This window comes from Labilibaculum sp. K2S, assembly GCF_030372765.1.
Lineage (GTDB): Bacteria > Bacteroidota > Bacteroidia > Bacteroidales > Marinifilaceae > Labilibaculum.
On sequence record NZ_JAUCMW010000001.1, the window covers coordinates 641,942 to 699,612 of the forward strand.

Annotated in this window: 39 protein-coding genes and 1 tRNA gene (2 of these 40 running past the window's edge); 32 read left to right on the forward strand and 8 right to left on the reverse strand. The window is 37.0% G+C overall.

The genetic code is table 11. From position 1 onward, the window contains the following. From QUH73_RS02475 to QUH73_RS02535, 13 genes are all read left to right on the forward strand, one after another. Nucleotides 1–756, forward strand: the 3' portion of a protein-coding gene (locus QUH73_RS02475) for an ROK family protein (protein WP_289528896.1). 456 nt of this gene lie to the left of the window's left edge; the window shows 756 of its 1,212 coding nt (coding positions 457–1,212); the start codon falls outside the window, past its left edge; the stop codon is at nt 754–756. A gap of 383 nt (nt 757–1,139) precedes the next feature. Further along, the gene (locus tag QUH73_RS02480; protein ID WP_289528897.1) at nt 1,140–4,247 is read left to right on the forward strand and encodes a SusC/RagA family TonB-linked outer membrane protein; all 3,108 of its coding nucleotides are present in this window, start codon (nt 1,140–1,142) and stop codon (nt 4,245–4,247) included. Nucleotides 4,248–4,267: 20 nt separating this feature from the next. Beyond that, nucleotides 4,268–5,899 carry a RagB/SusD family nutrient uptake outer membrane protein gene (locus QUH73_RS02485; protein WP_289528898.1) on the forward strand — a complete coding sequence of 544 codons (1,632 nt, stop codon included), beginning with the start codon at nt 4,268–4,270 and terminating at the stop codon, nt 5,897–5,899. Nucleotides 5,900–5,911: 12 nt separating this feature from the next. Next, nucleotides 5,912–7,588, forward strand: a complete 1,677-nt coding sequence (locus QUH73_RS02490; RefSeq protein WP_289528899.1) for a DUF5018 domain-containing protein — start codon at nt 5,912–5,914, stop codon at nt 7,586–7,588. Between the two features lie 165 nt (nt 7,589–7,753). Further along, entirely contained in the window at nt 7,754–9,136 is a 1,383-nt protein-coding gene (locus tag QUH73_RS02495) for an alpha amylase family protein (RefSeq protein WP_289528900.1), read from the forward strand. Between the two features lie 36 nt (nt 9,137–9,172). After that, nucleotides 9,173–10,522: an alpha amylase family protein gene (locus QUH73_RS02500; RefSeq protein ID WP_289528901.1), complete on the forward strand. Its 1,350-nt coding sequence runs from the start codon at nt 9,173–9,175 to the stop codon at nt 10,520–10,522. Nucleotides 10,523–10,657: 135 nt separating this feature from the next. Continuing rightward, a complete protein-coding gene (locus tag QUH73_RS02505) occupies nt 10,658–12,103 on the forward strand; it encodes a calcineurin-like phosphoesterase family protein (protein WP_289528902.1) in 1,446 nt (481 codons plus the stop codon). A gap of 58 nt (nt 12,104–12,161) precedes the next feature. After that, the gene (locus QUH73_RS02510) at nt 12,162–13,994 is read left to right on the forward strand and encodes a sodium:solute symporter family protein (protein WP_289528903.1); all 1,833 of its coding nucleotides are present in this window, start codon (nt 12,162–12,164) and stop codon (nt 13,992–13,994) included. Then, nucleotides 13,981–14,715: a GDSL-type esterase/lipase family protein gene (locus QUH73_RS02515; protein WP_289528904.1), complete on the forward strand. Its 735-nt coding sequence runs from the start codon at nt 13,981–13,983 to the stop codon at nt 14,713–14,715. The genes QUH73_RS02510 and QUH73_RS02515 overlap by 14 nt, the downstream gene beginning before the upstream one ends. 36 nt (nt 14,716–14,751) lie before the next feature. Continuing rightward, the gene (locus tag QUH73_RS02520) at nt 14,752–15,687 is read left to right on the forward strand and encodes a DUF4434 domain-containing protein (protein WP_289528905.1); all 936 of its coding nucleotides are present in this window, start codon (nt 14,752–14,754) and stop codon (nt 15,685–15,687) included. A 36-nt stretch (nt 15,688–15,723) separates the two neighbouring features. Further along, nucleotides 15,724–16,899, forward strand: coding sequence for an AGE family epimerase/isomerase (locus QUH73_RS02525; RefSeq protein WP_289528906.1), 1,176 nt, complete (start codon nt 15,724–15,726; stop codon nt 16,897–16,899). A gap of 21 nt (nt 16,900–16,920) precedes the next feature. Then, a complete protein-coding gene (locus tag QUH73_RS02530) occupies nt 16,921–18,828 on the forward strand; it encodes an FAD-dependent oxidoreductase (protein WP_289528907.1) in 1,908 nt (635 codons plus the stop codon). A gap of 10 nt (nt 18,829–18,838) precedes the next feature. Then, complete coding sequence (locus tag QUH73_RS02535; protein ID WP_289528908.1) at nt 18,839–19,954, forward strand: SGNH/GDSL hydrolase family protein; 1,116 nt, start codon at nt 18,839–18,841, stop codon at nt 19,952–19,954. A gap of 307 nt (nt 19,955–20,261) precedes the next feature. On the opposite strand, the gene mnmE is transcribed toward QUH73_RS02535, so the two are convergent. Further along, nucleotides 20,262–21,659: a tRNA uridine-5-carboxymethylaminomethyl(34) synthesis GTPase MnmE gene (gene mnmE, locus QUH73_RS02540; protein WP_289528909.1), complete on the reverse strand. Its 1,398-nt coding sequence runs from the start codon at nt 21,657–21,659 to the stop codon at nt 20,262–20,264. A 165-nt stretch (nt 21,660–21,824) separates the two neighbouring features. Between mnmE and QUH73_RS02545 the strand changes: the two genes are divergently transcribed. Then, nucleotides 21,825–22,178, forward strand: coding sequence for a hypothetical protein (locus QUH73_RS02545; RefSeq protein WP_289528910.1), 354 nt, complete (start codon nt 21,825–21,827; stop codon nt 22,176–22,178). 96 nt (nt 22,179–22,274) lie between these two features. Here QUH73_RS02545 and QUH73_RS02550 read toward each other — a convergent pair whose 3' ends face one another. Together QUH73_RS02550 and QUH73_RS02555 are read right to left on the reverse strand one after the other, a co-directional pair. Next, nucleotides 22,275–22,898, reverse strand: coding sequence for a YqaA family protein (locus QUH73_RS02550; protein ID WP_289528911.1), 624 nt, complete (start codon nt 22,896–22,898; stop codon nt 22,275–22,277). A 215-nt stretch (nt 22,899–23,113) separates the two neighbouring features. Next, nucleotides 23,114–23,410: a hypothetical protein gene (locus QUH73_RS02555; RefSeq protein WP_289528912.1), complete on the reverse strand. Its 297-nt coding sequence runs from the start codon at nt 23,408–23,410 to the stop codon at nt 23,114–23,116. Nucleotides 23,411–23,569: 159 nt separating this feature from the next. Between QUH73_RS02555 and QUH73_RS02560 the strand changes: the two genes are divergently transcribed. From QUH73_RS02560 to QUH73_RS02590, 7 genes are all read left to right on the forward strand, one after another. Continuing rightward, nucleotides 23,570–24,400, forward strand: coding sequence for a hypothetical protein (locus QUH73_RS02560; protein WP_289528913.1), 831 nt, complete (start codon nt 23,570–23,572; stop codon nt 24,398–24,400). 10 nt (nt 24,401–24,410) lie between these two features. Beyond that, complete coding sequence (locus QUH73_RS02565) at nt 24,411–25,331, forward strand: universal stress protein (protein ID WP_289528914.1); 921 nt, start codon at nt 24,411–24,413, stop codon at nt 25,329–25,331. 485 nt (nt 25,332–25,816) lie between these two features. Next, nucleotides 25,817–27,073 carry a sensor histidine kinase gene (locus QUH73_RS02570; RefSeq protein ID WP_289528915.1) on the forward strand — a complete coding sequence of 419 codons (1,257 nt, stop codon included), beginning with the start codon at nt 25,817–25,819 and terminating at the stop codon, nt 27,071–27,073. 5 nt (nt 27,074–27,078) lie between these two features. Then, nucleotides 27,079–27,732: a response regulator transcription factor gene (locus QUH73_RS02575; RefSeq protein ID WP_289528916.1), complete on the forward strand. Its 654-nt coding sequence runs from the start codon at nt 27,079–27,081 to the stop codon at nt 27,730–27,732. Between the two features lie 238 nt (nt 27,733–27,970). Continuing rightward, on the forward strand, nt 27,971–29,305 hold the full coding sequence (gene nhaA / locus QUH73_RS02580; protein ID WP_289528917.1) for a Na+/H+ antiporter NhaA: 1,335 nt from the start codon (nt 27,971–27,973) through the stop codon (nt 29,303–29,305). A gap of 241 nt (nt 29,306–29,546) precedes the next feature. Then, a tRNA-Leu gene (locus tag QUH73_RS02585) sits at nt 29,547–29,628 on the forward strand. 110 nt (nt 29,629–29,738) lie between these two features. Further along, a complete protein-coding gene (locus QUH73_RS02590; protein ID WP_289528918.1) occupies nt 29,739–30,695 on the forward strand; it encodes an NAD(P)H-dependent flavin oxidoreductase in 957 nt (318 codons plus the stop codon). Nucleotides 30,696–30,858: 163 nt separating this feature from the next. Here the strand turns inward: QUH73_RS02590 and QUH73_RS02595 are convergent, their stop codons facing one another. Continuing rightward, complete coding sequence (locus QUH73_RS02595; protein WP_289528919.1) at nt 30,859–31,362, reverse strand: DUF6155 family protein; 504 nt, start codon at nt 31,360–31,362, stop codon at nt 30,859–30,861. Nucleotides 31,363–32,151: 789 nt separating this feature from the next. On the opposite strand from QUH73_RS02595, the gene QUH73_RS02600 reads away from it, so the two are divergent. Further along, a complete protein-coding gene (locus tag QUH73_RS02600; RefSeq protein ID WP_289528920.1) occupies nt 32,152–33,594 on the forward strand; it encodes a hypothetical protein in 1,443 nt (480 codons plus the stop codon). A gap of 298 nt (nt 33,595–33,892) precedes the next feature. On the opposite strand, the gene QUH73_RS02605 is transcribed toward QUH73_RS02600, so the two are convergent. The 3 genes from QUH73_RS02605 to QUH73_RS02615 form a co-directional block, all read right to left on the reverse strand. After that, a complete protein-coding gene (locus QUH73_RS02605; RefSeq protein ID WP_289528921.1) occupies nt 33,893–35,314 on the reverse strand; it encodes a glutamate synthase subunit beta in 1,422 nt (473 codons plus the stop codon). Between the two features lie 80 nt (nt 35,315–35,394). Beyond that, nucleotides 35,395–39,915, reverse strand: coding sequence for a glutamate synthase large subunit (gene gltB / locus QUH73_RS02610; RefSeq protein WP_289528922.1), 4,521 nt, complete (start codon nt 39,913–39,915; stop codon nt 35,395–35,397). A 395-nt stretch (nt 39,916–40,310) separates the two neighbouring features. Then, nucleotides 40,311–40,589, reverse strand: coding sequence for a hypothetical protein (locus QUH73_RS02615; RefSeq protein WP_289528923.1), 279 nt, complete (start codon nt 40,587–40,589; stop codon nt 40,311–40,313). Nucleotides 40,590–41,579: 990 nt separating this feature from the next. On the opposite strand from QUH73_RS02615, the gene QUH73_RS02620 reads away from it, so the two are divergent. The 9 genes from QUH73_RS02620 to carB all read left to right on the forward strand — a co-directional run bounded on the left by QUH73_RS02620 (nt 41,580) and on the right by carB (nt 53,386). Continuing rightward, on the forward strand, nt 41,580–42,134 hold the full coding sequence (locus tag QUH73_RS02620; protein ID WP_289528924.1) for a GNAT family N-acetyltransferase: 555 nt from the start codon (nt 41,580–41,582) through the stop codon (nt 42,132–42,134). Between the two features lie 70 nt (nt 42,135–42,204). Then, nucleotides 42,205–43,404, forward strand: a complete 1,200-nt coding sequence (locus QUH73_RS02625) for an argininosuccinate synthase (RefSeq protein WP_289528925.1) — start codon at nt 42,205–42,207, stop codon at nt 43,402–43,404. Between the two features lies 1 nt (nt 43,405). Next, on the forward strand, nt 43,406–44,371 hold the full coding sequence (gene argC / locus QUH73_RS02630) for an N-acetyl-gamma-glutamyl-phosphate reductase (RefSeq protein WP_289528926.1): 966 nt from the start codon (nt 43,406–43,408) through the stop codon (nt 44,369–44,371). A gap of 13 nt (nt 44,372–44,384) precedes the next feature. Continuing rightward, complete coding sequence (locus tag QUH73_RS02635) at nt 44,385–45,518, forward strand: aspartate aminotransferase family protein (RefSeq protein WP_289528927.1); 1,134 nt, start codon at nt 44,385–44,387, stop codon at nt 45,516–45,518. Continuing rightward, the gene (argB, locus tag QUH73_RS02640) at nt 45,515–46,294 is read left to right on the forward strand and encodes an acetylglutamate kinase (protein WP_289528928.1); all 780 of its coding nucleotides are present in this window, start codon (nt 45,515–45,517) and stop codon (nt 46,292–46,294) included. Before QUH73_RS02635 ends, argB begins: the two co-directional genes overlap by 4 nt. Nucleotides 46,295–46,303: 9 nt before the next feature. Then, complete coding sequence (locus QUH73_RS02645; protein ID WP_289528929.1) at nt 46,304–47,383, forward strand: M20 family metallo-hydrolase; 1,080 nt, start codon at nt 46,304–46,306, stop codon at nt 47,381–47,383. A gap of 64 nt (nt 47,384–47,447) precedes the next feature. Then, a complete protein-coding gene (gene argH, locus QUH73_RS02650; protein WP_289528930.1) occupies nt 47,448–48,785 on the forward strand; it encodes an argininosuccinate lyase in 1,338 nt (445 codons plus the stop codon). A gap of 118 nt (nt 48,786–48,903) precedes the next feature. Next, on the forward strand, nt 48,904–49,992 hold the full coding sequence (gene carA, locus QUH73_RS02655; RefSeq protein ID WP_289528931.1) for a glutamine-hydrolyzing carbamoyl-phosphate synthase small subunit: 1,089 nt from the start codon (nt 48,904–48,906) through the stop codon (nt 49,990–49,992). A gap of 130 nt (nt 49,993–50,122) precedes the next feature. Further along, nucleotides 50,123–53,386 (forward strand): carbamoyl-phosphate synthase (glutamine-hydrolyzing) large subunit, encoded by a 3,264-nt coding sequence (gene carB / locus QUH73_RS02660; RefSeq protein WP_289528932.1) that lies wholly within the window; start codon nt 50,123–50,125, stop codon nt 53,384–53,386. Nucleotides 53,387–53,815: 429 nt separating this feature from the next. Here carB and QUH73_RS02665 read toward each other — a convergent pair whose 3' ends face one another. Further along, nucleotides 53,816–54,508, reverse strand: a complete 693-nt coding sequence (locus QUH73_RS02665; protein WP_289528933.1) for a DNA-binding domain-containing protein — start codon at nt 54,506–54,508, stop codon at nt 53,816–53,818. A 567-nt stretch (nt 54,509–55,075) separates the two neighbouring features. On the opposite strand from QUH73_RS02665, the gene QUH73_RS02670 reads away from it, so the two are divergent. After that, nucleotides 55,076–57,671: the 5' portion of a C25 family cysteine peptidase gene (locus QUH73_RS02670; protein WP_289528934.1), read on the forward strand. Its footprint extends 356 nt past the window's final position; 2,596 of the gene's 2,952 nt are visible here — the first part of the coding sequence; its start codon is at nt 55,076–55,078; its stop codon lies beyond the right edge, outside the window.

Genomic DNA, 57,671 nt, shown 5'->3' on the forward strand with positions numbered 1-57,671 from the left:
GTTGGTATTGGTATTACCGGCCGAATAAATTCACAAACTGGAAATTCGTACAACTATTTTAATTTTCTGGAAAGTTCGCTCACGAGTCATCTTTCTGAGCAACTTTCGGTTCCGGTATATATTGATAACGATACTCATGTATTAGGAATAGCAGAACAGTTTTTCGGAGAGGCTAAAAATGTAAAAAATGCTTTTGTTGTTAATTTGAGTCGGGGGTTGGGTTTGTCTATAATTGCCAATGGAGAAATTGTGATCGGAGAGCAGGGGTTTGCAGGCGAGTTTGGTCATATTCAGTTTGCAGAATCAGATAAACTGTGTTTATGCGGTAAGCGGGGTTGTTTAGGTACCGAAGTTTCCGGTTATGCACTTGAGCAGAATTTTAAGGAGCAAGTACAATCAGGAGAAATATCTTTGCTTTTGAACAGTAAAGACATTTCAGAAATTCAATACGGTGATATCTTAAAAGCCGCATGGGAAGGGGATGCGCTTTCTATTTCGCTGATTCATAAGATGGGTTTCCTTATTGGGAAAGCACTCGGGAATATGGTGAATTTTTTAAATCCAGGCATAATTATAATTGGAGGAAAGTTTGTATCGGCAAAAGAAGTATTGATTGACTCGATAAAATCGGGCATGACACATACGGCCTTGTCTCTTCCTTTGCGATCATGTGAGTTAATATTTTCATCGATTGGTACTGATGCTGCAATTAAAGGAGCAGGTGCTATTGTTTTGTGCAAACTGCAGTTAATTTAAATAAGTTTTAAATATAAATAATTACTAACCAAACTATTAATAACCCAAATAAAACCTCAACTATGAAAGAATAATCTGAAAAAGAAAAAAAGAAAGCCTGCCACAAGGCTTAAAGCACATGGACAGGCCGAAGTAATAGTTCTACAAAACAAATTTACTTCATTTATTGATAATAATCTATTATCTGGATTTAATTCTTCATTTCAGAAGTATTGAATCTCGTACTCAAGCAAAGCAGTTTTTATTGTATCCTACAATCTGACGTGATGTATCTGTCAGTTTTTCAAGACTCTATGATTTGTCTGGAAGTAGAAGTGCTGTGCGAATTTTAAAAATAGTTTTACGTGTAAATCTTTTGTAACAATACTATAATGCTAATCTTTATGATGAAAAGACGAATTAGCTCATTGGGTTGCGTTCTGGCTGTATTCTTTATTTTAGGAAGCCAGATCGTATCAGCACAAGTGAATGTTAAAGGTAACGTGTCGGATGAAAATGGAGAGCCACTGGTTGGTGCTACTGTTTTTATAAAAGGAACAGTTTCGGGCACTGTTACTGATTTAGATGGAAATTTTGCAATCGGAATTCCAGGTAATTCTGAAAAATTGGTATTCTCTTTTATCGGTTATGAAACTAAAGAAGAACTGATTGGAGCAAGAAATTTTATAAGTGTTATTCTTCAGCAGAAGAAGCAGGGACTTGATGAAATTGTTGTTGTGGGGTATGGAACTCAGAAACGACAATACGTAACAGGAGCTGTTTCTCAGATCTCTGGAAAGGATCTTCTGAAAGCCCCGGTAGGGAATATTACGAATATGTTGGGAGGTATGGTTTCCGGTGTTGTTTCCCTGCAGCAATCGGGACAGCCGGGAGCCGATGGTGCCAGTATTATTGTTCGGGGAACCGGAGCCAAGTATATTGTTGACGGAATTGCCCGTAGTATATCTGAAATTGATCCTAACGAAATTGCATCAATATCAGTTCTTAAAGATGCCTCTTCTGCCTCTGTGTATGGTTTGGATGCTAACTCTGTTGTTATTGTAACAACAAAAAGAGGTGTTGTTTCTCCTTCTAAAATTACATTCACAGGAGGTTTTGGTGTGAGTGATAATGCTCTAATGATGGATATGCTGGATGGTCCGGAATATGCCTATTGGTACAATAAAGCCCGTGAAATGGATGGTGATGTTCCGGTTTTTTCTTCTTTGCATGTTGAAAAGATGCAGAATGGAGACGATTCAGATGGTTGGGGAAATACTAATTGGTACAAAGAAACTTTTGGAGTTGGAAAGACTAAGAATTTTAATGTGAATGCAACAGGGGGTACAGAGAATATTAAATACTTTGTGTCACTTGGGAATTATAATCAGGAAGGTAATGTTAAAGGCTTTGATTACGACAGGATCAACTTACGTTCAAACATTGATGCTGTAATTTCCAACAACTTAAACTTGACTTTTGATATTTCCGGAAGGATTGAAGACAGGAAGCGTCCTGGTTATTCTGCTTCGCCAGGTGATTGGAATAACATACCTCAACAAGCAATGAGGGCACTCCCTTATGTGCCTAAGGAAATGAATGGGGTACCGGTGTCAACCCGAACTGCAAGTTCGTATGTGAGTCCACTTGCCGCTTCCGATTTAACGGGTTATTACAAGGTGAAAACAAATGTGATTCAGACGAATGCAGCATTGAACTATAAAGTGCCATTTGTGAAAGGTTTAAGCCTTAAATTCATGACAGCCTATGATATTTCCTATCAGACATCAAAGGCATTTTCCACTCCTTACTATACTAATGTAGCTACGGCTCCAACTTCTGCAACTGAAGATATAAGTTATGTAAATACTTATGATGCAAGAGGAACGAACACAAGTTTGGTTGAGGGCATGTCACATTCTACCAATTTGACAACAAATACAAGTATAAAATATGAAAATGAATTTGGTTTGCACAATGTCTCTTTTTTGGCTCTGATGGAAACCATAAAGAAAGAGGGTAATAATTTTGGGGCATATGGCTATGGATTTGATATTTTGGAATTGGATGAATTAAATTATGCCAGTCTTGCTGATAAAACAAAAGTATCAGGCGGCAGCTATGAACAACGTCAGGCAGGTTTTTTAGGACGTGTAACTTATGGGTATGCAAATAAATATCTCGCCGAGATGTCATTACGTTACGATGGTAGTTATGTGTTTGGCGGAATGACTAAAGGCAAACGATGGAGTCCTTTTCCTGCAGCTTCGTTAGGATGGAGAGTATCCGAAGAGGATTGGTTTAAGAATAATTTCACTAAAGTTGACAATCTGAAACTAAGAGGAAGTGTTGGATTGACAGGAACAACTGAAATTGCTCCTTATTATTATTTGAACACCTTATCATTGATCGAAGATGTAGTTGTTTTAGGAGGTTTATCCAATAATGGATTGATAACCTCACGCCCGGCAAATATCAATCTGACCTGGGCAAAAGCACTGCAGTATGACTTCGGTTTTGATGTAGGTCTGTGGAATGGCAAACTAGGTGTTGAATTTGATGTTTTCTATAAATACATTTTTGATATGTTGAGCGTTTCTGATGCGACCTACCCAGATTCTTACGGAGGGTATGTGTATGGATATGAAAACAATAACAAGCAGGATCATAAGGGATTCGAAATAGCCTTGACGCATCGCAATAAAATTGGTGATTTTAGATACAATATAGGAGTTAACGTAACATATACTAAACGCAGATGGTTGAAATATGGTGATTCTGCAAACACTCCTGATTGGCTGAAAATGACTGGAAAAGAAGTGGGTGCTCAGATTGGTTTTATTGCAGAAGGATTATTTCAAAGTCAGGAAGAAATTGATAATTCTCCTCTAATTGTAGGTAAGGATGTTCGAGTGGGAGATATTAAATATAGAGACAGAAATGGTGACGGGAAAATTTCTTACGAACAGGATCGTGGATATATTGGAAAGTCTTCATATCCAAAATTTATGGGAGGATTTACATTTAATGGAAATTGGAAAGGTATTGATGTGGCGATTTTGATGCAGGGTGCAGTTGGCAGAGATGTTGCCTTAACAGGAGTTTACAGCAATGGAGTAATGGATAATACATCTATGACTAAGCCATTTTACCATGGTGGAAACTCACCAAAATACCTTCTTGAGAATTCATGGAGAGAAGATAATACAAATGCAGAATTCCCACGTTTGGCTTTGGTAACAGCCAGTTCAAACAATGCTTTTTCATCTAGTTTTTGGTATCGTAATGGTGACTACCTGCGTCTGAAGAGCTTGCAAATTGGATATACTATGCCAAAGCAATGGGTTAGTTCAATAGGGATAGATAATTTAAGAATATATGCCGAAGGTAAAAATTTGTTAACCTTTAGTCATCTGGCAAAATACAATATTGATCCGGAACAACCAGGTGTTTCAAATGGCTACTATCCACAGCAAAGGATTATTTCAATGGGTGTAAACTTGACATTTTAAATGAATAAACATTTCTTATTATGAAGAATAAAATATTTAGAATAGCCATTTTACTTGCTGCCTTTAGTATGTATGGTTGCGATGAATTGCTTGATACCACACCTACTGATCGAATTTCGGATAAGGTGGTATGGGAAAATGAAACTAATGTTACTTTGTATTCCAATGTTTTCTACGCTTATATTGATAGATATGGTAGTTTTGGAAATTCGCAGTTCAATGGCAATTTAACCGAAGGCCTGACAGAAACGTTAAAATATGGCTCCTATGTACCAGGCAGCAAGGCCGGTGATTCAAATAATTATGTATTTACGCCGGAATCCATGTCACCTACAGGTAATTTACTTAGTACTTGGGGGGAGACTTATGAGAGAATTCGACGCATAAATGAATTTTTAGTTGGGTTGAAAGAGTACTCACAATTGACTGAAGAAAAGAATTTATTGTTTGAAGGACAGGCAAGATTCTTCCGTGCATTTCTATACTTTCAGTTGGCCAAACGTCATGGCGGCGTAATTCTCTACACTGATATGAACCTGCAAAAAGACAAAGCCCGCTCATCGGCTGAAGAAACCTGGAATTTAATCGAAGAAGATCTTGATTTTGCCGCATCAGCTTTACCTTCAGAATGGGATGATGCTAACAAAGGCCGTCTGACAAAAGGTGCTGCTTATGCTTTTAAATCAAGAGCGATGTTGTATGCCGAACGGTGGCAATCAGCAAAAGATGCTGCAGATGCGGTTTTTGAATTAAATAAATATGCCTTAACTGGTAATTGCAGCGATTCATGGTTGGGCGGAAACACTGAGTCAATTCTTGAAACAAACTATTTAGTGACAGGTCCAAATCATAGTTTCGATAAAGATTATGCAACTTTTGGTGAAATTGAAAACCAAGGGGGAAGTGGAACACCTACTCAGGAAATGGTTGAATCATACGAAAAGAAGGATGGAACTAAGGTGGATTGGAGTGCATGGCATTTAAATGGAGGTACAACTGTGACACCCCCGTATCAAGATTTAGATCCTCGGTTTGCTGCTTCTATTATTTTCAATGGCTCGGATTGGATGGGGCAAACCATGGAGAATTGTGTGGATGGAATACATGGAAAATACATGGGGTATCGTGATGACACCTATGCAAAGGGAAGAACAACCACCGGGTATTATCTGCGAAAATTAAGAGATGAAGATCATACTGATTTGGTAACTTATCGGAGTACTCAAACTTGGGTTGAAATTCGTTTGGCTGAGGTCTATTTAAACAGGGCTGAAGCAAATTACCGTTTAACTAAAAGTGGAGATGCGATACTGGATTTAAATGCAGTACGCCAACGTGTTGGGTTACCAGCTAAAGTTGGTCTAGCCGGTGATGATCTTTTTGATGCTATTCGTCAGGAAAGAAAGATTGAATTGTCATACGAAGGGCATTTGTATTGGGATATGAGAAGATGGAAACTTGCACACATTGAATATAATAATTATCGTACTCATGGGATGAAAATATCGAAAGATCCTGCAGGATATTTATATGAATATGTGGATTGTGATTTACAGGATCGAAAGTTTTTGGAGAAAACTTATGTTTTACCTATCCCTTATAGTGAACTGTCAAACAATTCTGCCATTGAGCAATATGATGAATGGAAATAAAAAAAAATGATTATGAAAAAAAATAAATTAATAGCAATCGTTTTGATCTTTTTCAGTTTTCTTAATGGTTGCCATGATCCGGAAGAGTTAATTCCACCCATATCAAGAGAAGGAATTAATAGTATTACAGCAACATTTGCCGATGGAACAGGATCATTTGTTGGTTATATAGAGGAAAATAGTAATGTGATCACGATTCCGATTCCATACTTCTATCCTTTAAGCAGTAATAATCAGATTGTTGAATCTAAGTTGAAGGATATGCGTTTAACTGCAAATCTGGATGACAACGTAGTGATTAGTCCTTCTCTTTTGAATTTGGATTTAACGCAAGAGAACGTAATCACAGTTACCGATCAGGTTAAAATGCGGAAGGAGTATATTGTAAAAGGAGAAATCCGAAAAAGTTCGGAGTGTTTGTTAGAAGCATTCAAATTACCATCCTTAGGTCTGGATGGGGTAATTAACGAAGAGACCAAAACAATTTCTCTTGTTGCACTTGGCAATCTAAACCCTGCTGTAGCTGAAATAACCATGTCTTATCATGCAAGTATTTCACCCGACCCTACAGCCGAAGCCTTGGACTATAATAATGATTTGGAACTTACAGTAACTGCTCATGATGGACTAACAAAGAATGTTTACACCATTAAGAAAGAGGTTCCTGAAAAATTATTGTATGGGATTCGTTCGGGAAGTGCTAAGCTGATGTTTGAGAAACAATTGAAAGCGGATTGTGGAATTATGGTTGACAACCTTACCGGAGGTATGGCGGTTACAAATGATTATGTGATTCTAAACACCCGAAATGAAAATAGTGTTTACCTGGACGCAAAAACAGGAGAAAAATTGGGGGAAATTGACTTGGGATCTTTGAAAGGTTCACTTACCAATTTCTACAATACTTCCGATACTGATGGAAATGTGCTGATTTGTAACTTAGCTCCAAATGCTGGTTCTTTTAAGGTTTGGAAACTTGCTTCAGTAACTTCAACTCCTGAATTATTGATTGAGTGGGACGGTGGTTTGGCCATTGGCCGGAAACTTTCTATTAATGGAAGTATTAATGGGGATGCGATCATTACAGCTCCCATATTAGCTGCCGGCCAAAAAATAGTACGTTGGACCGTTGTTAATGGTGTTTTAACATCACAAACTCCTGAGATTGTTACTATGAGTGGTTTAACAAAGGGGTGGACTACGAATGCTGACGTTGTTTCTTCATCCAATACAGATGTAAATAGTGACTATTTTGTTGCATCCTATTCGGATAATACGTTTGCCTGGGTGAACGGTACTACAAATGTGGTACGTAAAAAATTGGATGCTATTAGTTCCAATTATATCCCGAATGCTGTCGATTATTTGGAGTTCAATAATGCAAAATATGTAACGTTAAACTGGGTGAATAGTTTTACCTGGGGATCAGCTGATGCCATTTGGTTATTGGATGTTAGCAGCGATATGAACTTTGAAGGCAATATCGACTTAAAAACATGTAATGCAGTTGTTTGGGAATCTCCCCGAAATATATACGGTGGAAAATCTGTGTCTCCGGCAGTAGCAAATGGAAATGGAACTGGTGATGTGGCTCTTAGAGTTTCAGAAGATGGCTATTTCCTTTACCTATACTTTATGTTTACAAATGGTTATGTAGTCGGTTATCAATTCGATTGTATAGACCTTTAAGATCGTTAAACATTACAATATTGGTGCCTCGGAATAATGAGGCGCCAATATTTAATCCAATGATAAACAATCAAGCGAATTTACTTTGCTATGTATAAACAGGTTTGAATAAAGTTATCAGACAAGAGAGTCTGTATGAGCAATTTAAAATTTAATAATATTCTGATGAAAAATCGAATCAATCAGTTTTTATATCTCTTATTAATTGGATTGTCACTTACTTCCATTTTAACTTCATGCGGCGGGAAAAGTGATGATGACTATAAATGGGAATGGGATGATGATGAAAAACCTGTAAATTCTGAGAAACCAAGATTTATCTGGATTGATGCAGCTGCAAATTTTCCGGATTTTGCGAATAGCAAGGATAATATTCTTCGTGATTTAAAGTTGGCTAAAGAGGCTGGTTTTACAGATGTTGTTGTAGATGTCAGACCTACCAATGGTGATGTGTTGTTTCGAGCGGAAGCAGGAACACAAGTAAAATGGCTTGGTGCATGGCTGCCCTCAGGATATACTAAAATTGATCGTACTGAGAATTGGGATTATCTGCAGGCTTTTATTGATGCAGGTCATGAACTCGGACTAAAAGTACATGCTGGATTTAATACTTTTACGGGTGGAAATACAAGCAGTTTAGGTTCCGAAGGTCTCTTGTTTCGTGATCAGGAAAAACGTACCTGGGCAACTGAATTGTTGACCACTTCGGGTATCGTAAATACGCTGGATCAAAGTGTTTCAGGGGCAAAGTTTTTTAATCCTGTAAATACTGATGTTCAAAATTACGTTTTAAACTTACTGGAAGCATTAGCCTCATATTCGGATTTGGATGGCATTTTTTTGGACAGGGGGCGTTTTGATGATCTTGATAGTGACTTCTCTTTGTATACGAAAAAGAAATTCGAAGAATATCTGGGATACTCTATTTCCAATTTTCCTAAAGATATAATGACTGCAGGAACGAAGGCAGGTACACTCCCTTCTCCTATGCCTGTTTATTTTAAACAATGGCTTGAGTTTCGTGTGAAAACCATCCACGACTTCATGGAAAAAGCTCGAAATCGGGTGAAGGCAATAAATAAAGACATTCAGTTTGGAGTGTATGTAGGAGGTTGGTATTCTACTTACTATGGAGTTGGAGTAAATTGGGCAAGCCCCGAATACAATACTGCTTCGGCATATCCTGCATGGGCTGCAACCAATTATAAAAACTACGGTTATGCCGATCATATGGACATTATGCTGATCGGTGCTTACGCTTCACCAACCAGTGTATATGGAACCAACGAATGGACTATTCAGGGATTTTGCTCCAAGGCAATGGATAAAATTAAAGGAGATGCAATCGTAATTGGCGGACCGGATATTGGAAATGGAGCATGGGCTAATAGTAGTGATGCAGTAATAAACCAGGCAATAACTCAATCGGTTGATGCAGCGATGAATGCCTGCGACGGTTATTTCCTTTTCGACATGATTCATCTGAAGAAAAAGAATCAATGGCAATATGTGAAAGCCGGAATTGACAATGCGCTGGGTGAAAAATAAATACGAAATATTTGATTTAGATTAAATGATATAAAAATGAAAAACACAATTATATACTATTTACTTCTTGCGTTTGGATTATTTACCGGATGCAGTCAACAGAAAGAAAAATCGGCAATAGATTTAAAAAAGAAATTGATGTGGTTCGATGCTGAGGCAAATTTTGAGCGTTTTAGCTATCCTGATTCCATCGATTTTTATTTGGAGAAAATTAAAAACATTGGCTTCACCGATGCGGTAGTCGATATGCGCCCGATTACGGGTGAGGTACTTTATAAGAGTGAATTTGCTCCACAGATGACAGAATGGGAAGGTTTTGAAAGGCCTGACTTTGATTACCTGGAGCACTTTATTACCAAAGCTCACGAGCTTGGATTAAAGGTACATGCTTCCTTGAATACTTTTGTTGGAGGACATAATTACTTCGACCGCGGACAAATTTATACCACCAATCCAGAATGGGCAAGCATGCTGTATACGCCCGATCAGGGAATTGTATCGGTCATGACTTTGAAGAAAAAATATTCAGCCATGATTAATCCGATTAATCCAGATTTTCAGGCACACATGCTGAATGTATTGAAGGAAGTAACAAGTAAATATCCTGAATTGGATGGTTTTATGCTTGACAGAGTACGTTACGATGGAATTATGGGGGACTTTTCAGATTTGTCTAAAACTAAATTTGAGGAATACCTTGGTGAAAAAATAGAGAAGTTTCCGACTGATATTTACGAATGGAAAACCGATGCTGGTGGAAAAAATAATTATGTACGTGGCAAGCATTTTCTCAAATGGATTGAATGGCGTACAAAGAATATCTATGATTTTATGGCTTTGGCACGCCAAACAGTGAAGGAAATTAATCCTAACATTTCATTTGGAACTTACACAGGAGCATGGTATCCTTCCTATTTCGAAGTAGGTGTTAACTGGGCCAGTAAGCAATACGACCCATCAAAAGATTTTGATTGGGCAACTCCGGAGTATAAAAACTTTGGTTATGCTGAGTTAATTGATATGTATGCTACTGGTAATTACTACACCAATATCACGATGAACGAATATCGGAAAAATAACAACATTGTAATGAATGAGACCGATAGCAAAGGAGCCAGAGGAACTTGGTACTGTGTGGAAGGTTCGTGTGAAAAAATTAAAGGAATTATGAATGGTCATCCATTTTTGGGCGGAGTTTTAGTTGATCAGTTTTATGAGAATCGTCCACAACTGTCGCGCAGCATAGCCATGAACTTACAGGTATCCGATGGTTTGATGGTGTTTGATATCGTTCACATTATTCGCAAAGATTTATGGAAAGAAGTTGAAGATGGTTTCCGTATGGCACAGGATGAGAACGCTTTCAATAACGAAAATATAGAATAGACAATTTTCTTTCTGTCATTCTGAGCATAGCGGGAATCCAATATCAGGGCTTTTGGGAACCGATTTACTGCATTGTTCAGAATGGCAATATTGAAGGTTACTTAATTTTTTATAGTGGACAAAAAAAATCAAGAAATGATAAAACGAAAAATTGGAATACTGCTTTTCTTTCTTTGCTTATCGCTTGTCTCTTTTTCTGGAAGTAAGAGTGCGGAAACAGTTGTTGTGAAAGGAAAAGTAAGCTGTTTAGGAATAGGAGTAGAAGGTGTTGCAGTTACAGATGGAGAGACAGTTTGTTTAACGAATAAAAATGGTTTATACTCCATTCCGGTAAATTCGACATCTCGTTTTGTATATATATCATCTCCTGCAGGATACAGTGTTCCGGTGGTTCAGTCAGTTCCTCAGTTTCATCATCGTATTTCAGCAGGCAAAAAAACATGTAAAATTGATTTCAAGTTGGAAAAAATCAAAGGAGATGACACAAAGCACGGATTTGTTGCGTGGGCGGACCCACAGGTGAAAAGTAAGGAAGAAATGTCTCTTTTACATGAGGTAGTTGATGATATGTCTGGTTTGCTGAAAAAATACCCAAATGTACCATTTCATGCTTTGGGATGCGGCGATATCACAGGCGATAATCACGCTTTATATGATACAATTAAAAGTATAATGACATCTACAGGAGTCCCATTCTATCAATCTATTGGAAATCATGATTTGAATTACAATGATCGTTCAAATAAATTGTCAGAAAGTAATTATGAAGATGAATTTGGCCCCGCTTACTATTCTTTTAATCGGGGAGCAATTCATTATGTCGTATTGAATAATGTATTTTACATAGGACGAGATTACTTTTACATTGGATATTTGCCTGAAAAACAATTGAATTGGTTGGAGAAAGATCTTTCGTACATAAAGGAAGGCCAAACAATTGTTGTTGTAATGCATATCCCATCCTCCTTGGATGACAAGGATATAAAAGAGTTTTCTTATTCCAATATTTCCAAATCATTAGCGAATAAAAAAGCTTTGTATAAAATACTGGCACCATATCAGACTCATATTATTACCGGTCATATGCATGTGAACAGTAATTTGATTATTGCGCCAAATATTTTCGAACACAACGTTTCATCGGTTTGTGGAGCTTGGTGGCAAGGACCTTATGCTGAAGACGGAACACCTAAGGGGTACACTGTCTTTGAAGCGAATGGCAATGACCTGAAATGGTATTTTAAAAGTTTTGGAAAAGAGAAAGCTTATCAATTTAGAATGTACCCGTTGGGGAGTAATTCAGAACAGGTTGAATACATTACAGCAAACGTATGGAACTGGGATCCGGAATGGAAAGTTAACTGGTATGAGGATGGGAAGTTAATGGGTGAGATGGAAGGATATTATGGTGCTGATCCGGAAACCACAAAAGCTTATGCCGACAAAGAGAAGTTGGAATACAAATGGATTCAGGCCAGGCCTACTATGCATATGTTTCGCGCCAAACCAAAATCGTCTTTATCAGAAATATGGATTGAAGTCATTGATCGGTTTGGAAATGTTTACAAATCCGAATTATAGGCTAATTCAATTAAGTCGAAAAAACTACACCAAAATTAATTTGAAATAAAATTGCAGAATGAAACTTGAATTTATTGATATCGCAATTGTTATAGGTTACATAATTTTGAGCATTGTTATTGGTTTCTGGTTATCGAAAAGAGCCAATAAAAATCTTCAGAATTATTTTTTAGGAGGAAACCAGTTGAAATGGTACTATTTGGGCCTCTCCAATGGTTCGGGCATGTTTGATATTTCGGGAACAGCGTGGACTGTCACCATTTTTTTCGTATATGGATTAAAAAGTGTTTGGATTCCTTGGCTTTGGCCGGTATGGAACCAGATTTTCATAATGATTTTCATGGCTGTTTGGTTACGGCGTTCAAAAGTTATGACCGGAGCAGAGTGGATTACTACTCGTTTTGGAAGCGATAAAGGAGGTCGGTTATCTCACATTATTGTAGTGGTTTTTGCCATTATTAGTGCAATTGGTTTTATTGCCTATTTCTTTGTAGGCATAGGAAAGTTTGCTGTAACTATTTTCCCATGGGACTTGTCACTAACTATTGGTTCTGTCCTGATTATCTCAGAATATGTGTATGCAACAATCTTACTTCTGCTAACAACTCTTTATGTGATAAAGGGGGGGATGTACAGTGTAGTAGCTACTGAGGTAATGCAATTTTTTGTGATGACACTTGCCTGTGTTGCTATTGCCTGGTTTGCCATGAATAATGTATCTGTCGAACAAATAAATGCGGCAGTGCCCAATGGATGGTTTGATATTACGCCTTCGTGGAGCACTAGCCTTGACTGGACCGGCGTTTTTGATCAAGTCAACGATAAAATTTCGGAGGATGGTTTTGGTATGTTGGGTGCCCTGGTGATGATGATGTTTTTTAAAGGGATTTTTTCAAGTTTGGCGGGACCGGTTCCCGGTTATGATATGCAGCGTATATTGTCGACACAAACACCTCGTGATGCTGCCAAAATGAGCGGATTGACATCGTTAGTATTATATCCTCCCCGTTATTTAATGGTGGCTAGTTTGGGAATACTTGGATTAGTATTTGTGGCACCCATGATGAAAGCAGGAGGGGGAGATCTTGATTTTGAGAAAATTCTCCCATATGTGATTAATAATTTGTTGCCAGTAGGACTAAAAGGAATTATTCTTGCTGGATTATTGGCAGCATTCATGTCAACTTTCTCAGCATTTGTGAATGCTGCACCTGCTTACATTGTAAACGATTTGTACAAACAATATATCAACCCGCACGCTTCCGATAAAAAATACATTCGGATTAGCTATATAGCCTCATTTGGTATTGTGATTGTAGGCATTGTTTTTGGATTATTTTCCGGATCAATTAATTCCCTTACGCTTTGGATAACTTCCTCCCTGTATGGTGGGTATGTAGTTTCCAATGTGTTGAAATGGGTTTGGTGGCGATTTAACGGCTATGGCTATTTCTGGGGAATGATCGCAGGTTTGGCTGGGTCAACCGTTAAATTTTTGTTTTTCCCGGATACTCCGGACATTTATATATTCCCGATTATTTTGATAATGGCTTCTGCAGGAAGCTTCCTTGGTTGTTATCTCTCTGCTCCGGTTGATGATAGAACTCTCATTGAATTTTATAAAAATGTACGTCCTTGGGGTTGGTGGAATCCTGTGTACGAAAAGGCTAGGAAAATTTATCCTGAAATTACTAAGAATGAGGATTTAGCCCGCGATGGAATTAATGTTTTGGTTGGCATTGTATGGCAAATGACCTTGATTACTGCTCCAGTTTATTTGGTAGTACGCCATTATCAGGGCTTAATTATTTCTCTTATTCTATTTGCAATCACTTCCACGATATTGAAATTTAACTGGCTTAATAAAATAAAGGATTATGAAAAAATATAAACGTTTCTATTTTCCAAAAATACAGCACATTAGAAGATTGTTTTTTGCAGTTGTTGTGTTTTTCGGAGCTGTTGTTTTTTCAGAGAATACAACAGCTCAGAATACCATAGCATATGATACCACTTATACATTTGCACATTACAAGATAAGACGTGCATTTTATGAAGGACTACCAAACCGGAAACATGAAATTGTTTTTTTGGGTAACAGTATTACTGAGAACGGTGATTGGAATGAGATCTTCAGAAATAAAAACATAGTAAACCGTGGGATTGGTGGGGATGTGTGTTGGGGGGTGCTCAATCGGTTGGATGAAGTTTTGTCATCGCAACCAAAATACATTTTTTTGATGATTGGAATAAATGATATTGGGCGGAGTGTACCAGTGGATATTATTGCCGGTAAAATTCAAGAGATTATTTGGAGGATTAAAGCGGAATCGCCCTTAACTAAAGTATACCTCCAGAGTGTTTTACCCATAAACGAAGAGATTATTTGGTACGATTACATGAAAAACAAATCAGATAAAATAATAGAACTCAACGAGCAACTTGTATCCATTGCAGCTAAAAGCAAGATCCGATTTATTGATTTGTATTCTCATTTTGTTGATGAAAAAGGAAATTTAAAGCAGGAATTAACTGCTGATGGAATTCATTTGAGTGCCTGTGGTTATTTGCTTTGGCGTGATATTTTCAAGGGAAAAGGAATTCGGTTCTAAATAGGATTAAGGTATTAAATATAAAAGGAAAACGGGATGAAGATTAAAGGTACTTTTTTGGATGAAATCAGTCATGATATTCCTCATCAGAATTGGGGCAGACTTGAATGGGAAAAGGATTTTGTTCACATGAAGCTTATTGGTATTAATACAGTCATTTTAATCCGCAGCGGATATCAAAAATGGCTGACCTACCCATCGAAAATACTTACGACTCAGGAGGGAGCATATTTACCATCAGTTGATCTTGTACAGTTGTTTTTGGAATTAAGTGAAAAACATGGTATGGATTTTTATTTTGGATTGTATGATTCTGGACGCTATTGGGTAAATGGTAATTTTCAGAAGGAGTTGGATCTGAATAAAGTCCTTGTTGATGAAGTTTGGAATACTTATGGGCACATGAAGGCATTTAAAGGATGGTACATTTCTCAGGAATGTAGTCGCAAAACTGATGCAATAATTAATATGTATTCAGGATTGGGCAATCATTGCAAATCGGTTTCAGGGAACCTTACGACTTTAATTTCACCCTACATTGACGGAATTAAAAATATCAGTCAGTACACTTCAGAAACCAATAGGAGCGAAGGAATAAGTCTTCAGCGTCATCAACAAGATTGGAGTGAAATTTTTGATGGAATAAAAAATGCTGTAGATATTGTTGCTTTTCAGGACGGACATGTGAGTTTCGACGAGCTGGATGAGTTTTTGACGATAAACAAGCAGATGGCTGATAGCGCTGGTATCCGCAGTTGGACGAATTCAGAGACTTTCGATCGCGATATGCCAATTAAGTTTTTGCCTATTAAATGGGAAAAATTATTAATGAAGCTAAATGCGGCTAAGCGCGCAGGCATGGAACAAGCTATAACTTTTGAATTTTCACATTTCATGAGCCCACAGTCAGCCTATTTGCAGGCAGGGCACTTATACAATCGGTACAGGGAGTATCTTGACTGTTTGAAATAGCAATCCACAGGTAGAATTATAAATTTAGGAAGAGACGTGAACGATTTTAAAAAAATAGCAGAACAATACAAAATTGAATTACTTGAGAATATTGTTCCATTTTGGCTGAATAATTCTCAAGATAAAAAATTTGGCGGGTATTTTAGTTGCCTCGATCGCGAAGGTAAAGTTTTTGATACTGATAAATTTATTTGGTTGCAGGGACGCGAAGTTTGGTTTTTTTCTATGCTCTACAATAAGTTGGAGAAAAAACAAGAGTGGCTGGATGTTGCTGTTCATGGGGCAGAATTTTTAAAAAAATATGGTCACGATGGAAATCTAAATTGGTATTTTTCGTTGAACCGAGAGGGAAAACCCTTGGTTGAGCCCTATAATATTTTTTCATACACATTTGCATGTATGGCTTTTGGTCAGTTAAGTAAAGCCACAGGAAATCAGGAGTATGCAGATATAGCACTGAAAACCTTCAACATTATTCTGTCGAAAACCAATAACCCCAAGGGACAATGGAGTAAAGTGTTTCCCGGAACAAGAAATCTGAAAAATTTTGCGTTGCCCATGATTCTTTGTAATCTGGCGCTTGAGATTGAACACTTACTGGATGCCGATTTTTTGAAAGAAACCATGGAAAGCTGTATTCATGAAGTAATGGAGGTATTTTATCGCCCGGATTTAGATTTGGTTGTTGAGAATCTAAATACAGATGGCACTCTTTCCGATACTTTTGACGGTCGTTTGTTAAATCCCGGGCATGCCATCGAGGCTATGTGGTTCATCATGGATTTGGGGGTGCGCCTAAATCGCCCCGAACTAATCACCAAAGCCAGCGATATTGCCATCCGCATGGTTGAATACGGTTGGGATAAGCAACATGGTGGCATTTTTTATTTCATTGATCGGCTGGGATACCCGACTCAACAGTTGGAGTGGGATCAAAAATTGTGGTGGGTACACATTGAAACACTGATAACAATGTTGAAAGCTTATCAACTGACTGGCTCCGAAAAAAGTTTGGAATGGTTCCGGAAAGTTCACGATTATACATGGATGCACTTTAAAGATGAAAAGCATCCAGAGTGGTTTGGATATCTAAACCGTCAGGGAGAGGTCTTACTTCCGCTTAAAGGCGGAAAATGGAAAGGTTGTTTTCATGTACCACGTGGTTTATTTCAGTGTTGGCAAAGCCTGGAAGCAATTTCGAATAAAGAATAGGAAAACAAAGAGATGATTTACATGAAAAAATATTTAATTCTGGTTGTACTGGTTTTGTTCAGTTTAGTAAATTCAGAAGCACAAACTAAAGCCGAAACACCAACTACCGACACCGATGTTTTAGTTATTGGAGGTGGTGCCAGTGGAACCATGGCGGGTATTCAGGCTGCTCGAATGGGCGTGTCTGCCATTATTGTGGAAGAAACCCTCTGGCTCGGAGGAATGCTTACTTCTGCCGGAGTTAGTGCCATTGATGGAAATTATCGCTTGCATTCTGGTTTATGGGAGGAATTTAGGCAGTCGTTGTATCAGCATTACGGAGGGGCTGAAGGTGTGAAATCCGGATGGGTAAGCAATGTATTGTTTGAACCTCAGGTAGGAGAGAAGATTCTTTCTCAGTTTGTGGATGCAGAAAATAAGCTGACTGTAGTAAGGGAAGCTCGGTTGGAAAATATAAAAAAAACAAACACGGGGTGGGAGGCGATCATTCTGAAAGATGGTATGCGATATAGAATCAATGCACGGATTGTTATTGATGGTACGGAATTGGGCGATGTTGCGAAGCAGGTGGGCATTACTTACGACATCGGCATGGATTCGAAGCACGAAACAGGAGAAGCAATTGCTCCCGAAGAATCCAACGATATAATTCAGGATCTGACATATGCAGTTACACTTAAAGATTATGGGACTTCGGTTGATGCAAGCATTCCTCGTCCTGAAGGATATGATCCAAGTCTATTTTTATGCACGTGTGCAGGCAAATGTGCTGAAGATAAGATCGGCAGGAAATTATGGGATTGCGATTTTATGATGAAATACGGAAAGCTACCCAACGGTTATTACATGATTAATTGGCCCATTTCAGGCAATGATTATTATCTGAATACCATCGAAATGGATCGCGAAGAACGCAAGGAAGCGATACAGGAAGCGAAAAATTACACTCTTAATTATCTGTATTATTTACAAACAGAATTGGGGTATAAACATCTTGGTATTGCAGATGATGTGTTCCCAACAACCGATGGATTCCCGTTGATACCGTATTACCGTGAATCTAGACGAATTAAAGGGATCGTTCAATTTACAGTGAACGATTTGGCAAAACCTTTTGAACAGGAAACCGCTTTATATCGGACAGGAATTGCAGTTGGAGACTATCCGGTTGATCATCATCATCAGGCATATCCGGAAGCAGCTTCATTGCCGGAACTGCATTTTTATCCTGTTCCTTCGTATTCTCTGCCACTGGGAACACTGATTCCTAAAGAAACGGATGATTTCATTGTGGCCGAAAAATCAATATCGGTTAGCAATATAGTAAACGGAACAACCCGTCTGCAGCCAGTTTGTATTTTGATTGGTCAGGCTTCAGGAGTCTTGGCCGCTTTGGCAGTTCAGAAAAATGTATCCCCTTCCAGAGTTAGCGTTCGGGATGTACAGAATGCATTGCTAAATGCCGGCGCCTATCTGATGCCTTATTCCGATCTGGAAAAGAATTCTTCAGCCTTTCTTCCATTGCAGCGCATTGGAACGACTGGAATATTGAAAGGCGAAGGGAAAAATATTGGTTGGGAAAATCACACCTATATTTATCCCGATAGTTTGGTAAGCAGATTGGCTCTGTCCGATGGATTGGCCGATTGGATAAATCCAGAAAAACTGAAATTGAAGGGGGAAGTTGTTTCGTATCAGGAATGTTTGACTGTTATTCAACTTCTAGGTAAGGAATACAATCAGACCTGTGGTAAAAAGAGTTTGTCCAGACTTAAAAAAGAAGCAGATTCGATATTGAAAGCAAAAAGCATGGCAACACCTCTATTGCAGGATTCTGTGAGCCGAGCTGCGTTTGCAACGCTATTGGATGAGATGTTGAATCCTTTTGAAATACGTCAAGTTGATCATTTGGGAAAGTTTATTAATTAGTAAATAAAAGATGAAGAAGATTTATTTTTTTATAACTGCAATGATGCTTTTTACGCTTGTAAGCGGACAAAACAAGTGGCAGAATATTCCGGCAACAGATCCTTTTATTCATTACATGGGGAGAGTGGAACTACAGAATGATCAGGCTAGGTATAATTGGCCGGGAGTCGTTGTTTCTGCGAAGTTTACCGGATCATCTTTGGGGATCCATATAAAAGGTGGAGCCAGCAATTATTTTAATGTATGGATTGACGACAGACCCGAGAAGGTGTTGCATGCCGTAAACGACACCACTTGGTGGTATCCTGAATGTTTAGAGAAGGGCATACATTATTTTCGACTGGTAAAGCGTACTGAAGCAGACATGGGAATGGTAAGTTTTTCCGGGATTTGTATAGGGGAAAATGAGTCGCTGTTAAAGTCGGATATATTTCAGGAGCGAAAGCTCTTGTTCATTGGAAACTCCATTACATGTGGTTACGGAGCAGAAGGAAAAGATAAATCAGAGAGTTTTAACCCCACTACCGAAAATTGCGAAAAGTCTTATGCCACCATTATTGCACGTGCTTTTTGCGCACAATACCAACTTATTTCACATTCTGGTTTGGGTATGGTTCGTAATTATGGAGACACACAAAAGTTATCTGTAAAAATAAAACCGATGCCAGCACGCCTTGATTATTTGTTTGATGGTGATTCAACGAAACATTATGATTTAAGTTTGTTTTATCCTGATGCCGTGGTAGTTAATTTAGGAACTAACGATTTCTCTACTCAGCCTTTTCCTGATGAAGCTGATTTTATAGGAGCCGGAAAACAACTTATTATAAAATTGAGAAATTGCTATCCAGGGGTGAAAATATTCTGTATTACTGGTCCGATGATTAACGAACCCTGTTATTCGTATACAAAAAAAATAGTTGAGTCGATTCGTACTGAAATGAGAACTACTGATGTGTTATTTTTAGGTATCCCGAATGATTTGCTCAATTTGGACAGCGATTTGGGTTCCGACTGGCATCCTTCCTATCGGGGACAATTAAAAACAGCAAATCATATTATTCCGCTTATGTCAACGGTATTGGATTGGAATTATATGTGGGATGAGCTCGAACGGGTTAGATAGTAATGTGAAGGGGATGAGTGGTCGAACTGAGGATATCCATCTTAACGAAGGACAAAATTTGCTAAACTTGAAATCAAAGGTCAATTTCAGATTATTTCATCATATCGCGAAATTTACACCTCGAATATATATTTTCCACTAAAACTACAAATGGGGTACAAAAATAACATATGATGAGAGGGAGGTAGGATAATATGAAGAGTAGATGGTACGAAAAAGCCCTGTTTTAACTAGTAAAATAGGGCTTCTTTAATTAGTCGTGTTTTATTTTATTGTGTGTCTATTTGTCGAACACACACTACTGGAATTACTTTCCGATGCAGAAATTCTTAAATATATTTCCAAGAACTTCATCAGTTGATATATCGCCGGTAATCTCGCCCAAGAAATGAAGACATTCGCGAATATCCTGAGCTAAAAAGTCTGTAGGGATATTTACTTCCAGACCGTTATTAACTCTGTCGATGCTTCCCAATGCGTTTTTAAGGGCTTCAAAATGGCGGATGTTGGTTACAATTACATCTTGCTCGTTAATAGCGCCCATATTTACTGTTTTTAGCAGTTCATTGGTTAATGAGTCAATATTTTGTTTTTGTTTTGCAGATATAAAAAGCAGTTTATCATCTGCCTGTATACCTATTAAACTTTTAGCGAAGCCTTGAGGATTCGAAATCAAATCAATTTTATTGATGCAAACCACCAAATGCTGAACTTCGCGATCGATAGCTTGATTGACCTTAAGAATCGAATCATTTACATCTTCAATATTACGGTCGGCATCAATCAGTAGAAGGATGATCTGAGCCTGTTTCATTTTGCTGTAGGTACGCTCTATTCCCATGCTCTCAATTTTATCAAGAGTAGTTCGAATACCTGCAGTATCAATAAACCGGAAAGTTATCCCGCCAAGGTTAATGGTATCTTCAATCACATCACGGGTGGTACCGGCAATATCGGAAACAATAGCACGATCTTCATTCAGAAGTGCATTTAATAATGTTGATTTACCAACATTGGTGTTTCCTACAATGGCAACAGGAACACCGTTCTTAATTACGTTTCCCAACTCAAAAGAATTAACCAGTTTCTGAATCAGACTTTGTATTTCATTCACCAAATTAGTCAGTTGAGTACGATCGGCAAATTCCACATCTTCCTCACCAAAATCGAGTTCCAATTCAATTAAAGAGATAAAGTTTAGTAAACGACCACGTAAATTGGCAATTTCGCTGGAAAAACCACCTCGCATCTGCTGCAATGCTACTTTATGAGCCGCAGCTGAACTGGATGCAATTAAATCAGCGACAGCTTCGGCTTGTGAAAGATCCATTTTGCCGTTTAAAAAAGCACGTTGTGTATATTCACCTGGATTAGCACTACGAGCCCCGTTCTTAAGCAAAACCTGAAGAATGCGGTATTGAATAAACGGAGCACCGTGACAAGCAATTTCAATACTATTTTCGCCCGTGTAGGAGTAAGGGGCTTTAAAAACGCTCACCAAAACTTCGTCGATAATTTCTTCGCCATCCTGAATCGTTCCAAAATGAACAGTGTTGGCTTTTTGATCCGCAATGAGTTTTTTGCTTGCTGCTGTAAATACTTTATCGCAAATTGTAAGAGCATCAGCTCCCGAAAGGCGCACAATCGCAATGGCTCCATTACCAGGAGCTGTTGAAATTGCACATATAGTAGATTGATCAATCATAGTTTTTCAATTGTAATAATGAATTACAAAGATAGAAGAGAATTACTAATTATAAATGCTGAGATGAACTTAATCCGGATCTTTGCAGCTGGTACTAATTTTTAAGCTTTTCGACACGTCAGCTTTTTTCTTTTACTATTTTTGTCTGCAATTAAATCTGATACTATGGAAAATATTACTGGTCGTTGGACTTTTAACGAAGATTTTGGCTTTGGCAAGGACGAAGGCTTTGCAGAATTTACTCAGAAAGGTGATTCATTAACAGGAGTTGTGGTTTATACTGAGAGAATTGATGATGAAACTCCATTCAGAGTTCAGCAGGAGGTTGAAGGTCGCTTTGATGGTGTTAATTTTAAAGTGACAGGAACAAAAGTTGAATTACTTGATGTTGAAAAGCAGTTTGAATACCATCTGGATACCTGGGAAGGAATTTTAAACGCTAATAATCAGATAGTAGGTCATAGTTACGATGATCATGATTGTTTTGGTGTGTTTGTAATGGAATTTATTGAGCTATAACAGGATTCATTTCAATGATTTGCATAAAAAGATCGATGATTGCGTACCGATCTTTTTACTGTTAGCTTGTGAAATTTTTGATGTTTGTAAGGCTCTTTACTTCATGATATTGAAAATTGCCAAAGCAAATAAATAAAACCGCAAAAAACGGAACAATCCAAATAGAAGATATCTTTTAAAGTTAAAATTGATAATTCCCGATGCCATGCTCACCATAGAAAATGGCAATGGCAACAGTGCTCCTACAACAATAAGTAAGCCACCCCATTTTTTTAGGTTTGTAATTTGTTTTTTCATCTTGCTTTCTACCGTCTTTTTAACAGAATGAATGCTAAGTATCGTTTTCCCAATAAAATAGGATACGCAACCTCCCAGATACGAGAGTAGAGCCAGTAAAGAAAGATTAAGCATCGGATCGGGTAGTGTTTTTACCCAGGCAATAAATAGTTCGGGGGGAATTAAGCCTAATATGGATTCTGAAGTAAGAAAGATCATAAAAACACTGATTGGCGAATAATCTTTAGTGGTTTCATGAAACAAACTATGAAAATCCAGCACATAATATTCCAGAAAAAGAATGAGACCAACAAGCACCGAAAAAGGAATAGTAACCTTTTTTAGAGTAGCCCCAATAAAATGGTAGAAACCTGTATATGAGTAATATTGATGCAGAAGTTGAATTTTTGGTTTGCGATTTTTTCGCGCAATATTTGTTTTCATTAAGTATTAATCTGTTTAATCAGGAAATTGAATTTTTAAAAGCATCTCTGGGAATTATTTTGAATCTGATTACATATTTGTATCTGTCGGATAGATAAACTATGACACATGAATGTTATAGTGAGGCGTGTTTTTACAAATCAGTTCAATATCGATGATTAAATATCTTTTGAAACAAATTTGTAATTGCAGAGATTTACTGAAGGGAAGAAGACTTAGGCTTTGGGGGGTGGAGATTCTAGTTCTCGTCTACAAGGATTACTTATCGCTATATTTGAATTCTTAGAACTTTCATTATCATGCAAATAGAACACTGTTTTACTGTCAAAACACACATCCAGATCTTCTATATCAGTATCATCATATTCCGAAGAAGATACATCTGTTTCGCCTATCAAATCGGTTGTCAACGCAAGTTTATTTTCTTGATTTACCTTAATCATTTGTTGTATGATCGGTATCACAAGAAAAAGCAACGATAAGAACATCAGTAAAACCGATAGATTTTTCATGATTCAATATTTGTTGCGCAAATGTATAAAAAATCCAACGCAAAGCAGTGCTGTTTCTTTTAATGCATTTAAAAGTAGGGTATTCCCCTACACGAATTAGGAGTAGCCCTGTTTCAAATCATTGCCATCATCTATACTTTTGTTATAAAAATTAGAACCATGCAATTAGTGAGTGAAACATACCAAACCAAAGAGAATATTTTAATTCTTGCAGATTTTTCTGACGGGAATTGGGACGCAATACAATTTGCCATGAAATATCTTTATAAAACACATTCAGAAATATGTATTGTGCAGACTTGGCACAGGCCAAATTTTGGATTTTCCATGGTCAGAGATCTTTCTCCTATTCTTCAGAAAAACACAGAAAATGAACTGGAAGGACTAAAAAGAAAGCTTTTGTCGAGTTACACTCTTTCAGATTCTCAAATTCACTTATTTCCTTTTGAAGGCGATTTAAGTACATTTTTTACAAGTAACTTATATGCCGGTAAAAATTGGCAGGTAGTAATGGCTTCGGGCAAAGATGGATGTCAATTATCTGAGAATCCAAGAATCGTTGAAGTTATTGATAAGGTTGGACATCCGTTATACATCCTGTCTGGATGGAAAGGAATTAGCTTTAGATCAGATGGTTTTGTGTTATCCGATACAAATGATCCTTCTCAATCGGTTCTTGAAGCTCTCGGTAATATTACCGCTGAGGACAAATTTTTCTTTCGGGTATGCCTTAATTCCTCAAAGCAATCGCGAGAGTCAATTGAAAAAAAGAAAAGAATCTACAGAGCTAATTGTGGGAATGCCCGTTTGTTATTTTTGGAGGCAGGAAAAGGCAATGGTCAAGAAGAATTTAATGATTTTGCAGCAGAGAAAGGGCAAAGGATCATGATTTTTGATCAGAATCGATATAGAAAGTTTACTAGAAGCTTAAAATCCTGCCTGGACTTATGGCTGGTAAGAAGCAAAGGGATAATTATTGGTCATTACTAAACAAATTGCCATGAAAGTACGGAAATTAAACAAGATACTTGTGCCGATAAACTTAGCTGGAGATGGAGAAAGTGCCTTTAAACAAGCATTATTTTTTAGAAGAATATTATCTGTTAAAATAACATTACTTCATGTTGTTCCATCTGGTTCTCGATTTGGGAATGCTGTTCAATCGGATACAGTCAGGAGTTTGCAGGCAAGAGCCATGGTTCGTTTGGTTCGATTTGTAAAAATTCATTTTAAAGGCAGAATACCTGAAAATATAAAATTAAGGGTGGAAGTTGGACCGCATATTTTAAAAATAACAGAGATAGCGAGAGATGAAAGCTTTGACTTGATAATTATTAATAAAACTAAAAAGAGCAATGCCTTAATCGATAAATTTAAGAAACACAGTGCGGATAGGATTGTTGATGATTCAATTTGTCCTGTTTTAGCGGTTGAAAACCGATGGACGAATAGAGGTATTAGAGACATTTTAGTGCCTGTAGATGTTTCAAGGAGATCAAGAGATTTACTGGAATGGTCTATTTTTATGGGAAACTTACTAAATGCGAGAATTCATTTACTCACTGCCTTGCTGGTTAAAATTGAATTGGAACAAAGCCTTGCCTTTAAAAAGGCTCACTTAATGAAAGAACTCATAATAAAGGCAGGAGTGAACTGCAAAGTAACCATTGTGGAGAGAGAGGAAGAAACTAGATTGAATGCACTTATATTGGGAGCAAAAAAACAATCTGCCGATCTGGTTATGGTTCAAGGGCATCAGGAAATGATTTTTAGTGGTGGACAAGGAGCAAAATTGGTTACTGGTTTTTTGCATAGCTCATCGGTTCCTGTATTGTGTTTAGGGATCGATCCGAATTGTTTCTTTGCAAATTTATTGGGGGCTGGTAACTACAGTCCAATTAAGTATGAAGTGAGCAATTAACACCTGAGTAACAGCCCTTAAATTTAGAGGAGCTAATAAATCATAGATAATAAAATCAAATAGGGAATAATCACAAATAAATTAGTTTCGGTAATTGGGAATGGTACTGTGATTATTCTGAAGGAAGGCTTCACAACAGATAATTATATAGTGTAAACATAGTTAGGGTGTGCAGGCTTTCCCTATTTGATTTAACAATTATAAATTAATAGTTTTAGAATATTCGCAATAAGAATTAAAAACAGTTGGTGCATGATGTTTTCGTTGGTATGGATTGTAATTTTTGAAATTCTATTTGGCACAACACAGTCAACTAAACCTCGGAAGTAAAAGCTTTGCAGATTATTTGTAAATTTGTTCCACTTTGCAGAATGGTACCTGAAACGTTTTTGGAATGAAACGACCTTATAAAAATAGTGTTACATGCAGGATAATGAGTGTAATTTGGGAGTTCCATATGGCAAATGAAAACAAATTGTACTCACATGAAAATAAAAAAGAGTCTTTTCATTAAACAAAAAGTAATATTTGTTTTATTGCTCTTTAGTTTATTTGCTTTTGGAGGAATCATCTACACCTTCAGTAATAGTGCTGCGCTCGATTCTCAGCATATCCGACTGGTTGAATTCTCGGAGAAAGTAGAAATCGAAGTTTTCAATGGGAGAATTAAAATGGACGAACTTCTAAGTGGTAATAGAACCATTACAGACAGTTCTGTTTTTGAACACTTTGCAAGAGCCGATAAATATATATCAGATATCGAACAAATAATTTTAGAGGCTAAAAAAATCAAATTAGAAAAGGAAAATGATTTTCTATATCAACTTTCCGAACTAAGACTTTTAATTCATCAGATTAAAGAAATTGTCCGGACTAAGATAAACAAGGATGTGAATAGTGTTGATTCAAATTTGGCCGGATCATACCTAGAATTCATGCTAAAATTTGATGAATATGGTAAAACTTTGCACGCCTTTATCAGCGAAAATAATTATCGTTTAAAACGTGAGCTGTTTATTCTTCTTACCAGCATATTTACGATACTGATTATTAGTTTGGTTTTAATTGTTCGATTAATGGATTCACTGATTAGAACCAACCGTGTACTTCTTCACAACACAATGAAAGTGGAGCAGAGTGAGCGTCGGAGAATAGCGATGGATCTTCATGATGGTTTAGGTGCCATGTTATCGAGTGTGGGCCTCTACAGTAAGATTTTGGAGAAAAAATTTAAGGATGATCCGAAGACACATGGTCAATTAAATCAAATTACCTTGTTGTCAAATCAGGCCTTACAAACCGTTTCAGAAGTAATTAATAATCTGAATCCATCAATTTTAAATCGTTATAGTCTTGTTGAATCATTGGATAGACTATGTGCACGAGTCAACAGTATCGGAGATGTTAAACTCCATCTGGAATCGAAGAAGTTTATTGGAGAAATGAATAAGAGTACCGAAGTGATTATTTATCGTATTATTAGTGAGTTAATCAATAACACCATAAAGCATGCAAATGCAACAGAAGCCTCTATTTCTATAAAAGGGAACACGAAAGTTATCCTTCATTATCAGGACAATGGTTCGGGTTTTGATAGTAGAAAGTTATCATTACATGAAAAGAACGGCATGGGATTGTTAAACATAATTGACCGGATTGAATCCATAGGAGGCGATTCTTTAATTGATACTACCCCGGAGAATGGGTTCGCAATCACAATTGAATTAGGAATTGATAAGTAAATTATATGGAAACAATTAAAGTTATTTTGGTCGACGATCATAAGATATTTAGAGATGGTTTTCGTCTTTTGTTGCAGAGTTTTCCATATGTTGATGTGATCGATGAAGCCTCGAATGGTTTAGAATTATTAAAAGTGCTTGAGGTTAATATTCCTGATATTATTTTCATGGATATAAATATGCCTCATATTGATGGCGTAGAAGCAAGTAAAAGAGCTCTCAAAAATTATCCGGATCTTAAAATCATAGCACTTACTACCTTTCTGGATGACGATTACCTGGAACAAATGTTAATGGCAGGTGTGGAAGCTTATATGTTGAAGAATGCAGATATTGAGGAGTTCGAAAAAGCAATTTTGAAAGTATATTCAGGAGGGAACTATTTTTCAGCAGAAATTGTCGCATTACTTTCTGATAAATTAAATATCCTTCGCAGCCGCAAAGTTCAACAAATGGAATTGCCGGCATTTACCGATCGGGAGAAAGAAATCCTTGAATTAATTTGTAAAGGATTTGGGAATAAAGAAATTGCAGAAAAAATCTATATTAGTCCTAAAACAGTGGAGAAACACAAGAGCAGCCTTTTTCAAAAGACAGGTGTTTTAAATACTGTAAATTTGGTGATTTTTAGCTTTAAACATCAAATTGTGAATTTCTAATCTGTTTTTCCAAAAGTGTATCTATTCCAATAAATATTCATGCAGATAATCAACATCGGCATGAATCCATGTATCTTGTTTTATTGTAATTCTTATTCCGAAGTAGGGATTCCCCTATTGCTCAATTCTCTTTTCAGGCCTATTTTCGCAGGATATTAAACCAAATAAATGCTTAGTGTTTAATTAATTATTAGTTGTAGTGTAAGGATTGATGCTGAGTGAGAATAAAAAATAAATGATGATACAATTTTTGAAGGAAAAAAGAATATTTGATAAAAATAAGAATCCTCTAGTTGAATTTGTAAGGTTGGAAGCATTTGGAGGAATTGTATTGATGTTTTTTACCATTCTTGCCATGGCGCTGACTAATTCCGTATTTGGCGAATCCTTTTTATCTTACTGGAAACAATATTTCGGTATTAGTTTTGGTGATTGGGAATTAAGTAAGAGCCTTTTGCACTGGATTAATGACGGCTTAATGGCGATTTTCTTCTTTGTAGTTGGATTAGAAATAAAAAGAGAATTGCTTACAGGAGGTTTATCGTCGGTAAAAAAAGCAAGCTTACCTATTTTTGCAGCAATTGGAGGTATGTTGGTGCCTGCATTAGTATACTTTAGTTTAAATCAAACAGGATTAGGAGCATCAGGCTGGGGGATCCCTATGGCAACGGATATTGCCTTCGCCTTGGGAATATTACTTCTTCTTGGTAAAAGGATTCCTACTTCACTTAAGCTCCTGTTAACATCTATTGCAATTGTTGATGACATAGGTGCAGTAATTGTAATTGCTCTTTATTATACCAGTGAAATAGATTGGGTTTATCTTCTTTACGGCGGTGGTATATATGCTGTTTTATGGAGTCTTAATTTATTGAAAGTTAGAAGTCTACCGGTTTTTTTATTTCTTGGAGTGTTGCTTTGGTTTGCCCTTTTAAAATCGGGTGTACATGCAACTTTAGCTGGTATTTTATTGGCCTTTACAATACCGGCCGGAGCGAACCGAAATGTTTCTGAATTCATTAGATCCAACACAACTCTCTTGAAAAAGCTTGGATATACTCTTACAAAGCATAAAAAGTTAAGCAAGGAGAAAAACATACAAGCCTCAATTACTGCTATAAAAGCTAATTGTGCTGAGGTAATATCGCCATTACAGAGGTTGGAGCATTTATTTCATCCGTGGGTTGCTTATTTAATAGTTCCCTTATTTGCCTTTTCCAATGCAGGCGTAATTGTAAATGGAGATTTAATGAGTAAAGTTTTTGATCCTATATCCCTGGGTATAATTTTAGGTTTGTTTCTGGGGAAACCGCTGGGCATTTTTCTGTTTTCCTATTTAGGCGTACAAATGGGCATCGCTCAGAAACCTCAAAAAATTTATTGGTTACAAATTCTTGGAATTGGTTTTCTGGGAGGAATTGGTTTTACAATGTCCTTCTTTGTTTCACAACTTGCCTTTTCTGATCCATTAATTTTAAATCAAGCAAAAATTGCCGTGCTAATAGCCTCAGTTATGTCAGGCTTAATAGGGTTTATTATCCTAAAAATGTTTAGCAATCAGTCAACGAAATAAATGTTTTTCATCATTTAATTAATTCACAGAAGGTCGAAGCGTATGTTTCGGCCTTCTTCTTTCAGTGAATTGCTTTAGTATTCATAAAATTTTATTTTATTTTAAAAATGCGATGAACTTGGAATTCAGAAGGTTTAGTCCTGTGATGCCTATCAATAAAGAGTTGTAGTGATATTTTTCTTACAAAAAGATTTGGAGGATAAGAAAAAATCCCCATCTTTGCATCGCAATCAAATGAAACGCGGATGTGGCGTAATTGGTAGCCGCGCTAGACTTAGGATCTAGTGCCGAGAGGCGTGGGGGTTCGAGTCCCTTCATCCGCACAAAAGATCGATACGAAAGTGTCGGTCTTTTTTTTGCTCTAATCTAAATGTTCAATTCTGGATTTTCTTGGATCAGTTTTTTGTATCTTCTTCAAACCAATTATTTTATTATGAAGCAACGATGCACTTTAAGTCAACTTCTGAGAATTGAACATTCAATACTGCTGGCTCCGATGTTTTTAATATCCAACACCAAAATGGCTATTGCGGCTCTGAGTTGTGGCTGTACGGCAGCCATTCCTGCTCTTAATTACCGAACAGAAAAGGAATTGCACGAGGCCATATTAGAAATCAGGAAGGCGACATCAAAACCATTTGGTTTTAATTTAATCGTGAATAAATCCAATCTTAAATATAAATCTCAATTAAAGACTTTGCTCGATCTTAAAGTGGATTTTATAATTACCTCCTTGGGGAATCCTAAAGATGTTATTACATCGTGTAAACCTTTAGGAATTAAAGTTTTTTGTGATGTTACCGATGCGAGATATGCTCAAAAAGTGGAGCAGTTGGGAGCGGATGCTATTATTGCTGTCAACACGCAGGCTGGCGGACACTGTGGCCATTTACCCGCAAAGGAATTAATTTCTCAATTACTTCAGTCTACAAACTTACCAATTGTTTCTGCTGGCGGAATTTGTAATAATTTGGATGTGAAACAAATGATTGAGTGGGGGGCATCCGGTGTTTCTGTTGGTACTATTTTTATTGCCACTCACGAATCTGATGTTTCAAAGGAGTACAAGCAGGCTATGATTCAGTATGGATCAAAAGATATTGTAAAATCTACAAAGTTAACCGGTTCGGCGCTCACAGTAATCAATACTGCATACGTACAGAGAATTGGAACTAAAGCAAACATTTGGGAATGGTTAATCAGTAAAAGTTCATTCCTAAAAAAATATGCAAAATTTATACTCGCATGGCAAGGAATGAGTAAAGTGAAAAAATCTGCATTTAAAGCAAGTTATCAGAATGTATGGTGCGCAGGTCCAAGCATTGAAAGTGTTAAAGGCATTCGCGCTGTTAAAGATGTTTTATCTGACTTAATACAAGCTGATAATTAACCTTTTCCTGCTTACAAGTAAAGAATTATTTAGTGAATTGGTATTGTGGTGTTGCTTGTAGTTGCAATAATTGCATGAATGTCTAATTAAAAATTCTAACGAAAAGAGGTTGCCGAAAATCCTTAATGGAGTATGCAAGTAATTTCTTCACGATCAAAATAGATCATTTTATAAGTTTTTCGAATCCCCGCCAACCAATCCAATTCTGTTCTGCCACATCATCTGTTATTCGAATTAGACGATCGTTAAAATCATTTCTAATCCCATTTTCGTTGATATATGTTACAGCCTCGGCAAACGATTTAAGCATGCTTTTATAAAAGGCTTCCTGCTTAACGTATTTTTCAGAAGTATATGTGATTGCTATTTCAATCTGATAAAGCATTATATCAGCAATTAAGCTTGGTTCCACTCCAAGCTTTTTAAAGTGGCGAATGAATTTTTGAGCTACAGAACGTCTCATTTTTGCTTTACGGCTTGATACAGGAAAATATTCTTTCGAAATTTTGAACTTACATTCTTCCATCAATTTATTTTCCTGAGGATTAAATACGAAATCATAAAACTCCTTAACATCTTTAAATCTGGTATAAAGATCGGTAATTTGCTCCTGAAGCTGCTTTTTATTCAGTTGTTGAAGGTATTCTTTTAAGTCTTTTTTGCTCATGTATTTTACTGAAAATTGAAAGTTAATGCCGAAATGTAAATTTACTAATAAAATTATCCCTTTTATAGGTGGTACAGAAGTTTTATCACTTTCTCATGCAGAGCAATTATTTAAAAAATCTCAATTGACGTTTATGATGAATATTTTAAATTGAAAATTCTTGTTTAATTTAAGTTAATAATAACGAACTAATTGTAAAGGGTTTTATTTTTTAATCTATTAAATATGAGTATTGATTGTCATTATAGATCAGTTCATGTAAAAGTCTTAGATCATGTAATATGACTTCAGTAAATTTATTTTGTTGATTAGGGAGAGGGAAGGTATATAATTATGATTTTATAATTTTAAAATAATAATTTGTCCCAATACCAGTAAGAAGTGTCTATTTCTATTTAACATTTTTAATGAACCTTAAAGTAAGACTGTGAATCGCGTACATAATTTTTTGATATTATTCCTTGTGAATTGTGGTATTCATATATATCATATAATGCTATCTCTAATTCAAAGAGACAAAACAGCATGTTCTTCAATTTTTCCTTTAGCAACTGCTATTCTTAGTATTTCCAATATGCCAGAAAAAAGCTTATTGGGTGGAAAGATGCCATCAATTAATTGGATTGTATGCAATTGGAAGCAGGAACGCAACCATTTGCTTTTTGTGTTAATTAATTAAAAATAAACTATATAAACCTGATGAAGTTTTGAATATTTTCAAGCCACAACCATATTTATTCAATAAATAACTTCATCGAAATATTCATTTAAACCTTAAAAAATTCAACAATGAAAAAATTAATGTTAATTATGGTCGCTGTAGTTCTTACTACAGGTGTATCTTTTGCTCAACAAAATGTTTCTGAAATACAACAATTTGGAACAGATCAAGAAGCAACAGTTGATCAGGTAGGTCTTTGGAATTACAGTCAAATCAATCAATCTGGAGAATTAAATATTGCTTCAGCTACTCAGTTAGGTGATTTGAATTCTTCTTTTATTGATCAGATTAATAGTGTTTGGGTAGAAGCTTACGTTGAGCAATACGGATTCCTGAATTTCTCTTCGGTATATCAAAGTAGTGTGTGGGATATTACAAATGTACTTCAAGATGGTAATTTTAATATCTCGTATGTTGAGCAAGTGAACAATTTCTGGTCAGAAGCTTTAATAAATCAATTTGGAGATTCTAATTGGGCTAAAGTTGATCAGGCTAATGGTTATCGTGATTTTGCCGGCATTATTCAAGATGGTTTTGCAAATCAAGCAAGAATACGTCAATATGGTAATGATAGCAATTGGGCTGGTGTTATTCAAACAGGATCGTTCAATTTAGCCGATGTATATCAGGCTAATGGAATTGGTAATTCTTCTTACGTTACACAAGAAGGTGAAGATAATTGGGCATTTACAACTCAAATGGGTGGCGAAGGCAATTCTATCGAAGTTGAACAATATCAGAATAGTAATACTGCAGTAGTAAATCAGTATGGCGGCGTTATGAATCGTGCTTATGTTGGTCAGTTAGGAGACTGGAACTACGGTAAAATTACACAAGTAAAAGGAGAGGATAACTATGCTGGTATCGCACAGATTGGTTATGCTAATGATGCTTCTATTAAACAAATTAAGGGAGAATCTAATTGGGCCGGTTTAGTTCAAAACGGTGATTCCAATAAAGCCACTGCTATTCAAATAAAAGGTTTTGATAACGAAGCGTACGCAGAGCAGGCAGGTGATGGAAATACTGTAATGATGAAACAAATTCGTGGCGAAGGAAATCTGGCAGAAGTTTACCAAATTGGTAATGGAAATTATTCATATACAGAACAAGTTGGTGGTGAGAACAATACTATTTCTGTATTGCAGGATGGAACAATGAATTATACCGAAACTTATCAGTTTGGTGGCGGTGGAAACCTTGCAACTATTGAACAATCTGGTTTTGGTAACTATTCAGGTATCCTACAAGAAAATGTAACAAATTCTGTTGCTGATGTTTTTCAGGATGGTGAATTAAACGAATCTGTTGTTCTTCAATACAACGGGGACAATAATTTTGCAATTGTTACTCAAGTTGGAGATTACAATTATTCTGGAATTTCACAGGATGGATCCGACAATACTGCTGATGTATATCAGTCAGGTTATGGACATTCAAGTGTAGTAATGCAGTATGGTATTGGAAATAGTGCAACAGTAGATCAAACTAATTCCAGTTTAAATCCATAATTAAAATATTTTAGCTGTCTTTATATTTCTAAAGACAGCTAATTCTAAAAATTTTAAGTTGATTTTGTTTTAAAGGTTGAGTCAACTTTAATAATGATAAAATCTGGAAAGTATTCGTAATTTGTGTGGTTGTAAATTGCGGAAGTGAATTGGATTTTATTAAGAGCAAGATAAGGAATGTTCATTTTGAGCATTCCTTATTTGTTTATATACAAAGAACCGACAGCTATCTTTGTCGAGATTAAACTATCGGTTCTAACCACTTAACTGCCTATGTTTAGTGTAACTATTGCATTTTTTAAACTCCTAAGTATTTGTGAATTGCGCGAGCTGTTTTGCGTCCATGATCCAATGCACGAACAACCAGGCTTGCACCGGATGTTGCATCGCCTGAGCAGAAGATTTTCGAATTTGAAGTTTGACCTTTCGCATCAGTTTTAATATTTCCTCTGCCATCTAATTCAAGTCCTAATTCATTAACTAATCCCTCATGCACAGGATGAACAAATCCCATAGCTAATAATATTAAATCAGCATCAATAGTTTCTTCAGTACCAGGAACTTCATTCATTTTGAACTGACCTTTTTCATCTTTAGTCCATTCAATTTGTGTAATGGTAAGCCTGTTCACTTTTCCGTCTTCTCCAATAATCTCTTTAGAACTAAGCGACCATCTTCTCTCACAACCTTCAAGGTGAGAACTGGAAGTTCTCAGCGTTTCAGGCCAGTAAGGCCAAGGGTTGGTCTCTTTTCTTTCTTCAGGCGGTTTTGGCAATAATTCTATCTGCAAAACAGATTTTGCCTTTTGACGGATTGAAGTCCCAACACAATCGGAACCAGTATCGCCACCACCAATAACAACAACGTTTTTACCTTTAGCAGATATCCTTTCCTGTTTGGTGAATTCATCTCCACGTATCAGTTTATTTTGTTGTTTGAGAAAATCCATTGCAAAATGTACACCTTCCAGTTCACGGCCTTTAATTGGCAAATCGCGGGGTTTCATGGCACCAATTGCCAGGCAAATGGCATCATATTCCGCTTCCAATTCTGTAAATGAAACATTTCCTCCTACATACTGATTGGTTTTAAATTCGATACCTTCTTCAATAAAAAGTTCCAAACGTCGATCAATAACGCCTTTATCCAATTTAAAATCAGGGATTCCATAACGAAGCAATCCGCCAATCGCATCATCTTTTTCAAATACAGTCACATTATGACCAGCTCTGTTTAGCAGATCTGCAACAGATAATCCTGCTGGTCCTGACCCAATTACAGCGATCCTTTTACCAGTACGCTTTTTAGGAGGCCGAGCTTTGATATAGCCGTACTCAAAAGCTTTTTCAATAACAGCAGCCTCATTTTCACGGATAGTTACCGGTGAATTCTGCAATGCCAGCACACAAGATTTCTCGCATGGAGCCGGACAAATTCTACCGGTAAATTCAGGAAAGCTGTTCGTTGAATGCAAAATTTGACTTGCTTCCTCCCAATTTTCTCTGTAAACTGCATCCTGCCATTCGGGAATTTTGCTGGCTGTTGGACAGGCCCAGTGACAGAAAGGAACACCGCAATCCATACATCTGGCTGCTTGATCTATTCTGTCATCAAGATTCAATGTTTGTTCAACCTCTCCAAAATCTCCAATTCTATCTCTTACCGGACGGTAGCCGGCTTCTTTTCTTTTTATTTCTAAAAAACCTTTCGGATTTCCCATATTCGTTCTGTTTGTTAATGAATAGTGTAGTAATTAAAGGAAAGGATCGAATTATCTTTCCACCTTTCCTTAAAATTTAATTACTCGTGAACTTCTGTTTGTGATTGAGCCGCTTTTAATTTTCGGTGAATCTTCTTCAGTTTTTTCTCCTCAAGAACTTTTTTATACTCATAAGGAATAACTTTCACAAAATGTGGTAGATATTCTTCCCAATGAGTAAGTACTTTAGAAGCGACACTACTCTGTGTTAATAACAAATGTTCGTGGATCATTCCTTGAAGCTCATGAACATCTTGCATATTCTCAACCGGTTCAAGGGAAACAAGACTTTTGTTGCAAAAATAATCCAATCGTCCTTCCATATTAAGGACATAAGCAATTCCTCCACTCATACCAGCCGCAAAGTTTCTACCTGTTTTACCTAGAATTACAACTCTACCTCCGGTCATGTATTCACAACCATGATCACCAACACCTTCAACAACAGCTATTCCACCGGAATTACGAACACAAAAACGTTCTCCCGCCATTCCTCTTATATATGCTGATCCGCTGGTTGCACCATAAAGTGCAGTATTTCCAATAATAATTTGTTCTTCAGGTTTAAATTTGCTTTTCTCCGAAGGATAAACAACCAGTTTTCCTCCCGACAAGCCTTTTCCGAAATAATCATTAGAGTCACCAACCAAACGGAAAGTAATTCCTTGTTCAAGAAAAGCTCCAAAACTTTGCCCTGCAGATCCTCTAAATATGCAATGAATTGTATCCTCGTCTAAAACTCTTTTTGGTTTCATTAATGCAACTTTACCCGAAAGCATGGCACCTGTAGTTCTGTCTGTATTGTTTATTTTCTGATCAATCCAAACTTTTTCACCATCATTTAATGCTTTCGCAGATTGTTTAATCAACTCATGATCGAGAACCTCGCCAATGGATTTTATTTTAGCGTTTACACCACATATTGTGTGTCCATCAGTTTTTGGAAGGTGAATCAGGTTGTCGATACAAACTGTTTTGGCTTTCCAATTATCGATGTTTTTGCGTTTTTCCAATAAATCAGATCGACCTACCAAATCATCAAATTTTCGAATTCCAAGTTCAGCCATCAATTCTCGACACTCCTCTCCCAGAAAAGTGAAATAGTTTACCAACCATTCTGAACGACCAAGGAATTTTTCTCTAAGCTCCTTGTTTTGAGTTGCGATTCCAACAGGACATGTGTTTAGGTGACATTTACGCATCATTACACAGCCTAGTACAACTAAGGCACTTGTGGCAAATCCAAACTCTTCAGCTCCAAGCAAGGCCATTGAAATTATATCCCTGCCAGTTTTTAATTGTCCATCGGTTTGTAATTTTATTCGACCACGCAAGTCGTTCATTACAAGTGTTTGCTGTGCCTCAGCCAATCCAAGTTCAACAGGTAATCCTGTATGTTTAATTGAACTCAACGGACTTGCACCTGTTCCACCTTCACAACCTGCAATCACAATAAGATCAGCATTTGCTTTGGCAACACCCGCAGCAACAGTTCCAACACCATTTTCTGAAACCAACTTTACACTTACACAAGCTGTTGGATTTATATTTTTCAGATCGAAAATTAATTGTGCTAAATCTTCAATTGAATAAATATCATGATGTGGAGGCGGAGAGATCAGTGTAATTCCCGGAGTTGAATTTCTAAGCTTAGCTATGATATTATCAACCTTAAATCCAGGCAATTGACCTCCTTCTCCTGGTTTTGCACCTTGGGCTACCTTAATTTGCAATTCATCAGCATTTACAAGATATTCAGCATTTACACCAAATCGACCCGAAGCAATTTGTTTAATTGAACTTCTTGCACTTGAATAAAAGCGTTTAGAACTTTCCCCACCTTCACCAGTATTACTTCTGCCACCAATTTTATTCATTGCAATAGCCAGAGCTTCATGAGCTTCTTTTGAAATGGAACCATAAGACATGGCACCAGTACAAAATCTTTTCATGATGTTTTCAACAGGTTCTACTTCACTGATATCAATAGGATTCTTTTTATAATCAAAGAAGCCTCTTAGAAAATTGGGTGAAGCAGTTTCTTTATTTACAATTGTGCTGTATTCCTTAAATTTTTTGAAATCATTTGTTCGGGTTGCCCATTGCAGCAATCCTATTGTTTCAGGGTTCCAGCTATGAGGCTCACCATTTTTTCTGTAATGAATATTTCCATTATTGGTAAGCAAATCCTGATTATCGAAAGGATCCTCTTCTGAATAAGCTTTCTTGTGATGACAAAGAATTTCTTCTGAAATCTCTTTTAATCCAATTCCCTCAATTCTGGAAATTGTACCTGTGAAGTATTTGTCTACAACATCTTTACTTACTCCTAAAGCCTCGTAAATTTGGGCACCAAGATAACTGCCGATGGTTGATATTCCCATTTTAGACATCACCTTTAGCAGTCCCTTATCAACGGCTTTGATGTAGTTTTTACGAGCCGTTTTATATTCAAGACTGATTCTTCCATCTTTTACCAACTTGTCAATAACCGCATAACTCATGTATGGATTAATTACACTAGCTCCATATGCGATCAGTAAGGCAATATGATTTACTTCACGAGCCTCACCTGTTTCCACAACAAGACCAATCTGCATCCTCTTTCTCTTCTTTATAAGATGATGATGAACCGCTGCTACAGCTAAAAGAACAGGAATTGGAGCCATTGATTCGGACATATTCCGATCCGTAAGGATAATGTAATTTTTCTGTTCATCAACAGCCTTTTCCGCTAACAGACAAATAGAATCCAGAGCACTTTCCAAGCCAGCGCCATTTTGAGATGCTTTAAACAGCATATCAATGGATTGATGTCTGAACTCTTCATGCTTAAGTTTCTTTATCTTGCCAAGGTCAGTATTAGTAATCAACGGACTTTTGAATCGAATTAATTTACAATGCTGAGCTGTTTCATCCAATAGATTTTTCTGAACTGATCCTATATAATTGGTCAAATCCATCACCAAATTCTCTCGAATTGAATCAATAGGAGGATTGGTTACCTGGGCAAATAATTGACGGAAATAATTGAAAAACAACTGTGGTTTTGGCGACAATACAGGTATCGGAGCATCGTTACCCATTGATCCTACAGGCTCTTGTGCACCCGTTGCCATTGGAAGAAGAACTCTTTCAAAATCTTCCTTGCAATAGTTAAATGTCTTCTGACAAATGTCAAAATGATCTCCAATATCTGAAGGAACCCGTTTTTCTACAGGAATAGCCTTCAAATCCAAACGATTCTCTTTTAGCCAGTTTTGATAAGGGTTACGATAAGTTAGTTGAGACTTTACTTCTTGGTCAGGAATGATGATTCCAAGCTGAGTATCAACAAGCAATAGCTTACCTGGTCTTAGTCGTCCCTTTTCTTTAATCTCTTCTGGCTTAAATTGTTGAATACCAACTTCAGAACCCATTACAATCATGTCATCCTGAGTAATTACATAACGGGAAGGGCGCAGTCCGTTCCTATCCAATGTTCCACCAATATAACGGCCATCAGAAAACACTAACGAAGCAGGACCATCCCAAGGCTCCATAAAAGTGGAATGATATTCGTAAAATGCTTTTAAACTATCAGGGATAGGATTTTTTTCATTCCATGATTCTGGTACCATCATACTTAAAGCATGAGGTAAACTTCTACCAGTCAAGAATAAAAATTCAAGCACATTATCGAAAGATGCAGAATCACTCTTGTTTGGTTCAACAACCGGGAATAGTTTTTTGATGTCATCACCGAACATTTCTGATTTCAAAAGAGATTCACGCGCTTGCATCCACAAACGGTTTCCTTTTATTGTATTGATTTCACCATTGTGGGCCACAATACGAAATGGCTGAGCCAAATCCCAGGAAGGGAATGTGTTGGTACTAAAACGTGAGTGAACCATTGCAATAGCGCTTTCCATGCGGGAATCCTGAAGATCACTATAATATTTCCCCAATTGGTCGCTTGCAAACATTCCTTTATATACCAAAACTTTAGACGAAAGACTAGGAATGTAAAACATCTCCTTTTCCTTCATTTTAGTTGCGCGAATATAACTTTCAGCTTGTTTTCTAGCTAAATAGAGTCGTCGTTCCAATTCATCCTGTTCGTAATTTCCACCAACAAAGATTTGTTTGATTACTGGTTCCGACTGTCTTGCAATTTCACCAATTGCATTGGTGTCCGTTGGGACATCACGTAATTGAAGAAATTCCAATCCTTCTTCCTCCAGAATCTGAATAAGAACTTCAAGACAGAACTTTTCTTCGGTTTCGTCTTTTGGTAAGAAAATTAAACCGGTACCGTATCTTCCTGCTAAAGGAAGCTTGATTCCAATTTTTTTGTAGAAATTGTGAGGCAATTGCATTAAAATACCGGCACCATCACCACTTACATTATCAGCACCACGTGCTCCACGGTGTTCCATATTGCAAAGCACCTCCAGTCCACGGGTAATAATCTCGAAAGATTTTTTTCCTTTAATGTTGGCTACAAAGCCAATCCCACAATTGTCATGTTCGTTCTGAGGGTCGTAAAGACCCTGCTGTTTTGGTCTAAGGTTTCGCATAGGCAATTTTTAGTGCGAAGCCAGGAAATGATTTTATCTTTTAAACTTAAGGACATTAAGAAATGTATAGAAATCCCCATTCTATATCATTTAGTAACGACTTTTATAAATCCGAGAGTCGTTGCCTTAATTATAAGAAACACCCAAAGATGGAGGTGATCAATTTTTTGCTTGTCTAATCCGTTGGACAAATATAATAAAATTAAATCTAGATATGCAATTGTTATTGTTAAGCAACTTAACGAAAACGTTTGAGAGGTGAAAAAAACATGATAATTATCACTGCAAAGGTTTGCATGATATTCAGGCATTTACAAAAACAGGAGCCATTTGTCCGAACAGAAAGTGAAGGAATTGTCTTTTTAGATTTATGTTTACTTTCTAATGATACAAGACTATTGATTATTTGTTTCAACAACAGGTTGAACTTTTAATAATTTTAATAATCGTCTTTCAATCCATTTGGGTAAATATCTTCCAAATTTGGAAATGAATTGTTTCCCTAAAATATAAATCGAAGAATAAAAGAAAACTTTATTTAAAAGGTAAACGGAGGCCGTTAACAAAATAATTTTACTAGAACCTGCCAGAATAAAAGGTAAGGAGAGATAAAGGAAGAAAGTAACAACAGCTAGGCCCAACAACACAAATCCAACAATTTTTTTTAACCCCATGATAATTTCAAATCTTTTTAAATTTAGATACTAATGCAGTTTTACGGCGCAATGTATAAATGGTTATTAAAAAAATGAATTTATAACTGTTAAAAAACTATAATGCGCTATTTTTTAGACTAAAAGATGTGATTTCGTTTAAATTATTTGATTGAATTGTATAAGTCATCATTATAAAGAAAATGCAATTTCTGGAAGACGAGTGCTGATTATAGATGGTGTTTCAATAAAATTACAATGAAATATCTCCGCAAAGGTTTTAAATAAGGATGCACTAAAAAAAAGATGGTTTTATTAGGATATTACTATTTTTTGCATTTATCTTTGTAGGCAACAAATAAAAAAAGGTATGGAAAATTTACAAACTATCCGACGACGCTTTATTAGATCTTTATCCAAACGGTAAGGCATAAGCTCGGGCATATTAATTTTCCAAGCTTTCCATATCGGGAAGCATTTTTTTTGAATTTGAAACAATAGAAAAAAAACATCAAATGATTTTATTTTACAACATACAACGACGAAGACAGAGCGCTCCTTTAGGAAAAGCGGTTGATGTCGTATTGTCTTGTAATCAATGATTAACAGCAATATATAAAAGGCTTACCGTTTTTATCGGTAAGCCTTTTTTTTGAAACTATATAATCACAAATAGAAATGAAGCAAATCATCTATACACAAAGTCGACGCCATTTGCGTAGTAACTGTTACCCAGGGGGAACGGATGAGCTTGCTATTTCTGTAATTGAAATATCATAATTAGTAAGCTTACTGTTTTCGGACGGTAAGCTTTTTTTTGTATAACTAAAAAATAAAAAAATGGATTTTTTCAACTCCTTAGACTTTCGAAGACGCTGTTTTCGAGAACAAAACAACCAGACCGCAAGAGCGGATTTTTTTGTGGAATTAAATAACAGGTGGTTGTGCTTAACCGCAGTAGCACTTTTTTGGGAAATTTAGATTATTTGGAATAAAATGATAAATACTTCAATGGAAATTGAGCAAAAATTAAGTGTCATTATAGCAGGTTTAAGGCATTACGAATATGCCCAGGAAATTTGTGATATGATTGAGAGTGCTGCGAAAATTCGCGGTACAGGAATTGCTAAAAGAGAAGCTTTGTACATTGTACAAAAAATTCAGGAAGGAAAGGCTGTCATTGCCTTTGATCAGGATAAAGTTATTGGTTTCTGTTATATAGAAACTTGGGAACATGGCAAGTATGTAGCTAATTCGGGGCTAATTGTTGATCCTGATTACAGAGCTGTAGGTTTAGCTAAAATGATTAAAGCTAAAGCATTCGAGCTATCCAGAAAACGTTACCCTGAAGCCAAAATATTTGGACTCACCACCAGTCTTCCTGTAATGAAAATCAATTCAGAATTAGGATACAGACCAGTTACCTTTTCGGAGCTAACTACAGACGACACATTTTGGAAAGGATGCGGCAGTTGTGTGAATTACGACATACTTCAACGAACCAATCGAAAAATGTGTTTGTGCACGGGTATGCTGTATGATCCCAATAGAAAGGATAAGAAATAATTATTCTGAGAAGTAAAGCAATTTCATCAATTTATTAACAAGATTTTGAAAATCTACAAATAACAATATAATGACATCAACTAAGAAAAAAGTAGTATTAGCATATAGCGGAGGTTTAGATACAACATACTGTGCACTTTATTTGTCTAAGGAGTTAAACATGGATGTGTACACAGTATTGGGTAATACCGGTGGTTTCAGCGATGAAGAATTAGCCGATATAGAGAATAGAACAAAACAACTGGGAGTTATTCAACACGCCTCACTTGATATTACCGAAGAATACTACGATAAATGTATTAAATACATGATAATGGGAAATGTTTTAAAGAACAATACTTACCCACTGTCTGTAAGCTCAGAAAGAGCATTTCAAGCCATGGCAATCGCTAAATATGCCCATTCCATTGATGCTGATTATATCGCTCACGGTAGTACCGGTGCTGGTAACGATCAGATCAGATTTGATCTTATTTTTAAAATAATGGCTCCCAATGCCGAAATTATTACTCCAACCAGAGATATGCAGTTGAGCAGGGAGACAGAAATCAATTACCTGAAAGAAAATGGTATTTCGGCCAATTTCGAAAAAATGAAATATTCCATTAATGCAGGAATCTGGGGTACAAGTATTGGCGGAAAAGAAACCTTAACTTCAGATCAACCTCTTCCGGAAGAAGCTTATCCAAAACAGGTTGTTAAAACCGAATCGGAGAAACTGACCATAGGATTTGAAAAAGGAGAATTGGTTAGTGTGAATGGAGAAAAAGTACAACATCCTTTGGATGCAATTAAAAAAATTGAAGCAATTGGCTCTCAATTTGGCATTGGAAGAGACATGCACATTGGCGATACAATTATTGGAACAAAAGGACGGGTTGCATTTGAAGCAGCCGCGCCTTTAATGATTATTAAAGCTCATCAGACTCTCGAAAAACATACGCTTACCAAATGGCAAATGCACTGGAAAGAGCAAATTGCCAATTTTTATGGTATGTTGTTGCACGAAGCTCAGTACCTAGAGCCGGTAATGAGGAACATGGAGACTTTCCTTCTTGACACTCAAAAGAAGGTAACAGGAACAGTTATTTTAAATTTAAATCCTAAATATTTCTTTGTTGAAGGCATTACTTCACCTAACGACCTGATGACTGATTTGTTTGGTCAGTACGGCGAAAGCAGCAAGGGATGGACCGCGGATGATGCAAAAGGATTTACCAATATTCTGGCTAATTCATTGAAGATATACTACACTGTAAATCAGGAATAATATGGTGAATATAGGAATCATAGGTGGAGCCGGATATACGGCAGGAGAATTGTTGCGGATTTTAATTTGGCACCCACAGGCAAATATCAGTTTCGTACAGAGTACAAGTCATATGGGACATCCGGTATCGGATGTTCATAGGGATTTGTTAGGGGATACTGATTTGTCGTTTTCCGAAGCGGATTATAAAACAATTGATGTTTTATTCATTTGTTCGGGACATGGGAAAACCAAATTATTTTTGGAAGAGAATAATTTGCCTGAGACCGTAAAAATTATCGATTTGAGTACTGATTTTAGGCCTAGAACAAATAACAAAGGATTTGTTTATGGATTGCCCGAAATTAATAAAGATAAAATTTCGAATGCTGATAAAATAGCGAATCCAGGATGTTTTGCTACCTGCATTGAATTGGGATTATTGCCTTTAGCTAAAGAAAATAAATTGAAGGAGGAGGTTCATGTCAATGCGATTACCGGATCAACCGGAGCAGGTCAGAATCCAACATCAACTTCACATTTTAGCTGGAAAAACAACAATGTTTCCGTATACAAGGCATTTACTCATCAGCATTTGGAGGAGATTACAGAAACGGTTTTGCAACTTCAGCCAGGCTTCAATAAAGAAATCAATTTTATTCCCGTTAGAGGAAACTTTAGCCGGGGAATAATGGCCACAATCTATACCGATTGTGATTGGTCTGTTGAAGAAGCGGTCGAGAAGTACAAAATATATTATAAAAATCATCCATTCGTTTCAATATCAAATACATCGCCTGATGTAAAGCAAGTTGTAAACACAAATAAATGTGTATTGTATCTTGAAAAACATGGTAGTAAGCTGATGATTATTTCAGTGATTGATAATTTATTGAAAGGAGCTTCTGGTCAGGCAGTTCAGAATATGAATTTATTATTTGGAATGCCGGAAATATTAGGACTGGGCTTAAAGCCGATTGGATTTTAAAAAAAAGAAAGAAATGGAATTATTTAACGTATATAATTGTTACGATATAAATTTGGTTAATGGGAAAGGATCAAGCATATCTGACGATAAAGGAAATAAATATTTAGATTTTTATGGTGGACATGGTGTAATTTCAATTGGTCACAGTCATCCTCACTATATTTTTAGAATGGAGCATCAACTTCATTGTTTAGGCTTTTATTCGAATGCAGTAAGAAATGATATGCAGGAAAAATTAGCTGGTAAATTAGGGACACTTTCAGGATACGATGATTACAATTTATTCTTGTGTAACTCGGGAGCTGAAGCCAATGAAAATGCTCTGAAAGTGGCATCTTTTCACACAGGCAAATCGAAAATCATTGCAATTAAAGGAGCTTTTCACGGAAGAAGCAGTGGTGCTTTAGCAATTACCGACAATCCCGTTTTATCATCAGAATTTAATGTAAAACATGATGTTCTTTTTATAGAGATGAATGACATTCCTGCACTGGAAAAAGCTCTTGGTAAAAATGACGTTGCAGCAGTGATTATTGAAGGAATACAAGGTGTGAATGGCGTTGTAGAACCTTCGGTTGAGTTCTTAAAGTCTGCCGAAAGCTTGTGCAAATCTCACAAAGCAATGCTTATTTTGGATGAAATTCAGTCGGGTTATGGAAGAACCGGAAAATTCTTTGCTCATCAACACGCTGGAATAAAAGCAGACATCATTACCACAGCTAAAGGAATGGGGAATGGATTTCCGATTGCCGGAGTAATTATCTCACCTGAAATAAAAGCATGGAGCGGAATGTTAGGAACAACCTTTGGGGGAAATCATTTGGCATGTGCTGCGGGAATGGCTGTTTTAGAGACAATTGAAGAGGAACAGTTAATCGACAATGCAAACAGATTAGGAGATTATTTAATCTCTGAATTAAAAGATAATAAAGCAATAAAAGCAATAAGGGGGAAAGGATTAATGATTGGTATTGATCTTGAGAATATGCCTAAAATCAGGAAACAGCTTCTTGAGGAACATGGAATTTTCACAGGATCATCAGGCAGTACAACGCTTCGTTTACTGCCGCCACTTTCAATTACCAAAAAAGAGGTGGATCAATTCATTCAAGCATTTCAAAAACTAACCCAAATTGTAATGGTATGATAGATTTAACTGTTGTGAAAATTGGAGGTAACGTAATTGACGATACCGAAAAACTAAATGATTTTCTCGATGCATTTTCAAATTTAAACGGCAAGATTGTTTTGGTTCACGGAGGTGGAAAATTAGCATCTGATTTAGCAGGCAAACTTGGAGTTCAAACCAAAATGGTCGATGGAAGACGTATCACTGATGCTGAAAATCTGAAGCTGGTTACCATGGTTTATGCCGGACTAATCAATAAGAATATTGTTGCCGCATTGCAGGCTCGTGGAGTAAATGCAATGGGAATGTCTGGTGCCGATCTGGATCTGATCAGGGCTGAAAAAAGAAGCAATACAAAAGTCGATTTCGGTTTTGTTGGTGATGTTACAGCAGTGAATACCCTGGCTTTATGCAAGCAAATTGAATGCAATTCAGTTTTGGTTATTGCACCGATTACTCATGATGGTAAGGGGCAATTATTCAACACCAATGCCGATACAGTTGCAACAGAAGTTGCTGTTGCTTTAAGTCGTTTCTATAAGGTGAAATTGATTTATAGTTTCGAGAAACTTGGCGTGTTAATGAATGCGGAGGATGACAGCAGTGTAATGCCCGTTCTTTCTAACGTAAAATGCTCCGAAATGGTGAAATTGGGAAAGATTAATACAGGGATGCTGCCAAAAACACAAAATGCATTTTATGCCTTATCAAAAGGAGTGGAAGAGGTAGTAATCGGGAATTTTGTTTCGATGGAGACAAATCATTCCTCAGGAACACAAATTGTTAACTCTTAGCTTACGCATATGGATTTAAAAAAGTATACCGAAACAGCCTTGACGACACTTAAGCAATTGATTTCTATTCAATCTTACAGTAAACAGGAAAATCAAGCTGCAGATGTAATGGAGCAGAAACTAACTGACTTTGGATATCAGGTACACCGTAAAGGAAATAATGTATGGGCTTTCAATAAGGATTTTGATGATAAAAAGCCGGTTTTGTTGCTGAATTCTCATTTAGACACCGTAAAACCTTCTGAAAAATATACCAAGGATCCTTTCAATCCGGAAGTGTCCGACGGCAAATTGTATGGGTTGGGCAGCAATGATGCAGGGGGATGTTTGGTTTCTCTGTTTGCAACATTTTTAGCGCTGGAAGGTACTGATCAAGATTACAACCGTGTTTTTGTTGCTTCCGCAGAAGAGGAAATATCAGGAACCGGAGGTTTTGAGCTGGTACAAGATGAAATAGGACGAATTGATGTTGGAATTGTAGGCGAACCAACATTGATGGAAATGGCCATTGCCGAAAAAGGATTGATGGTCCTGGATTGTGATGCTATTGGTGTTCCCGGACATGCTGCCCGTAACGAGGGTGTCAACGCAATATCTATTGCAATGCGCGATATAGAATGGCTTCATTCTTATAAATTCGCTTTGGAATCTGAGATGCTGGGCGCAGTAAAAATGACAGTAACACAAATCAATGCAGGAAAACAGCACAATGTAATTCCATCATCCTGCAAATTTGTGGTTGATGTTCGTACGAACGAGCATTATTCAAACGAAAAGGCATTTGCTATCATCAGCGAAAAGTTGGAGAGTAAAGTTTCAGCCCGATCGTTTAGAATGAATTCTTCAGGAATACCATTGGAGCATCCTTTAATTCAGACAGGATTGAGCTTGGGAATGAAATATTACGGTTCTCCAACCACATCCGATCAGGCTATTATGAAAGGATTTCCAACCTTAAAATTGGGTCCCGGAGATTCGGCCAGATCTCATACGGCTGATGAGTTTATCTACATCGATGAAATTGGGCAGGGAATCGAAAAATATTATAACTTGTTGAACGGTTTGAAAATACAACCTGAAATAAGTTAAATAAGAAGTAAGAAACGGATTAAACAATACGATACACTAACACCTAACTTTAAAGAGAATTACTATGAAACTTTGGGACAAAGGCGTAAAAGTTGACAAGAAAATAGAACAATTCACTGTTGGAATGGACCGGGAATTAGATATACAACTTGCGCCCTTCGATGTATTAGGATCTCTGGCGCACATTGAAATGCTCGAATCCATCGGATTATTGGAGAAAACAGAATTGAAATTGATTCAGGAAGAATTACGAAATATTTATTCTTCGATAAAAAACAATGCCTTTGTTATAGAAGATGGTACGGAAGATGTTCACTCTCAGGTTGAATATCAATTGACTTTAGCTTTGGGTGATATTGGTAAAAAAATACATAGTGGCCGATCGCGAAACGATCAGGTTCTTTTGGATTTAAAATTATTCACAAGAAACAAACTCGAAGAAATTGTTCGGGAAGGCAGACTCCTTTTTGATGAGTTGATTGCTAAGAGCAACGAGAATAAAGATGTATTGATTCCTGGATATACTCACTTACAGGTTGCTATGCCATCCTCATTTGGCTTATGGTTTGGTGCCTATGCAGAAAGTTTGACCGATGACATGATGGTGTTGCAGGCGGCTTACAAAGTAGTCAATCAGAATCCATTGGGATCCGGAGCCGGTTATGGCTCATCATTTCCGTTAAACCGGCAAATGACTACTGACTTACTAGGTTTTAGAGATTTAAGTTACAATGTAGTTTATGCACAAATGGGACGCGGCAAAATGGAGTTTACCGTTCTTTCGGCCTTAGCCAATATGGCCATGACAATTGGTAAATTAGCCATGGATGCCTGTTTGTATAACTGTCAAAACTTCAACTTTTTAAGTTTCCCTGATGAATTAACAACAGGAAGCAGCATCATGCCGCACAAAAAGAATCCTGATGTTTTTGAGTTGATTCGGGCTCATGCAAATGCATTGCAGATGTTGCCGGCACAAATTCAGGCAGTAACCTCAAATCTTCCTTCCGGATATCACAGAGATTATCAGCTAACAAAAGAGTTCTTTATGCCAGCTTTCGATAAAATGATTGCTTGTCTGGAAATGACACGAATCATGCTTTCCGAAGTTAAAATCAATAAAGATGTTTTGAAGGATGAGCGTTATAAGTACATGTTTACGGTGGAGGAAGTCAACCGAATGGTACTCAATGGTGTTCCTTTCCGGGATGCTTACAAAAAGATCGGACAAATTGTGGAAGAAGGTACTTTCGAATACGAAGGTAAAGTGAATCATGTTCACGAAGGAAGTATCGGTAATTTATGCAATGATAAAATTGTAGATAAGATGAATGAGATTTTCGTTGGTTTTAATTTTAACAAAACCAAAGAGGCTTACATGAACTTATTAAATAGAATATAAATAGAAGTGACTAGTACGGAGTAGTTAGTACAAGAAAATATAAAATATTTCAGACTGAACTAATTACTAAAAACTATTCACTAAGCACTAAAAATATTAACCATTTTATAGAACTTTTATGTCAGGAGAGACAAAAGCCAAATTAATTTTACAGGATGGATCGGAGTATATCGGAACATCTTTTGGGTACCAGGAATCCATTTCCGGAGAAATGGTGTTTAATACTGCCATGACAGGATATCCGGAAAGTTTAACGGATCCTTCGTACCGGGGACAAATTCTGGTTAGTACATTTCCACTGATTGGAAATTATGGAGTACCGGGAACACTTCAGGAAGATGATTTGTTTCGTTTTTATGAGTCGGAAAAAATTCAGGTGTCTGCATTTATTGTATCAGATTATACCGAGGAATTCAGTCATTGGAATGCGAGTTTAAGCCTTGGTGACTGGATGAAACAACACAAAATACCAGGAATTTATGGTGTTGACACCCGTGCATTAACTAAAAAGCTTCGCGAACAAGGCAGTATGCTTGCCAAAATTGTGTTTGAGGGCAAAGAACCTGAATGGAAAGATCCAAATTTGGAAAACCTTGTGGCTCAGGTAAGCACATCAGAAAAGATTGTTTACGGCAATGGTAAGCACAAAGTATTGTTGTTGGATTGTGGTGTGAAAAACAATATTATTCGTTGTTTATTAAAAAGAGATACCACAGTAATCAGAGTTCCACACGATTACGATTTTACTCAGGAGCAGTACGATGGATTATTCATATCCAACGGCCCTGGTGATCCAAAACAAAATACAAAAGCAATCGCCAATCTAAAAACTGTTTTTGGTCAGGATACACCAATTATGGGTATTTGTCTGGGAACACAATTAATGGCTCTGGCTGCAGGCGCTGATACTTATAAGTTGAAGTACGGACACCGCAGCCACAATCAGCCGGTTGTATTGAAAGGAAGCAAGCGTTGTTTTATCACTTCTCAGAATCACGGATATGCCATTAATATGGATACGTTACCAAAAGAATGGGAGCCGTTGTTCGTTAATGCGAATGATGGCACATGTGAAGGATTAAAGCACACAAGCAAACCATTTTTTGCCTCTCAGTTTCACCCGGAAGCTTCCAGTGGTCCAACAGATACCGAATTTCTGTTCGATGATTTCATTAAGATGATCGAAGAATATAAAGGTAGAAGTTAATAAAGAGAAAGTTTAAAGTTAAAAAAAGTCCCGTTTGTACTTTTTCTCCCTTTCAGGGGAGATGTCCGAAGAACAGAGGGGTGTTTTTAAGAAAAACAATTATCAATTAACAGCCAAAAGCGATAAGCTAATGGCTCTCAGCTTAAGAAAAATGATAAAAGACAACATAAAGAAAGTACTGGTATTAGGTTCTGGAGCACTTAAAATTGGAGAAGCAGGGGAGTTTGACTATTCTGGATCACAGGCATTAAAAGCAATGAAGGAAGAAGGTATTTATACGGTACTTATCAATCCCAATATTGCCACGGTACAAACGTCGAAAGGAATTGCCGATCAAATTTATTTTTTGCCGGTTACACCTTATTTTGTAGAACAGGTTATCTTAAAAGAAAAGCCTGATGGAATCCTTTTAGCTTTTGGAGGACAAACTGCATTAAACTGTGGTATTCAGCTTTTCAATGCCGGATTACTAGAGAAATACAATCTTCAGGTTTTGGGTACTCCAATCGAGACCATTATTAAAACTGAGGACAGAGAGATATTTGCCAACGAACTTCGTGGAATCGATGTGAAAACACCACAGTCATTTGCTGTTGAATCGATTCCTGAAGCATTAAAAGCCGCTGAAAAACTAGGTTTTCCAATTATTGTTCGTGCTGCCTTTACTTTAGGTGGGCAAGGAAGTGGATTCTGTTCAAATATGGCAGAATTGGAGAAATTGGCTGAAAATGCCTTATCCTATTCTAGTCAGATATTGGTTGAGGAATCACTAAAAGGATGGAAAGAAGTAGAGTATGAGGTGGTTCGTGATGCATATGACAACTGTATTACAGTTTGTAATATGGAAAATTTCGATCCGCTGGGAATCCATACAGGAGAGAGTATCGTTATTGCACCCTCGCAAACACTAACCAATTCGGAGTACCACAAACTAAGATCATTAGCCATTAAAATTATTCGTCACTTTGGCGTAGTGGGAGAGTGTAACGTTCAGTATGCTCTTGATCCTAATTCGGAAGATTATCGTGTAATTGAGGTGAATGCCCGTTTATCAAGATCATCTGCATTGGCATCAAAAGCAACTGGTTATCCGTTGGCCTTTGTTGCCGCTAAACTTGGTTTGGGCTATGCTTTGCACGAGCTTAAGAATGCTGTAACAAAAACAACAACAGCTTGTTTCGAACCTGCATTGGATTACGTAGTTTGTAAAATTCCGCGTTGGGATTTAAATAAGTTTGAAGGCGTAACCAAAGAGATTGGTTCCAGCATGAAGAGTGTAGGAGAAGTAATGGCCGTTGGTCGTAATTTCGAGGAAGCCGTTCAAAAAGGTTTGCGTATGATTGGCCAGGGAATGCACGGATTCGTTGGAAATGTTCATTCAAAGTTCGACGATGTTGATCGGGAATTAACTCATCCAACAGACATGCGTATTTTCTCTATCGCGCAAGCTTTTGAAAAAGGATATTCCATTGACAAAATACATGATCTTACCAAAATTGATAAGTGGTTCCTAAGCAAGCTGGAACACATCACAAAATTGAAATGGGATCTTCAGAAATACAATAACTTACAGGAATTACCTGACGCTTTACTTAGAGCAGCAAAAGTATATGGCTTTTCCGATTTTCAGTTAGCACGCTTTGTTTTGAAACCAGAGAGAACTGATATGGAATCGGAACTTTTAGAGGTGAGAAAACATCGTAAAGCAAAAGGAATTGTTCCGGTTGTTAAACAAATTGACACACTTGCCGCCGAGTATCCTGCACAAACCAACTACGTTTATTTGACTTACAGTGGTGATGAAAATGACATTACTTATGCAGACGACAATCAATCCGTTATTGTGCTGGGTTCCGGAGCCTATCGAATCGGGTCTTCCGTTGAATTTGACTGGTGCAGTGTAAATGCGCTGAACGCAGTAAATAAAGAAGGATTACGATCGGTAATGATCAATTACAATCCGGAAACGGTAAGTACCGACTACGATGTGTGTGATCGTTTGTACTTTGATGAACTTTCTTTCGAAAGAGTATTGGATATTATCGATCTGGAATCACCCCGCGGTGTAATTGTATCGGTTGGAGGACAGATTCCTCAGAACCTTTCGATGCGTTTGCACAAGGCAGGTGTAAAAGTCTTGGGAACATCTCCTGAATCGATTGACAGAGCTGAAAACCGCCAGACGTTTTCAGCTATGCTTGATGAATTGAAAATTGATCAGCCTAGATGGAATGAGTTGACAAGCAAAGAGGCAATTAATGACTTTATTGATGAAGTAGGTTTTCCTGTATTAATCAGACCAAGTTATGTGCTTTCCGGTGCTGCAATGAATGTGGTTTCGAACAAGGATGAATTAGGCCATTTTCTGGATTTAGCTGCGCAGGTATCGAAGCAGTATCCGGTTGTTGTTAGTGAATTTATTCAGGAAGCAAAAGAGATCGAGTTCGATGGAGTAGCTAAAAATGGTGAAATTATTATTGATGCCATTTCGGAACATGTTGAGTTTGCCGGAGTGCATTCGGGAGATGCTACTTTGGTATTTCCACCACAAAAACTGTATTTCGAAACCATTCGCAGAATTCGTAAAATTGCTGGTAAAATTGCAAAATCGCTGAACATTACCGGACCTTTTAATATGCAGTTACTGGCAAAGGATAATGACATTAAGGTTATTGAGTGCAACCTGCGTGCAAGTAGAAGTTTTCCTTTTGTTTCGAAGGTAATGAACTTTAATTTTATCGAAACTGCCACTCAGGCTATGTTAGGAGTTAACATTCCAAACAATTTACCTTCGATGTTCGAGTTGGAGCATATTGGGATAAAAGCCTCTCAGTTTTCCTTTTCAAGATTGTCGAAAGCAGATCCGGTTTTGGGTGTAGATATGTCGTCAACCGGTGAAGTTGGCTGCATAGGAGCTGATTATTACGATGCGATATTAAAGGCAATGTTATCAGTAGGTTACCGCATACCGAAGAGTGCAATACTAATCAGCAGTGGTCCCATTCGCTCGAAAGTAGAACTTTTAAAAAGTGCGAAGATGCTTGAAGAGAAAGGACACAAATTGTATGGTACCAGAGGGACTGCAAAATTCCTGGAAGAGAACGGTGTTACTATCGAAAGTGTAGGTTGGCCTGATGAAGATGTTGAAGTGACTGCTCACAATTTAATTAAAGAGCGCAAAGTTGATTTGGTGATTAACATCCCCAAAAACTTAAGCAAATCGGAGTTGAATAACGATTATCTGATCAGAAGAACTGCGATTGATTTGAACATACCATTAATAACCAATGCTCGTTTGGCTTCAGCCTTTATCTATTCATTCTGTAAAAAATCGATAGAGGATTTAGGAATTGACAGTTTCAGCGATTACGTAGATAAAAAGCAGGATTGGTAAAATATAACTTTTGGTGCTCTCACTTTAAGTGAGGATACCAATTCTTTTAAAAGCTTATTGCTTTTCAGCAATTTGCAAACCTGATAGCATTGTAATACATTATATTATTTTAGCCCCGGCAGTTTTTAAAACCTGTCGGGGCTTTTGTATTGATTGTATTTGTGATACAGATGAAATACCGGCAATTACATTCTGTACTGCCACAATCCCCTTACAATGAAATAAGAATTTCCCTACCTATAGGGAAGGTCTTTCCCTTGCACAAGGGAAAGGTATTGTCTGGTGCAAGGGAAAGCTTTGGAGTAGTACAAGGGAAGAGTATTGCGTAACACAAGGGAAAAGTTTGGAGCAGTGCAAGGGAAATTATCCGGGTGATACAGGGGAGTTTAATAAGCAAAATAAAAGCCGGATCAACCGGCTTTCTATGTACTATTTTACGCTAAGAGTTTTGTCGTAATACCCAATGGTAAGCTTTTTGTTGTTCTTGGCAATACATCTTACTTGTAATTCGTAATTGCCGGCAGTTAATTCAGGAATTTGAAAAATTTGAGTGCTGTCGGTATTGGTTACATATACCGCAACCCGATATTCTGTGCCATCTTCAGCAATCAGGAATATTCCTTGATTTTCGTCCGAAGTATCCATTTTTAATCGTTTCCCCTTTAATTCACCCACACCATTTGGCTGAAGACTGTCTGTTTCCTGACCAATGGAATGATCCGTAAAGCTATAGATATCGATGATGGTTTTTTTACGATCAATTTTGTGAAGTTTACTCGAATCAGCAACTGCCTTTAGCAAAATACCTGGTGATGATTTAAAATGCAGTTTGTGACGGGATCCATCAAAACTGTCATCCCAATTATTGAACACTCCGGTAATACTTGGTGAAATATTTATTAACGGCGTATTGATGGAATAGCCTTTTTCCAAATTCTCTGTTACCACAGTTTCAATACGCTTAAACATACTCTCAGCTTCGTATGGGGTAATTCCAGTGCCTTCAGCACAACATTCTTTAATTAAGTCTTCGCGGGTTAAAACACCGATTGTAGATGGTTTGGCAATACAGTCGTCCGGAGCATCAGTTAATGCATTTAAATGCAAATAATATTCAATCATTTTAATTAAGGTATTAATTTGTTATTAAAATATCGTTTAAAAATACATCATAATTACATTATGAACAAGTTAAATAATATTAATATGCTAACTTTTTAATTTTACAGAATCATAAAAACTCTTGTATTCCCTTGTATAATTGCAATACAGAAGTTGAAATAAAGTAATTTGAATTCAAAAGGTATTTGGTATCACTTACTGAATAACAGAAAACAAACATAACTGCGTTACTTATTCATTTTATATATATTTTAAATAATAGGAGAGTGATGTTTTATGAATCGAATCAATCATTTGTATTATAAGGCATGTATTTTTATATCAAAAAAATAATGTGTTTAATAATGTTCAATACTAGTGAATATAGTAGTTTGATGAGTATGTAAATTCCGATGTGAGATAATAATTAATAAAGTTTATTGTTTTTTTGGGTTACCTTTTTGCTTTATCGGGAATAAAGGGGTGGTAATTGATTTGTTATTTTGAAAATAGTGAGTATTAAGACTAAATATTCATTCAAAACTTACCCAATCTATTATCAAGTGATAACTATTTAAAAATTTACTTATGAAAACAAAATTTTACTCTTTTTGGGTATGTGCTATTGCTCTTACCCTGGTACCAACATTTAACGCTTTAGCTCAAAAGCGGGAACACATTAAGATCGATCCGAATAATCGAAGCGACAAAAACGAGATGATACTGAAATCATCTGTTGGCAACGACTATGTACTTGATTTTACGTTGAATTCTTACGATCTCAAATGGATTGAATCAGAAAAAGCCTACAAGGTGGAAGCAAATGGTATGGGTGATATTCTTGAAAAAGGGAATCCTGCATTGCCTCGTTTCGCACAGTCTATCATGATTCCTGCCAGTGCCGATATGCAGGTCGAGATCGTTTCTTCAGAGTTTATCGAACTGACCGATATTAAAATTGTCCCTTCAAAAGGGAATCTTACCAGAGATATCGATCCTAAAACAATTCCCTATCAATACGGAGAAATTTATCAGACTGATGCATTTTATCCATCCGTATTAGCTTCGATGAATGAACCGTATATATTACGAAGCGTTCGCGGTCAGGCAGTTGTTGTTCAGCCAATAGCTTACAATCCTGTTCAAAAGAAACTCAGGATTTATACGCACATTGAAATGAAGGTGAGTCCAAGCGGAAGAATGTCAACAAAAAATGTAATGTCAGGCACAAAATCGACTACTACAGATAATGGTTTCGAAAAAATCTATCAAAACCATTTTTTAAATTATACCAGTAACAGCACCAAATACACAGCTCTTAATGATGCCCCGGGAAACATGTTGATTATCTGTTATGACGATTTCATGGACGAGATGGCTGATTTTGTGACTTGGAAGAAACAAAAAGGAATATCAGTTGAAATGATTGCTGTGAGTACAATTGGTAATGCTTCGGCAATTAAAACCTATGTGAGCAACTACTACAACACTCATGGGCTAACCTATCTTTTATTGGTAGGCGATGCTCCGCAGGTTCCTACATCATATACCAGTGCCGGCGATTCTGACAACAACTATGGTTTTATCGTTGGTAATGATCACTATATCGACATTTTTGTTGGTCGGTTTTCTGCTGAAAATGCAGCTCAGGTAACAACTCAGGTTGATAGAACCATTCATTACGAGAGAGATGTTACTACCGCTGACACATGGCTGTCTTCAGGAGTAGGAATTGCATCCAACGAAGGTTCCAATCCTTCTGATGCTGAACACATGAATACCATCGAAAACAAATTGGAAGGGTACGGATATAGTATCTCCCGCTGTTATCAGGATGGAGGAAGTGCAAGTCAATTAACCAGTTTGCTGAATTCGGGCAAAAGTTTAATCAATTATGTAGGTCATGGTTCCAATACCAGTTTTGCGAGTATGGTATATACCAGCACCAATGTAAACAGCCTGACCAACAATAACAAGCTTCCCTTTATTTTCGATGTGGCTTGTGTGAATGGAAACTTTAAATCAATCACCTGCTTTGCCGAAGCATGGCTAAGAGCCACAAACAATGGTGTTCCTACAGGAGCTATGGCAATTTGTGCTTCTACCATTAATCAATCGTGGGTACCGCCAATGATTGCCCAAACCGAGATGAATGACATTTTAGTGGAAAGTTACGCCAATAATATTCGTAGAACCTTTGCCGGTTTGGCTTTGAATGGAATGTTTAAAATGGTAGATGTTTACGGATCGGGAGGAGAAACCATGTTGGATACATGGACCATATTCGGAGATCCATCCTTACAGGTTAGAACCAAAACTCCCGGCAGTCTGCAGGTAAGTCATGCAGGCACCATTGCTCCCAACAGCAATCAATTAGCAGTTACCTGTGCAACCGACGACGCATGGGTTTCGTTGACTTTAAACGGCGAAATTTTGGGGACAGCAAAAACCAGCAGCGGAACAGCAACAGTTTCTTTCAGTCCTTTGCCTGCAAGCGGAACAATAAAAATTACAGTATGTGCCTATAATAAAATACCTTATGTGGCAAATATAAATATTTCAGGATCAGGAGACACCGATGTAATTGCCAATTTTACGACAAACAAAACCTCCATTTATGAAGGAGAAAGCATTAGTTTTACTGATTTGTCATCAAACAATCCAACAGCTTGGAACTGGTCTTTTACAGGCGGAACACCATCGGTAAGCAGTACGCAAAATCCAAGCGTAATTTATGCTGCAGAGGGAACCTATTCTGTTTCTTTAACTGCGTCTAAAACAGGTAGTACAGATACAAAAACAGTTACTGATCTGATTACAGTAAGTACTCCAATTCAGCAAGATTACTGCGAAGCAACAACAAACGGATGCAGTTCATATGAATATATTTCAGGTGTGATATTTGAAACAATCAATCAGACTTCTGTTTGTAATAAATATTCAGATTACACATCTCAGACAGCTTCGGTAGAGCCAGGTGGGAGTTATGCAATAACCATTAATATTGGTCGTCCGGATTCACGCAATTATGTAACCGTTTGGTTCGATTGGAACCGGGATGGTGATTTTGAGGATGCAGATGAAGAATATGCGTTAAGTTATAGTATTAGTGGTGGACTAGGCCAGGCAGTAGGTGCCATTTCGGTTCCAAATGATGCAAGTTTGGGAACAACAAGAATGAGGG

Excerpts from the sequence above, each read along its gene's own strand:
- argH (WP_289528930.1), top strand. The coding sequence starts at position 47,448 with ATGAAACTTTGGGACAAAGGCGTAAAAGTTGACAAGAAAATAGAACAA.
- QUH73_RS02590 (WP_289528918.1), top strand. The coding sequence starts at position 29,739 with ATGAAGCAACGATGCACTTTAAGTCAACTTCTGAGAATTGAACATTCA.
- gltB (WP_289528922.1), bottom strand. The coding sequence starts at position 39,915 with ATGCGAAACCTTAGACCAAAACAGCAGGGTCTTTACGACCCTCAGAAC.
- QUH73_RS02645 (WP_289528929.1), top strand. The coding sequence starts at position 46,304 with ATGGATTTAAAAAAGTATACCGAAACAGCCTTGACGACACTTAAGCAA.
- QUH73_RS02605 (WP_289528921.1), bottom strand. The coding sequence starts at position 35,314 with ATGGGAAATCCGAAAGGTTTTTTAGAAATAAAAAGAAAAGAAGCCGGC.
- QUH73_RS02600 (WP_289528920.1), top strand. The coding sequence starts at position 32,152 with ATGAAAAAATTAATGTTAATTATGGTCGCTGTAGTTCTTACTACAGGT.
- nhaA (WP_289528917.1), top strand. The coding sequence starts at position 27,971 with ATGATACAATTTTTGAAGGAAAAAAGAATATTTGATAAAAATAAGAAT.
- argB (WP_289528928.1), top strand. The coding sequence starts at position 45,515 with ATGATAGATTTAACTGTTGTGAAAATTGGAGGTAACGTAATTGACGAT.
- QUH73_RS02635 (WP_289528927.1), top strand. The coding sequence starts at position 44,385 with ATGGAATTATTTAACGTATATAATTGTTACGATATAAATTTGGTTAAT.
- QUH73_RS02485 (WP_289528898.1), top strand. The coding sequence starts at position 4,268 with ATGAAGAATAAAATATTTAGAATAGCCATTTTACTTGCTGCCTTTAGT.
- QUH73_RS02545 (WP_289528910.1), top strand. The coding sequence starts at position 21,825 with ATGGAAAATATTACTGGTCGTTGGACTTTTAACGAAGATTTTGGCTTT.
- QUH73_RS02515 (WP_289528904.1), top strand. The coding sequence starts at position 13,981 with ATGAAAAAATATAAACGTTTCTATTTTCCAAAAATACAGCACATTAGA.
- QUH73_RS02500 (WP_289528901.1), top strand. The coding sequence starts at position 9,173 with ATGAAAAACACAATTATATACTATTTACTTCTTGCGTTTGGATTATTT.
- QUH73_RS02490 (WP_289528899.1), top strand. The coding sequence starts at position 5,912 with ATGAAAAAAAATAAATTAATAGCAATCGTTTTGATCTTTTTCAGTTTT.
- QUH73_RS02565 (WP_289528914.1), top strand. The coding sequence starts at position 24,411 with ATGAAAGTACGGAAATTAAACAAGATACTTGTGCCGATAAACTTAGCT.
- QUH73_RS02505 (WP_289528902.1), top strand. The coding sequence starts at position 10,658 with ATGATAAAACGAAAAATTGGAATACTGCTTTTCTTTCTTTGCTTATCG.
- QUH73_RS02535 (WP_289528908.1), top strand. The coding sequence starts at position 18,839 with ATGAAGAAGATTTATTTTTTTATAACTGCAATGATGCTTTTTACGCTT.
- QUH73_RS02555 (WP_289528912.1), bottom strand. The coding sequence starts at position 23,410 with ATGAAAAATCTATCGGTTTTACTGATGTTCTTATCGTTGCTTTTTCTT.
- QUH73_RS02595 (WP_289528919.1), bottom strand. The coding sequence starts at position 31,362 with ATGAGCAAAAAAGACTTAAAAGAATACCTTCAACAACTGAATAAAAAG.
- QUH73_RS02560 (WP_289528913.1), top strand. The coding sequence starts at position 23,570 with ATGCAATTAGTGAGTGAAACATACCAAACCAAAGAGAATATTTTAATT.
- mnmE (WP_289528909.1), bottom strand. The coding sequence starts at position 21,659 with ATGATTGATCAATCTACTATATGTGCAATTTCAACAGCTCCTGGTAAT.
- argC (WP_289528926.1), top strand. The coding sequence starts at position 43,406 with ATGGTGAATATAGGAATCATAGGTGGAGCCGGATATACGGCAGGAGAA.
- QUH73_RS02625 (WP_289528925.1), top strand. The coding sequence starts at position 42,205 with ATGACATCAACTAAGAAAAAAGTAGTATTAGCATATAGCGGAGGTTTA.
- QUH73_RS02495 (WP_289528900.1), top strand. The coding sequence starts at position 7,754 with ATGAAAAATCGAATCAATCAGTTTTTATATCTCTTATTAATTGGATTG.
- QUH73_RS02550 (WP_289528911.1), bottom strand. The coding sequence starts at position 22,898 with ATGAAAACAAATATTGCGCGAAAAAATCGCAAACCAAAAATTCAACTT.
- QUH73_RS02480 (WP_289528897.1), top strand. The coding sequence starts at position 1,140 with ATGATGAAAAGACGAATTAGCTCATTGGGTTGCGTTCTGGCTGTATTC.
- QUH73_RS02570 (WP_289528915.1), top strand. The coding sequence starts at position 25,817 with ATGAAAATAAAAAAGAGTCTTTTCATTAAACAAAAAGTAATATTTGTT.
- QUH73_RS02510 (WP_289528903.1), top strand. The coding sequence starts at position 12,162 with ATGAAACTTGAATTTATTGATATCGCAATTGTTATAGGTTACATAATT.
- carA (WP_289528931.1), top strand. The coding sequence starts at position 48,904 with ATGTCAGGAGAGACAAAAGCCAAATTAATTTTACAGGATGGATCGGAG.
- QUH73_RS02615 (WP_289528923.1), bottom strand. The coding sequence starts at position 40,589 with ATGGGGTTAAAAAAAATTGTTGGATTTGTGTTGTTGGGCCTAGCTGTT.
- QUH73_RS02530 (WP_289528907.1), top strand. The coding sequence starts at position 16,921 with ATGAAAAAATATTTAATTCTGGTTGTACTGGTTTTGTTCAGTTTAGTA.
- QUH73_RS02575 (WP_289528916.1), top strand. The coding sequence starts at position 27,079 with ATGGAAACAATTAAAGTTATTTTGGTCGACGATCATAAGATATTTAGA.
- QUH73_RS02520 (WP_289528905.1), top strand. The coding sequence starts at position 14,752 with ATGAAGATTAAAGGTACTTTTTTGGATGAAATCAGTCATGATATTCCT.
- QUH73_RS02620 (WP_289528924.1), top strand. The coding sequence starts at position 41,580 with ATGGAAATTGAGCAAAAATTAAGTGTCATTATAGCAGGTTTAAGGCAT.
- QUH73_RS02665 (WP_289528933.1), bottom strand. The coding sequence starts at position 54,508 with ATGATTGAATATTATTTGCATTTAAATGCATTAACTGATGCTCCGGAC.
- carB (WP_289528932.1), top strand. The coding sequence starts at position 50,123 with ATGGCTCTCAGCTTAAGAAAAATGATAAAAGACAACATAAAGAAAGTA.